This window comes from Acidobacteriota bacterium, from assembly GCA_019347945.1.
In the GTDB taxonomy this organism is placed as follows: Bacteria; Acidobacteriota; Thermoanaerobaculia; order Gp7-AA8; family JAHWKK01; genus JAHWKK01.
Genome location: JAHWKK010000025.1, coordinates 1 through 57,671, shown reverse-complemented (window position 1 = coordinate 57,671; position 57,671 = coordinate 1). Strand labels below are relative to the sequence as shown.

Sequence of the window (57,671 nt, the reverse complement as noted above, 5' to 3'; positions counted from 1 at the left end):
CCTCTGGTGTACCAGTTGTCGCGCCAGCGGCAGCGCTGGGTAGCTATGTCGGGAAAGGATAACCGCTGAAAGCATATAAGCGGGAAGCCCACCCCAAGATGAGATTTCCCTGAAGACCCGTGGGAGATTACCACGTTGATAGGCGGGATGTGTAAGAACTGTGAGGTTCTCAGCTGACCCGTACTAATCGGTCGTTTGGCTTGACCATAGTGCCTTGAATTGATGCTGTCTGTCTTTTGAGCTGCGCAGATAACCCGTATTTCAGTACTGTACAAAATATAAAGTTTTCCGGTGATCGTACCGAGGAGGAAACACCCGTTCCCATTCCGAACACGGCAGTTAAGCTCCTTCGGGCCGATGATACTTCGTGGGCAACTGCGTGGGAAAGTAGGTCGTCGCCGGGATTTATGAAAGGCCCTCGGAGAGATTCCGAGGGCCTTTTTCTTTTTACCGCCTCTCCCACGAGGATCCAGCTACATGCGGGCTCCTCACGGCATTACTGCTTTCGATCCTGCCCCCCGATCACCTCCGACCCGGCCAGGCTACGGCGCCTTCTGATCGAAATGGCGCATGCGCTCTTTCTGTCTGAGAACCTCCTGTAGCGGCTGATTCTCCATCCATCGCATCCAGCGTTCGGAACGACGAACCAGCTCCCGATCGCGCTGGCGAATCCCCCTCGTTGCGTACCGGATCTGATCCGCGGCCGCCCGCGCTGCGAAGCGGGCTCCCTGGCGGCGAAAAAAGTGTAGGTTCCAGTAAACCAGTCCGAGCGCGAGCAGATGAGCGTGCCGGAGAAGGGTCCGAACCGGGTACCATCGGAACAGAATCTTCAACCGGTTGCGGTTCGAATGGTATTGCTGGAAGAGGTTCGCGTCCTCGACCGATCGTCTCAGGGACTGCTTTCCAGCATGATGCACGACTGCATCCGGAACGTATGCGATCCGGTGGTTCCGGAGGCGCAAGCGGATCGTAAGATCGAGTTCTTCGCCGTACATGAAGATGTCCGGATCGAAAAGATCCTCCCCGTCCACCGCAGTGCGGCGGATCAGTGTCGCACACGCGGTCAGTCCTGGGACCTCGGCCTCCGAGTCGAATTGGCCGACGTCCGGCTCCAGGTGGCCCCTTCCCCAGTAGTTCCCGAGCTGGTTGAACACGGCGCCTGCCTGATCAATGACCGGTTCTGCGCCAGACACGTAAATCTTTCCCTGGGCAGAGGCAATCTCATCGTTCGCCGCCATCACGTCGCAGAGGATTCGGATCCAGTCAACATCGGCGCGCGCATCGCTGTTGAGCAGGGCGATGAAATCACCGCGCGCCTGCCGGAACCCCGCGTTGCAACCTCCGGTGAATCCGAGGTTCTCCTCCAGCTCGATCACCACGATCGTGGGAAAGTTGCGCTCGAGGTATGGGATCGTTCCATCTGTCGAGGCGTTGTCGACCACGATGATCTCATCAACTGGCTGCGACTGACTCATCAGGGACTCGATCGCCTGACCAACGAATTCGCGGCCGTTGAAGTTCACGACGATAGCAGAGACTTTCGGAATCATGGAAGATACGGACGATTTCCAGTTGCCGGGTCACTCATTCGCGCCACGATCCTGTTTGCCGAAAGCTTCCTCGAAGTCCCGGCTGAACCTACCGGCTCCTTCGTACCATCCTTACTCCTCGCAGCCTCGGAGACGGCTTCGACCTCGATCTCGGTGATCCAGGGGGCGGCAAAGGGGATGCGCTTCACTCCTGCTCCTCGACGCAGAGGAGATAGCCACCGGGAGCAGATGTGATCAGGAGCTTCTCCGGATAGAGCGGGTCCACCTCAAATCGGGGAGTTTCGCCGAGGAACTGCTGAACCGCTGTGTAAGGGTTGTTACCTCGGGACCACGGGCGGTCCGGAAAAGCGTCCTCCGGCATCATCTCGACGATGGTGTCGAGGACGATGAGATAACTCCCACGGGTGACGAACCGCGAATATACCCTCAGCTCCTCGAGAACGTGTTCATGCGTGTGATTGGAATCGAGAATCACCAGAACCGGCCCCTCCCCCCCGACCAACCGGGAGACCTCTCTCACGACATTGGCGTCGAGCGAGGATCCTTCCACCAGTTCGACGCGGTGCCCCAGGGGATGTGCGTCCAAAGCGAGCCGGTTGTGCTCCCGCAGTTCGACTTCGATCCCGATCACCCGACCTTTCCCGATCAGCTCCAGGATAGACGCGTGGAACACGAGCGAGCCGCCGTGGGCGACGCCGGTCTCGATGATGAATGCGGGCTGCACGTTCCAGACGATCTCCTGAATGGCGATCAGATCCTGCGGGAACTGAATCACGGGGCGTCCGAGCCACTTGAAGTTGTAGACGTACTTGTAAGGCGCAGTCCGATTGATGAACTGGGCGGCGATATCTCGCACCTCCTGGCTGGAAGCCATTTCGTGAATCCTCTGGGGATCGAGCGGGTCTTCGATAGACAAAGGACCTCCCTTGATTACTCCGGGGGAAACTGGCCAGCGAGCTCCGAAGGCACGAGAGGGGGTAACGCGTGATCCGCCGCCGAGATCGTGCGTGCGTCGATCCGGGGCCAGGCGACTCCCTGGGCTGGATCGTCCCACCGAAAACCTCTGGCCGATTCCGGATGGTGGAACTGACTCATCTGATAAAACAGTTCGGTATCGTCTTCCAGTGTCTGGAAACCGTGAGCGAACCGTTCGGTAACGTACATCGCGACCCCTTTGACCGCGCTCAATTCGACCCCGTAGCAGCGAAGAAACCTGGCGATTCAGCCCCGAGATCGACGATGACGTCGAAGGCACGACCCGCAGTGCATCGTATCAGTTTCGATCGTCGGTCTCGAGCCATCGTGAGGGGGTGAAGAGATGTTAACCTACGCATCTGGTCTGATGGTTCATGAGAGGGTCCGATGAAGGTCGTCATTCTCGCAGGTGGATACGGAACACGTCTATCGGAAGAGACGGAGGTGACTCCGAAGCCGATGATCCGAATTGGTGGACTTCCTGTGCTCTGGCACATCATGAAACTGTATTCCTATCACGGTTTCACCGAGTTTGTGATCTGCCTCGGGTACAAGGGCTACGTCATCAAGGAGTACTTTGCGAACTATTTACTGCACATGTCCGACGTGACCCTCGATCTGACGAAGAACGACATGATCGTCCATCACCAGAAGGTAGAACCATGGAAAATCGCGTTGGTGGATACGGGTTCGGACACGATGACTGGCGGGCGACTGGCCCGAGTCCGCAGTTACCTGGACAACGGCAGCTTCTGTCTCACGTATGGCGACGGTGTCGCCGACATCGACCTCTCCGCGCTGGTGGACTTTCACCGCCAGATGGGAGCAAAGGCGACGGTCACAGCGGTTCGACCGCCGGGCCGCTTTGGAACTCTGAAGCTTGACGGCGATCGTGCGACTGCTTTTCTCGAGAAACCGCAGACGGACGAAGGTTGGATCAGCGGCGGATTCTTTGTTCTCGAACCATCCGTGTTCGAGTTGATCAGCGGAGATGCAGTCATGTGGGAACGGGAGCCGCTGGAGAGCTTGGCCAGAGAGGGCGAGCTCAGTGTCTATCGGCATCAGGGATTTTGGCAGCCGATGGACACATTGCGCGAAAAGCGTCTGCTCGAGCAGATGTGGAAAGAAGATAGAGCGCCCTGGAAGGTGTGGACGTGAGGGAGGGCTTCTGGTCAGGAAAGAGGGTCCTGATCACGGGACACAGCGGTTTCAAAGGTAGCTGGCTCTCGATCTGGCTGTCCCGTCTGGGAGCCGATGTCACCGGTTATGCGCTCGAACCTCCCTCACAGCCGAGCCTGTTCGAGGAAGCCCGGGTGTCGAACATCATGAATTCGGTAATCGGAGATGTTCGAAATCTCGAGGAGCTGAGGAAGCAGCTCAACTCTTCGCGACCCGAGATTGTCTTTCATCTCGCTGCGCAGTCGATCGTTCGTAGGTCTTATGACGCACCTGTTCTGACGTTCACGACGAACGTGATGGGTACCGCTCACGTGTTGGAAGCAGCTCGGGAAACTCCTGGGGTGAGGGTTATTCTCGTGGTCACGAGCGACAAGGTCTACGAGAATCGGAACTGGCTGTGGGGATACCGCGAGGACGATGTCCTGGGTGGGCACGATCCCTATTCCTCCAGTAAGGCATGTGCGGAGTTGGTTGTCTCCGCCTACAGGCGATCGTTTTACCACCAGCAGGGAGCCGCGAGAGTGGCAACAGCGCGTGCCGGCAATGTGATCGGAGGAGGTGACTGGGCGGAGGATCGTCTAGTGCCTGACCTGGCGAGATCGCTGAAACAAAGAGACCTGGTCCGCCTGAGAAATCCATTTTCCATCCGACCGTGGCAACATGTTCTCGATCCTCTGCATGGTTACCTCCTCCTTGCTGAGGCGCTGTATGAAGGGCACTCTGATCTTCCGAGCGAGTGGAATTTCGGACCTGATTCGGAGTCCCATACTTCGGTTGTACTTCTCGCCCGCCAGTTCATGAAACATTGGGGTATCGACGAAGTGGAGCACGACGAGGGAGAGCATCCTGCAGAAGCTTCCACATTACGGCTCGACAGCTCCAGGGCACGGAATTACCTCGGGTGGCGTCCGCACCTGAATTTGGAGCGGACGATCGAATGCGTCGCAGAGTGGTACCGGAGCTTCCACTCGGGAATGCCCGCCTACGATCTGGTGTCGAGCGACATTCAGCGATTCGAGGAAGAGTGTTCATGCTGAACTGCAGATTCTGTGCGGCGAGGCTGACTACCGTCTTTGTGGACCTCGGCTCTTCGCCTCTCTCGAACGCATTCCTCGAAGAGTCGATGCTGGGGCAAGCCGAGTCGCACTTTCCACTCGTGGCATACGTCTGCGATCACTGTCTACTGGTTCAGTTGCCGGAGGCGGTGTCACCGGTTGAGATCTTCAGCGACTACGCCTACTACTCCTCCTATTCCGACACCTGGCTTGATCATGCGAAGGTTTTTGCGGAGGAATCGATCGAGAAATTCGGTCTTGGACCCCAGAGTCAGGTCATCGAAATCGCCAGCAATGACGGCTACCTGCTGAGAAATTTCGTCGCAAAAGGCATTCCGGTGGTCGGCATCGAGCCGGCCGCGAACGTCGCGGAAGCGGCCAGAGCTCAAGGCGTCCCGACGATCGAGGTATTCTTCGGGAGCAAGGTGGCCTCTGAGTTGGCAGAAAAGTGGGGGGCAGCCGATCTCGTAGTTGGAAACAATGTTCTCGCCCATGTTCCTGCTCTCAATGATTTCGTTGAGGGTTTGAGGGAGATTCTTAAACCGCAGGGCATCCTGGTGATGGAGTTTCCTCATCTCCTGTCGCTGATTCGCATGAACCAGTTCGATACTATCTATCATGAGCATTTCTCTTACTTCTCCTTTCTTGTGGTGGAACAGGTCTTTGCAGCTCATGGTCTCGAAGTCTTCGACGTGGACCGGATCTCAACTCATGGCGGCTCGCTGAGAGTGTTCTGCGTGAGGAGCGATAGTTCGGTCGAGATCCGTGACTCTGTAATGATGCTGAAGAACGAAGAGCTGACCGCCGGGCTTGGTGTTGTCGAGGGATACTCAGACTTCGGGATTCGCGTCAGAGCACTCAAGCGCCGACTACTGAGCGAATTGATCAGGATCAAGGAGTCCGGTTCATCAATTGTGGGGTATGGCGCTCCCGCAAAGGCGAACACTCTCCTGAATTATTGCGGAATACGCACTGATTTCATTGACTTCACAGTGGACCGGAATCCTCACAAACAGGGGCGATACCTTCCGGGAAGTCGGATTCCGGTCGAGCATCCGGACAGAATCCGCGAGACCAGGCCGGGGTATCTTCTGATTCTTCCGTGGAATCTCAAGGACGAGATCATGGAGCAGATGTCATTCATTCGCGAGTGGGGAGGGAAGTTCATTCTGCCGATTCCCGAAGTAGAGGTGCTGGAGTGAAGCTCATCGAAACCGAGGTCCCGGGACTTTATGTCATCGAGCTCGATATCAAACAGCAGGACGAGCGGGGTTTCTTCGCGCGGACCTGGAGCAGGAGGGAGTTAGAGGACCGTGGTATCGAAGCCGAAATCCAGCAGTGCTCGATTTCCTTCAACGAGAAGCGAGGTACGTTACGAGGAATGCACTATCAGGATGAGCCATACGGGGAAACCAAAGTCGTCCGATGTACGGCAGGGAGGATCTTTGATGTGGCACTCGATCTGAGACCTTCCTCTTCTACATTCAGGCAGTGGTATGGGCGAGAGCTGAGTCAGGAGAATCGACAGATGTTGCTGGTTCCGCCGGGCGTGGCCCATGGCTTTCAGACCCTCGAAGATGCTTCTGAAGTGTTCTATCAGATCTCCCAGAACTTCGTTCCAGAAGCGGCGAAAGGGGTCCGCTGGAACGATCCGGCGTTCGATATTGAATGGCCTGAAGCGGAGAAGAGGATTATTTCGCCGCGCGATCAGTCTTTCGAGGATTTCGTCGGATGAGAGCGCTGGTCACCGGTGCAAATGGTTTCATCGGACGTTGGACGCTCGATCTGCTCAAGAGCCGAGGAGCGGAAGTGCATGCGGTGACAACGCGCTCCGGAGCATTCGACGCCGACGTGGAATGGCACCAGGTCGACCTTTTGTGCCAAGCCGATCGGATCGCTCTTCTGGAACGAACCAAGCCGACGCATCTTCTCCACCTCGCTTGGTATACGACGCATGATCTGTACTGGACTTCGCCGGAGAACCTGAAATGGTTGAGTTGTAGCATCGAATTGGCCGAGGAGTTTGCGTCTGTGGGAGGGGAGCGAATAGTCGTGGCCGGAACGTGTGCCGAATATGACTGGAGCTCCGGGATCTGCCACGAATATCGAACTCCAATGGCGCCGAACTCGTTTTACGGTAGTTGCAAACTGGGCCTCTATCACGTGCTCGACGGTTTGATGACGATCAGAGGCATGAGCTGGGCGTGGCCCAGAATGTTTCATCTCTATGGCCCTGGCGAGCATCCCGACCGCCTCGTCGCCTCAGTTCTCAGAAGTCTTCTCTCAGCCGAGATTGTTCAATGTTCCCACGGTAGACAGGTCCGAGACTATCTCTACGTAAAAGATTGCGCCGAGGCGCTTGTAGAAATACTCTGTTCAACAGTTGAAGGTCCCATCAACGTGGGTTCTGGGATTCCTCTGACGATCAGAGAGCTCGTGAGGACGATCGCCAATAAGATCGATCCAACAGCTCGACTTGAATTTGCGAAAGATCCGGAGACTCCGACGAGCGCCTCAATTGTTGTTCCCGATATAGCGAGGTTGCGTAATGAAGTAGGGTGGAAACCCAGCCGAAGCCTCAGTCTCGGTCTGAGTGAAACAGCTGAATGGTGGGGCCGGATGAGTGATCGATTTTAGTTCGACAGAACTGCCGTACGAAGGCTCGACCGGGGATCACATCCGCCCTGCTTGCATGGCTGTTCGAGACGCGGGATCGAAACAGAGGGTTATTGGATGCAATCCGTATTTTTGCGGGGAGTGCGGTAAGATTCGTTCAGCATTTCCAGACGCTTCCGTGACAATCATTGTCGAGCGAGCAGTCGCTCCAGAGGAGACGACCGAACACCGGCGACACTTGAGACTGTGGGAGCTGGTAGCGTACGGAACTGGGGAGTGGCTAGCATTTGGAGGAGGCCGGCAAGTGGGCGTCAAGATCAAGGCACTGGTGGCGTTTCTCTGGCAGCGCTTCTTCCCGGACCTCCGAACTTCGCCGACAACCTTCTTGCCATGGTTCGCTGAAAAGGTAGAGGGACGTTTCCGAATCATTATCGAGGTGCTCGAATCGATTCATCCTCTCGGAGAAAATCGAGTCGTTTGCGAAAGTCATCAGGGACCGGTATGACTCAAGGGCCCCACGCGCCGGAAGTGACCACGATCATTCCAACGTTCAGGCGTCCCGCCTTGCTGTCACGAGCGATCCGCAGCGTTGCCGCACAAACCTATGAGCGTGTGACGATTTGTGTATACGACAACGCGTCAGGTGACGAGACTGAAGATGTGGTGCGTGAGATGGCGAGATGCGATCCCCGAATCCGCTATTACCGACATGAGAAGAATATCGGCGCCACTAACAATTACAACTTCGGTCTTGGCCGCGTTAAAACGCCATACTTCTCCCTTCTGGGCGATGACGACATGCTCGCTCCGCATTTTTATGAACACGGGGTGAATGAGATCTCGAAATGTCCGGGTACTGGTTTTTTTGCGGGACGCACCAGTATTCAGGATCAGCAGCTTGGAATCGAGAGAATCCAAGGCAGATCGTGGAGGGGGGGGTTATATCGCCCCGATTCGAATGCTGTACTTCACATGATCGATGAGCATTTCATCACCACGGGAGTTCTCTTCAGACGAGTAGTTCTCGACTCGGTCGGTGTGCTCGACCGTTGGGGCTCGGACCGCAATTACATGATCATCGCCGCGTCCCTGCATCCATTCATCGTGTCCGAGGAAATCTGTGGTCGGCTTTCACTGCATTCCGGCAGCTTCAGTGGGGGGGCGACTACTGAGGAGGAGGCAAAAGTCGGGCTCAACTCCTCGTATGTTCTGGGTGCCTACGAAGAGCTCGACCAGCGATTGGAAAACGTTAGTTCGATCGGCAACACTGAGCTTTTGTATGTTCGCAGACGTCTCTGGAAACGCTATGAGCGAGATGTGTTGTACGTGCTGATGACAAAGGCGCTTCCATCTGGTCGACATGAGGAATTGCGCGACGTAGTTTTGTCCCGAAAGAAGTTCCGCCTGTCGCGTTTCAGTGCTTTTGTGTTGGGCATCGTAGCCAGATCTGCTCGCTGGAGACTCCTGTCCCGGCTGCTGTCATACCTGGTAATACAGATGCAGCGAATGTTCGTGATCGTCAGCGGACGGGGCAGCGCCAGAACGGAGACAGGCGAGGTCAACGAGTTCCCGAAGTTGGAGTGCTGAGGCGTGCTTGGATATGTGAGCAGAAATCTGCTGGCAAATACGGTCGGAATTGTCTGGACGGCGATTCTCGCCCTGGCGGTGATACCGTTCTATGTGCACTATCTCGGAATAGAAGAATACGGCCTCGTCGGTTTCTTTGTGATACTCCAGACGGTCGGATCTTTAGTTGATGTTGGACTCAGCAGAGCCTTGAACCGAGAGTTTGCTCGTACGCTCCCTGACTCACGACCAGGAGGGGCTCACATGGACCTCGTGGTGACGCTCGAGCGTGTCTATTGGCTTCTTGCATTTACTTGCGGCATCACCGTTTTTCTTCTGGCACCTGTGATCGCGGCTCGGTGGCTCGAATCGACGATGGCGGTCGATCGCACCGCTCAGGCGATTCGGCTCATGGGGATTGCACTCATTCTTCACCTTCCTTACGCTCTTTATTCCGGAGGACTGCTGGGGCTTCAAAGACATACGATTCTCAACGTGATTCTGGTCGGTTCCTCCACCTTCCGCTGGGTCGGAGCCTTGCTGATTCTGGTGGTCGTATCGCCGACGATCGAAGCCTTCTTCATATGGCAGATCATAGCTGCCGTCGTTCATACCGGAGCAGCAAAAGTTGCACTGAAGCGGGCATTACCAAGACCTGAAGAAAAGCCGACTTTCCGGCTCGACCTGTTGTCATCAGTTGGCAAATTTGCGCTCGGGGTTGGCGGCATCACCGTTCTCTCAACACTCCTCACGCAGGTCGACAAGATAGTACTGAGCAGAATGATCTCCCTGTCGGAATTCGGCCACTACATGATCGCTACCGCTGTGGCCTCCGGTATTGCGATCATTGCGGCTCCTTTTTTCGCCACAATGTTCCCTCGCTTCTCGGAGTTGCTGGCCAGGGAAGATGGTCGGACGCTCGCGAACACCTATCATACTTCCGCCCAGCTGTTGTCGACGCTCGTCTTTTCTGCAATGGCCATCATAGTTCTCCAGGCGGAAGAGGTCCTGCTGCTGTGGACGAGGAATCCGGACATTGCCGTTCATGGTGCGCTCGTTACTCGCCTCCTCGTCATAGGGTCGGCGCTCTCTGCCACTGCGCACATGCCTTATGCGCTACAGCTCGCGGCCGGATGGACACGGCTTCCCCTTGTCCTGACGGCCACAGCTGTGATCTTTCTCGTACCCTCGGCGATAGCGGCGGGTTACTGGTACGGGGCAGCCGGCGTTGCGTCCATCTGGATTATTGTCAACGCGATGTACGTCTCGGTGGGAGCAGGTATCATGCATCGACGTCTGCTAGAGCACGAACGACGGAAATACTACGTGGTCGATCTTTTTCTTCCACTACTCATTTCGGTTTCGGTCGTCTGGGCAATCTCCCTGATTTCAGATATCGAGGATCTCAGATCCGCGCTTCTGTGGCTGCCGATCATGGCGGGGACGGCTGTTGTGTCGACGTTGGTCGTTTTGCCCGATACCCGACGGCTAGTGCGAGACCTGGTGCGCCAAAGCCAGAACAGCCAGCCACGATCTGCTGGTGACAGGAGAGGAATGTGAGCGACCGAGGAGGGGAAGAAGATCCTCGAGACTTTCCGTCTCCGGACAGCCCAAAACGGCGCTTCGATCGCCTCCACGTCCGTCTGATCATGCTGGCCCTGCTTCTGTTGCCCTTAGCCCTGATCAAAATTTCGTTTACTCCGGGCGCGAGAAATTTCGGATTGGATGCAGCCTACTACTTTCAGGTTGCGGGAAACGTGGCTTCCGGCCAGGGTCTGGTCACGAGTGTCTCGCTCTACCACCAGGCGCTCGACCCCCTCCCTCAGGCATCTTCCACGGTGTACCCTGCGTGGCCTTACGTTCTCGGGATGACTGGTCGGGTCATCGGAGTGATGCCGGCAGCGCTCCTGCTCCCGAAGATCCTCTACATTCTCGATCTCGTCCTGCTGTACTTTCTGGCGGCGGCGATCTCCCGATCGATGGGAATCGTGAGTGCGATTCAGAGAACGCCGATTGACGCCGGCCATCTCCTCGTCGCGTTGTTTGCGACCAATCAGACGTTCTTTTTCGCGACCTCACACCCCTACACCGAGGGGCTCGCGTTCGCATTCGCGTTCGGCGCGCTGCTGGCGTTTGATCGGGCATCGAGAAGTGGGGGGCTGGCCTGGTCTCTGGCAGCCGGCCTCTTGGCCGGGCTGGCGTTCCTGACCAGGACGCAGATGATCCTCCTGGCGGGGGGGCTGGGGCTGGCGGCGTCATGGGGAGTGATCGTTCAGAGACGCCCGACGAAACTGTTGATCGGGACGGTCGCACCCGTGCTCGTGATCCTGACTGGATGGTACTTTTTCGTCTACACCGCCCCGACCCAGCGAGCCGACGTGCCCGGCTTCCGGATGTGGGTCGCCACGGAGTCATGGTGGGATTGGGTGGTCGAGAGACTGATCGGGCTGGCGGTCAGTCTCGATCCGTTCTCCACGCTGTCGTACGTGTATCTTTTCGGTCCGGCAGCGTATCTGCCGGTTCTTGCCCTGGTCAGTCTATTGATCGTGGCCGCGAGAAAAAGATTCAGACCGCGTCCCCCGGCACCCTCGGTTGCAGTTGCGACCATCCTTGCCGGGATCGCGTTCTTCGGAGTCCTGAACCTCTTTCACCAGCAGTTCTTTCTTCCGTGGCTGTTTGGCTGGAGGCACGGCCTGCCGTACATCTTCCTGCTTCTGCCTTCGACGATCTACCTCCTTTCGGAGCGGAGGGAGGGATGGGTTCGCTGGGGAACGGTGCTGCTGATCGTCTGGAGCGTCGCTCTCGGTCTGGGGGCGCTCGCGAACCAGATCAGCCGGCCGCAGAGGTTCACCCCGGCACCGGCGGAGATCGAGATGATGCGATGGCTCGATCGGAACCACGGCGAGAGACCGACGCTCCTCACGACGCATGCACAGAATCTTTCCGTCTTCATGGATGCGAACTTCCACTGGATGACCTGCGACGATCCGCCGGAGAGGACGCGCATGATGATCGAGCATCTCCCGATCGATTACGTGATCGTCTATGGTTTCGAGGAGCGCTGTCCTTATCAGGCGAAATCGCAACTGGCCGATGTACTGGAACCTGTCGGAGCTTTCGGAAACGGAGAGATTTTCCTGCTCCGGCCCGTCCGGTGACGGAAGGAAGATGAGCCGCGCACTACCGGGTGATGGCGAAAAGCGGAGATTGCGCACGGCCCGGGAGATTTCTCCTCGCGCGATTCATCTGCCGGAATCGAGGGAGGCGGCCAGGCGCTCGTCGAAATGATGGGGTTATAGGCTCGCTCTGTGCTGAAAAGCTTCCGCGACGAACGGCCCGCCCGCATTCGATCACAGCTGCGCCGTCAGCGAGGGTGACGGGCAACGAGCAGATAGAGGTTCATGCCGGCATGGAGAATCCAGCCTCCGAGCCGGCCGAAAGGGATGGCGAGAGCCAGGACCAGTCCGGGGAATCGCTGGCGGAAACCGGGGATATTCTCGGTCCCGAATCGCATTACCCTCTTTGCTTCAGCCCGGTCACCGGAGAGCAGCAGACCCATGACACCGCCGGCAAGTGTATTCTCTGCTGGCGTGTGATCGGCCCTGATCGCCATCCCTCTCGAGGAAGCAGTTCGCGCGTAGTGCTCCACGATGTCAATCTCTTCCTGATATCTGCGAAGTGTTTTCTCCGCAAGCTTCGTCGCCGATTGGGGATGGCTCCGGTATCGAATGAGCCTCTCGTTCACTCCCACGATCGTGAATCCTTCGAACAGCCCTCGGAGCCAGAAGTCCCAGTCCGGCACGAACTCGAATCGTTCGTCGAACGTTCCGATGGTGGTGAGGGCTGAAGTACGGAACGTCACCGAGGGGCAGAAGATGTAGTCACCGCGGATGAGGAGACGGAGCTCCTCATCGACGCCACGCTCCACCAGAGGTTCGTGCGGCCAGAACTTGTCCTTGTAGCGCGTGGCTGAAAGCGTTACGACGCGATCCGCCTCGTCGATGACGGTCGCTTTCGTGTGGGCGATGAAGGCGGACGGATGAGTCGAGAGAGCGCCGGTCACCTTCTCGAGGTAGTCCCTCTCGTAAATATCGTCCTGGTGGGCAATCGTCAGGAAATCGAAGTCTTCAGCGAGCTCCAGCGCGCGGTTCCAGTTCCCGGCGAGGCCGAGTCGCCGCGGGTTTCGGATGAGCCGTATGGATGGATCATCGAGAAGGGTGACGATCGAAGTGGATCGGTCCGTCGAGCCGTCATCGAGGCATATGATCTCGTCGGGAGGAACACTCTGCTCCAGAAGGGAGCGGAGAGTACGATCGAGGAAGCGCTCTCCGTTGTAGATCGGAACGGCTGCGAGACGTTTCATCGATGGCCGTCTCTCGATGAGATTGCTGCGGCCCCGATGGGTTCCTCTCTCAGGACTGCCCCTCGAGAACGGCTGAACCGTCAGACTCCGGGAGGGGTACGCCGTTTAGTTTCAGGTCGAGTCTCAGCAGCGCGAGCTCCTGGGCGAGAATCTTGTTCTGTTCGGACAGCCGCGTGAGTGCAATCGAGAAGTGCATCGAAAGGAGAAACCCGAGAATCAGGCCGCCGAGCAGGAGAAGAGACGGAGGGTACGCGATGCCGAGAAGTGCGGCCGCCTGCTCGAGGAAGTCGCGGCGGAGGGAGAGCACGATCAGAAATACGCTCGAGATGAACCAGAGGATCGCATATTCTTCTCTCAGGCGCCGTCTGCGGATCAACTGGGTCACCATCGTGAGAACGATCAGGCTGCCGACGATGCTGAAGACCTCGACTGTGCTCATGGAAGAAGCTTCTCCTCTCTCCGGCGCGTCGCACCGATGACGACTGCGAGCATGACTTTCAATGCGTAATAGACCGACCTGAAGAGCGTGATGGAGGATCGCCCCCCCTGGCGCGGTCGCATGTCGACCGGCACTTCGACGATTCGCAATTTGTGGCGGGCGAGCGTGATGATCGATTCAGGCTCGGGGTAATCGTGGGGATAGTTCTTCGCCAGGAGCTCGATCGCCCGGCGGTTGTATCCGCGGAATCCCGACGTGCTGTCGGTGACCGGCTGTCGCGTCAGCAGTGAATTCACCAGAGAAAAGATCGATATTCCGATCCGGCGGAGAATCGGTCCGCGGTATCCTCGGTTTTCGACGAATCGAGACCCGATCACCACATCCGCCATGTTCTCACGCAGCGGACGGAGCAGTTTTTCGACCTCCTCGACGACGTGCTGGCGATCGCCGTCGAACTGCACTGCGATCGAGCACCCCATCCTCGCACCAAAGATGAATCCCGTCTGAACGGCCGAGCCGATCCCTAGGTTGTATGGAAGATCGACCACGATCGCGCCCGCTTTCCGGGCGGCGGTGGCGGTTCCGTCGGTCGACCCATCGTTGATGACCAGAACCACCGCCTCGGGGTAGTGCTCGCGCAGGTCGGCCACGACACCGTGGATCGCTTCCTCTTCGTTGAAGGTCGGGACGATGAACAACAGATCCTGCACGTTTGATCTCCGACCGTATTGTACCGGGGCTCGCGGTTTGACGTAGACGGTCGGGAATCCCTGAACGGTGGGGTTTGGCTGCAACGGCAGAATCAGTCTGATCCCAGATCAGGTGGCGAGACTGAGTCTACGGCTTCTAGCGTAAGGATCAGTCCCGGTGTAAATTGGAAATCAGAATCGGAGGCCGACCGCGGCGACCACGTCGTCCTTGGCATCGCTGATGAGCACCTTGACCTGAGCGTAAGGTTCCCAGGTATTGATTCGCCAGCTGATTCCACCGAGGATGTTACCCCCGACGCTGAACTCGCTGTCGTTGAGATTGTCATAAACGCCCGCGATTCCGACGCCGACCCACCAGAACTTCTCTCCGTCGTTCCCGAGGTCGTAGGTCACGTCGGCGTTGATCGTGCCGAAGTCACCACCCTGGGCGAAGACCCATTCGATGTTGGGATTGAATACGAGCGAGCGCGAAATCGGAGTCAGCCCTTCCACGCCGAGGAACGCGTCACCCTGATCGATGTAGAACCCGGTCCGGACGCCGAAGATCCAATCCTCCTGAGCGCTCGCGGGAACCGCAACGAAGATGAGCACCAGAAAGAGTGAAGAAATCGTCTTGTAGTTCATGTCATCCCTCCCAATTCTTCAGGGCAGCAAACAGTGCGCCATCATCCGGTTACTCGACCCGGACGCCTTTCCGGAATGCAACGCGGTCCCGGATCTCTTCGGCTGCCTCGCTCGGATCGGGGTAATACCATGCCGCATCCGGATTCGTGTCATCGCCTGCGACGATGTCGTAATAGCTCGCCTCACCTTTCCATGGGCAATGGGTTCGCGTGGCGCTCTCCCGGAGGTACTCCCTGTTGAGCGAATTGGGAGGAAAGTAGTGGTTCCCTTCGACGACGATGGTATCTTCGCTGTCAGCCAGGACGACGCCGTTCCATTCTGCTCTCATTTGACCGCCGCCTTTTCACCGTTCCCGAGCGAGTTGACCAGGGCCGCGAGCTCCTCGCGCGGCGGATTCGACAGCACCTGCTGTCCCTCGGAGCTCTGAACCACGATCGTCGGGACGCGTCGCCGGCCAGCGTTCCACCGGAGTACGCGGTTTTCCGCGTCGCCGTCCGCATCGATGTCTATGTAGTCGTACGAAATACCGGCTTCGTCGAGAGTGCGACGGGCGAGTCGCACGTCCGGGCACCATCCGGTCCCGTATACGGTCACGCTTGGCATAGAGCCTCCCCTCGTCGGAGAGAACTTACGCCGGGATCGTGCCAGACCCCTGGTGCGGGTTTGACCCGGATGATTCATGAGACGTCTACTGCGGAGGCGGAAAGCAGCGCGGCTACAGCATTGCGCTCGATTCGGCTCCCTCGACATACCGCAAGTATGCCTGCGTCGCCGAGCTCGTCGCGCGCCTCGTATCCACGCCACTTTCCACCTTCTCGCGACGACATCTCACGAATCATCCGGGTTATCATCTGCAGATCGAGACCCCGTTCGGGGACCGGGCACGCGAGGGAGTGCGTTGTGAAAGGGGCGAGCGATGACGATGGATCTCGACAGATTCATGAAAGGTCTGAAGAGGCGGAATCCGGGCGAGAGCGAGTTTCATCAGGCCGTACTGGAGGTGGCGTCGAAGGTCATTCCATTCATCAACGAGAATCCCAGATACCAGCGGGACGGGATTCTCGAAAGAATGACCGAGGCAGATCGAGTCGTCATTTTTCGAGTCAGCTGGGAAGATGACGAGGGGAACGTCCGGGCGAACCGGGGGTATCGAATCCAGTTCAACAACTCGCTGGGCCCGTACAAGGGGGGTCTCCGGTTCGACAAGGAAGTCAATCTGAGCATCTTCAAGTTCCTCGGGTTCGAACAGGTCTTCAAGAACAGCCTCACGACGCTTCCGATGGGGGGAGCCAAGGGAGGGTCTGATTTCAATCCGAAGGGGAAGTCCGACCGGGAAGTCATGCGGTTCTGTCAGTCTTTCATGACGGAGCTTTATCGTCATATCGGGGAAGACACCGATGTGCCGGCAGGTGACATCGGTGTGGGAGGGAGAGAGATCGGATTCCTCTTTGGTCAGTTCAAGCGGCTGACGAACAAATTCACCGGTGCGATGACTGGAAAAGGGATCGAGTGGGGAGGAAGTCTGATTCGCACCGAGGCCACCGGCTACGGATGTATCTATTTCGCCAGAGAGATGCTCGGTCGAGTCGGTGAGGGGCTGGAAGGAAAGCGCTGTGTGATTTCGGGTTCGGGAAACGTGGCGCAGTACGCTGCCGCGAAGCTGATCGAGCTGGGGGCCAGAGTCATCACAATTTCCGATCGCCACGGATTCGTCTACGACCCAAACGGCATCGACGAAGAGAAGTTGAGCTTCGTCATCACGCTCAAGACGGACAGGAGGGGGTCGCTCGCAACATTCGCATCGGAATACGGTCTCGAGTATCACGAAGGGAAGAAGCCCTGGATAGTCGATTGTGACCTCGCGTTTCCCTGTGCGACTCAGAATGAGATTGAAGAGGAGGACGCCAGAGCTCTCGTATCGGGGGGATGCCGGCTGGTCGCCGAGGGAGCGAACATGCCGACGACAATGGCGGGGGCGAAGATATTCGAGGCGGCGAAAGTGCTGTATGCCCCCTCGAAGGCGGCGAATGCGGGAGGAGTCGCGATCTCGGGCCTCGAGATGACGCAGAACGCGATCCGTCTCAAATGGTCGCGGGAAGAGGTGGATGAGCGGCTTCAGCGCATCATGGTCCGGATCCACGAGCAGTGCGTCCTGTATGGCGCGAACGGCGAAACGACCGACTACGTCAAAGGTGCCAACATCGGAGGGTTCGTCAAGGTAGCGGATGCGATGCTCGCCTATGGGGTCGTGTGATAAAACTGATCTCGTGGAAGGTACGAGACTCGATCACATCGGCATTGCGGTGATGAACCTCGATGAAGCGGCTCGGATCTACCGTGACCTCGGCCTGGAGGTTGATCACGTCGAGACGGTCGAGAGCCAACGGGTCCGGACGGCATTCATACCTGCCGGCGACTCGCGCCTCGAGCTTCTCGAGGCGACTGATCCGGGGTCGGCAGTCGCGCGGTTCATCGAGAAGCGTGGAGAAGGTATCCATCATCTCTGCTTTCGCGTCGCCGACATCGAGCTCGAGCTCGAGAAGCTGAAGGCGAAAGGCTATCGGCTCGTCAACGAACAGCCGTTCGAAGGGGCGCATGGATGTCGCGTGGCATTCCTCCATCCGTCGGCAGGCAGGGGAGTGTTGATCGAGCTCTCCGAGAGGGTCGAAGATGATTGAAGGATTTCCAGGCGGATCGCTCGTCATCCTTCACCTGGTCAACCCGAAAGAGAAGTTCTGGGGCACCGTCGTCGGTCTGTCGCAGGTGGGCGTGACCTTTACTGGAATCAATCTCGAAAGCTTCGACGACTGGGTGCGGCAACTCGCGAGGAAGGACGCCGAGCCGACACTCGGGCTGGCCACGATGTTCGTGCCGTTGTTCAGGATCGAGCGTCTGTTTCTCGACGAAACTGTAGGGGCGGTTCGGTCTTACAGCGCTCAGTTCGAAGCGACTGTCGGCCTGACGCCCGCCGACTATCTCGGGCTCACGACAAAGGGTGAAGGAGACTCCGCGAATTGAGCTCTCGCCGACATCTGCGGTCGTTCTGCCTACTCCTCGCGGTCCCGCTGCTCCTGTCATTTGCCGGCTGTCGTGAGCCGAAGGGAGAGGCTCTCGACGAATACGAATCGAGCGAGGTGAGGACGCGCTCGATGGATTTTCAGGTCTATCCGGGCTCGAGCTTCCTCGAGGAGCATACGGAGGCCTATCGGCGAAGCCATTCGATCCTCAATCCCCGTTCAAAGACGATTCCGCCGATGGCGTTTTACGAAAGCAATGATCCGGTGGAGACGGTTGCGGGTTTCTACGCAAAGATCTACGGATACGAGCGGGTTCATCCGAATGCGGTGAACGACTTCAGCCCCTATCCTCCTCACGCGTACCTGACCAGGGGCGATCTCGCTGAAGCCACACGGGCGATCGTGCCGATCATCGAGCAGCTCGGCTACGACTCCGATATCTCGGACGTGTCGGGTGATTTCGCCGGAGCTCACGTCGACGGCATCGATCTGTTCCCGCGCGTGAGTCTCCAGAGGCCCTGGTACGACTTCATTTCCGGAGAAGTGAGGGATACGACGATGATTCTGATGGTCCAGGAACTACCGGAGCAATGAGATGGAGCAGAAGGACCGAATGACGTTTCATGAATTCTGGCCGTACTACGTGAAAGCTCACAACAAACGGGGTACGCGGTTCCTGCATGGTGCGGGATCGATTGCAGCGATCGTGTTCGTCGTGATGGCGATCGTCTTGAATCCCTGGTATCTGCTGCTGGCTCCTCTCGTCGGCTATGGGCTCGCCTGGTATGGTCATTTCTTCGTCGAGGGGAACAGGCCAGCGACGTTCGGCCACCCTTTTTACTCATTGGCTGCCGACTATCGAATGCTGCTTCTGGGACTGCTCGGAAGGATGGACGCCGAGGTTGCCAGGCACAGGACTGATCGGGGGGAGGAAAAGTGAAGCTTCTCGAAGGGCGGAAAGGAGTCATTTTCGGAGTTGCGAACAAGCGCTCGATCGCCTGGGCCTGCGCAAAGGCGCTTTCGGATGCCGGGATGCAGCTGGCGTTCACATACCAGGGAGACCGTTTGCGCGAATCCGTGGAGAAGCTGGTCACCGAGCTGCCCGGCGAGTCACCGGTTTACCCGTGCGACGTCACGTCCGACGACGAGATCGAGAGGGTGTTCGATCAGCTCGGGTCGGATTTCGGTTCGCTCGACATGCTTCTCCATTCGGTGGCTTTCGCGAAAAAGGAAGAGCTCGAGAAGGGTCTCGTGTACTCTTCGAGGGAAGGGTTTCTCGAGGCACAGAACATCTCGGCCTATTCGCTCGTGGCGCTGGCGCGGGGGGCGATGCCTCTTCTCGAGAAGAGCGACAACGGCTCGGTGCTCACAATGACCTACTACGGGGCGGAGAAAGTCGCGCGCGGCTACAACCTGATGGGTGTTGCCAAGGCATCGCTCGAAGCCTGCGTCCGATATCTCGCCTCGGATCTCGGTGAGAAGGGGATCAGGGTCAACGCGATTTCAGCGGGGCCGGTGAACACACTCGCGGCCCGGGGGGGTATCCGGGGTTTCACGAAGATGCTTGCCCATCACGCCGAGCAGGCTCCGTTGAGAAGAAACATCGAAGTCGAAGAAGTCGCGAATGCCGCGCTCTTTCTGGCATCCGGTTTGGGTAGCGGTGTCACGGGAGAGGTGCTGCATGTCGATTGTGGATTCAACATCATCGCGATTTGAGAGCTTCGTGAAGGGAGCCGACTGATCATGCCTGCGAATCCGAGAGAAAACGCCAATCGCGGATTTTGGGATGGAGGTCGCCGGGGCCACGGTACGGCGCGAGAGTCGGGAGGTCGCACCAGCGGGTACCCGGGAAGCCGAAAGCCGGTGCGGAAAGGGCTTCGCCTCGACCTCGACGCGTTCGACGGCGTCCAACCAGGCACTCCGCCCGGAGAGGACGAGTCGAAGGCGTGATGTTGCGTGCCCGTAACGAAAGATGGAGCAACTGGTAGCTCGCTCGCGTTGCTTCCTGACAGGAGGCATCATGAGATTATTTCTTGCCGCGGTCACACTCTTCCTTGCAGTTCCGCTTCAAGCCCAGGAAGAAGAGCGTTTCGAGGAGACGGTCGATGTCGAGATCGTTCTCGTCGATGCAATCGTCACGAACAGCCGCGGAGAGCAGATTCTCGGGCTCGGAGCGGAAGACTTCGAGGTTTTCGAGAACGGTGTCGAGCAGAGAATCGAGTCGGTCGAGTACTACACGAATCGCCGGCTGCTCGACCAGCCCGAGAGCCAGGCTCCCTTTTCTGCGGTGCGAACGGAAGAGCCCCGAAACTTCGTTCTCTTTTTCGACAAAGCCGAGGTCATAGGCGAATCGAGCCGAAGCCGGCTCTGGCGGGCGGGGAAGCAGGCCCGCGAATTCGTGGAGAAGGAGCTGGCCGAGGGGGATCGTGTGGCAGTTGCTGCTCATCGTGCGAGACTGGAGATCTATTCCGACTTTTCCAGTGACCACGCCGCCGTGATGGAGGCGATCGACGAAGCGGTTCAGTTCGGCAACGGCATCGACCCCGCAAAGGCGACCGGGCCGATTCTGTCGGAGCTCGACGCCGGTGAGGTGATGGGCCATACCGGGCGGATCTACGACGCAATCCGGGTACTCGGAGAAGCAATCGGTGCGACGGACGGACGGAAGGTGATGATTCTCTTCACGCCCGGCTTCGGCGAAGCCTCGGGATTCGGGTCGGCCGCCCGGAACGACGACATCTGGTTCGACCCGATGGTCCGGACCCTGAACCAGGCACACACCAGCGTCTATATTCTGAGTCTGCTCGAAGAGCCGGCGTGGAGCGCGATCGAGCAATACCTGTCGCGGCTGGCGTCGGAAACAGGTGGTGAATACTATCGGCGAGCGGTCTCATTCACGTCCCCGCTGCGGCGAATCGAGAACGAGAACAACGGTTATTACCTTCTGACCTACCGAACGTCCAAACCGAGCGGAGAGCACGGGTACCAGGAGATCGAAGTGAAGCTGAGGAATCCGGAGTTCAACGTCAAAGCGAGAGAAGGGTATCTCTTCTGAGGATGCGGGTGATTGGTCGGGGCGAGAGGATTTGAACCTCCGACCTCACGGACCCGAACCGTGCGCTCTGCCAGGCTGAGCTACGCCCCGATGATGCCGTCCCGTTGAGACGCGTGCCTAAACCGCGGAGCCCCCTGGTTAGATTCCAGCTTGATTCGCCCTTGCTCAACGGCAGAGAATCGGAGACATGAAACGATTGATCGCGCTGCCGCTCGTCGCCCTGATGTCGGTCATCATCGCGATCCCCGCCTCCGCCTGGGGACGGAAGGGGCACGAAATTGTGAACGAGGCAGCCACCTGGGGCCTCCCTTCCGAAATGCCGCGGTTCTTCCACGAATCGTATCCCGGTCTCGTTCATCTCGGTTACGAGCCCGACAGGTGGAGAGGCGCCGGGCCGTCGATCGACGATCTCAACCCGCCGGACCATTTCCTCGACTACGAATACGTCGAGCATCTCGAACTGCCTGTCGGACGGTACGACTTTCTCGAATTGCTGACGGCCTCGGATACGCTTCGGAAAAAGGGGATCGATCTGACGACCGCGGGGTTTCTTCCGTGGCGGATCGCGGAGATCTGCGAGAAGCTCGAGGACCAGTGGGGAGAATGGCTCCGCGGCAACCTGACCGTAGCGGAACGCCGGCAGGTGGAACAGAGCATCATTTACAACGCCGGGGTCCTCGGGCATTACGTCGCCGATGCCGCGAATCCGCATCACTCGACCATTCATTACAACGGATGGGTCGGCGTCCCGAACGATCGTGGATATGCGATCGATTGCTCGTTTCACTACCGCTTCGAGACCTGGTTCGTCACGCGGGAGATCGACAGAGACTGGGTGAGACGCGCTATGGGCGATCCCGTTGCAAGGGGAGATTACTTCGGAGCGGCGATGGCGATGATTCTCGACTCGAACTCGAGAGTCGAGGACCTCTACCGGATCGATCGCGATGGCGGCTTCGACCCCGGAACCGTCGAGGGGCGGGATTTCGCTACGGAGCGCCTCGCCACTGGAGCGTCGTGGCTGCGTGATCTCTGGTGGACAACCTGGTCCAGGGGAACAGGAGCCGGGGGCCAGGAGGCAGAGGCCAGGTAGAGGTATTCACACTCGTCATCCTGAGCGAGTGACCGGCGCCTTGCGCCGGTGAAACGGAAATGACACCCGTGAGTGCAGAAACAACCGCACTCGCGTACTCAAAACGACGTCATCCTGAGCGGGCGGTCGGGCGGGCAGGCGAAGGACCTCGCAGGTTGGGACATCAGACCAGGCGAAGCGCTGCAAAAGGGTCAAAGTCCAGCAATTTCGTGGCCGTTTCATCCTGAGCCGCCGAAGGACGGCGAAGGATCTGGGCGTGGGCTCGTGAGTCAACGTCAAGTGTGACTCACGATCCCCCGGCCAGATTCTTCGCCCGCGCTGCGCCGGGCTCAGAATGACGAGTGTTTCGCTCTTCAACCCTCTCCTGGCTCCTGAATCCTGGCTCCTGAATCCTGGTTCCTGAATCCTGGCTCCTGAATCCTGGCTCCTGAATCCTGGCTCCTGAATCCTGGCTCCTGAATCCTGGCTCCTGAATCCTAATCCCTGACCCAGGGGATGTCATCGACCTTCAGCGTGTGGTTCGCGTAGCGCGCCGCGACGAAAAGCCAGTCAGCCAGCCGGTTGAGATAGCGGAGGGTATGCGCACCGCGATCGTCCTCGTCGAGTCTCGAGGTCCTTCGTTCGGCGCGACGACAGATCGTCCGGGCGACGTGAAGGTGCGCCGCCGGAACCGACCCGCCGGGAAAGATGAAGCTTCGCAGAGGCTCGAGCTCCTTCTCCATCTCATCGATCGAAGTTTCCAGCGCGTCGACGCGGATGGGATTCGCACCGGGAAACCTGTCGCCGGAAGACGCGAGGCGTGCGTTGATCTCGAACAGATCCGCCTGGATCTGATGGATCTGGTCGTCCAGCACCGAGTCCTTCCAGTGAGCGCGAACCACGCCGAGAGCCGAGGCGAGCTCGTCGACCGTTCCGTAGGCTTCGACCTTCGGTGAGTGTTTCGGGACTCGCGTGCTTCCGAGCAACGACGTCGTACCGTCGTCACCGCTGCGCGTGTAGATCTTCACCTCAGGAGTCCTGCGACTCGAGCTCGCGCACCCTCTCTCTCACCACCATCTCGGCCACCTCGGGGATCACTTCCCATGCGATCTCGCGGAGCACCCGATCCGACAGCATTTCGACGACTCTTCGAGCGATTCGTTCGACCTCGTCATCCGGATAGGGGGAGTCGGAAGCAGTCTCGGGACTTTCGGTCGGTCCTGCCGGCGCCCAGCCCTGTTCGCTCGAATCATCTTCGCGACCGAAGGGGGTCGCTTCGTCGTCTCCTCCGGGAGATGTGGCTTCGACCGGGGACTCTTCCTGTCGAGCTGACTCCCACTCCGATTGGGAGCCCTCGACGGCTGATGGGGGCTCGTACGCCGGACGCTGCTCTTCGCCTGAGTCGGGCTCCGCGGAAGATGTCTCCTCGCTGGCCGCTTCCTGCTGCTGCAGCCGCTGAAGATCCTCGAAACTCATCTTGGGGATCATGCGGGTCGACGAATCGTCGATGTCCGTCGATCCGGCGCTGCTGCCGAACGGATCCTCCTCCTCGGAACTCTCCGGCGAAGCCGACGCACGGGTGGGTGCCGAGGGAAAAGCGGGCTCTTCGGGTTCCGGCTCGGGCTGTTCGAAAGAATCCGGAGCCATTTCCGCATCTTCCTGCTTTGTCTCGCGCTGAAGATCCTCGAAGCTCATCTTCGGGATCATTCTGGTCGCCGAGTCGTCGGAGGGTTCTTCCGCGAGCGGGCCGGTCGGCTCGGCCGGGGGGACTCCCGGCTCGGGCGAATCCGGGATCCGGAAGGGGGCGGAACCCGTCTCCTGGGCGAAGGGAGGCGGAGGAACGCTCTCCTCCTCCGGCGCTTCCTGGTCTTCGAAGGGAGCTGCGGAGGATGCTTCTGCACTCTGCTCGAAGACGGGTTGCTCCTCCCGAGGTTGTTCTGTTTCCGCGGAGCTTTCCTGTTTGATGCGATCGAGATCCTCGAAGGTCATCTTCGGGATCATCCTCGTCGCCGCGGATTCGTCTTCGGCTCCGCTCAGTCCCGCGGGTTCGTCGAAGACATCGCCGGTGGGAGCCGGGGGTTCGGTTTGAGGCTCGAGGACGGGCTCGCTGTCTTCGGAGGACTCGGCGAAGGGATCGCCGCCTGTTTCCGAGTCGGCCGGCGCTTCCTGATCAGCCTCGTTCTCGAAAGGGGACAGGGTACCGAGAGGAACGGTCTCCGACGGTGAATCAGCTGCTGAGCTCTCCCGGTTTGCCTGCGCGCTGCTCGTCAGCTCTTCGACCTTCTGGATGAGGCTCTGGGATTCGAAGGGTTTGGTGACGACGGCATCGCAGCCTGCCTTGTCGGCACGCTCGGGATCGAACGGCTCGAAGGTGCCCGTCAGAAGAATGACGGGGATCGATCGGAGCTCGGGATGGGACTTGACGTATTCGCAAACCTCGTAACCATTCTTCTCGGGCATGATGATGTCCGAGAGGATGATGTCGGGCCGAAGCTTCACGGCCATCTCGATCGCCTGGGCGCCATTCGTGGTGGCAGTTACCTCGTAGTCTCCATCCGAAAAGGTGAGCTCTACGACTTTCTGAATGGTCACGCTGTCGTCGGCGAGTAGGATTCTGGTTGCCATCTGATCTCCGGGTTAGACCTTCGAAGAGGAAAACTGAACCCTAGCAATCTAGCCAAGGCACCGCGCAAAGTCAACGAAACGAAGCGGGTTGCCGGCGATGCAACGAGGGCGGCGATCTTATTGTGGCGCTGGGGTCGAAGGAGCTGGCGGAGGCGCCGTTCGGTCATCCGCCGTGCCGGCGAGAACGTTCGCGGCCATCGGGCTCGACAGCAGCACGATCGCATAGATGCCGAGCGCGGTCCCGAAGGGGAAATTGACCAGGTTGATCGCAGATGCGACGAGGGTGAGGACTCGCGCCCAGGGCCGTCTCTTCAGAAGCCCGATCCCCGCGATGAGGCTGGGCGCCGAGCCGATTGCGAAGAGAATCCCGACGCCCGTCGCGATACTCGTCAGGACCACCAGTGCTTCTCCATCGCCGGATGCCCATCCGACACCGAACAGGATCAGGACTGCGATCGCTCCGATTGCGAGGCCGAGTATCGCGTAGCCGATGAGGAGAGCGCCGAGGACGCTCAACTGACTCTTTGCCGACTCCGTTTGATAGTCCATAGTCTTTTTACCCTGTGAGTTGGTACGGAACGCGCGACGTTTTGTTTCGATCGATCCCGGGCGCCCGATAGAATGCCGCAAACGTCAGGTAAGGAGGCTTCCATTGTCGAAGAACAGCCGGAACGAAATCGATGCTCTGCTCAAGGAAAACCGAAGGTTCGATCCTCCCGCCGAGTTTGCCGGCAACGCGAACGCCGGCGATCCTCAAATCTACGAGACCGCGGCCCGCGATCGCGAGGCGTGGTGGGCGAAATGGGCGAGCCAGCTTCACTGGGAAACCCCCTGGGATACGGTGCTGAAGTGGGAGCCACCGAATGCGAGGTGGTTCGACGGAGGGAGAACCAATGCCTCGTTCAACTGTCTCGACCGGCATCTCGAAACGCGGGGCGATAAGGCTGCGCTGGTCTGGGAGGGGGAGCCGGGCGATCGAAGGACCCTGTCGTACCGCGATCTCCACGGTGAAGTTTGCAGGCTTGCAAATGCAATGAAATCTCTCGGGATCGTCAAAGGGGATCGGGTGGCGATCTATCTGCCGCTCATACCCGAGGCGATCATCGCAATGCTCGCGTGTGCTCGGATCGGAGCAGTCCACAGCGTGGTGTTCGCGGGCTTTTCGTCGGAGGCTCTCCGGGATCGGATCAACGATGCCGAAGCCCGGCTGCTGATCACGGCGACGGTCGGGTACCGGCGGGGGAACCTCGTCCCGCTGAAGAAACTCGCAGACGCCGCGCTCGAGGAAACACCGTCGATCGAATCGGTCGTGGTCGTCATGCGCAGAGATGCGGCCGAGGAGATCGACGAGACGATCTCGATCGCCGAGGGGAGGGATCACTGGTACCACACGCTGCTCGAACATCAAAGCCGTGAGTGTGAGCCGGAATGGGTCGAAGCGGAACACGAGCTTTTCACGCTCTACACCTCGGGGACGACCGGGAAGCCGAAGGGAATCGTCCACACGACCGGGGGATATCTGACGAGCGCCTATGCGACGACCCGGTTGGTCTTCGATCTGAAAGACGACGATGTTTTCTGGTGCACGGCCGACGTCGGCTGGGTGACCGGGCACACCTACCTGGTTTACGGACCGCTGTCGAACGGAACCACCTGTCTCGTTTACGAGGGGGCTCCCGACTACCCCGACCGGGACCGGCTCTGGGAGCTGGTTGCGAAGTATCGCGCCACCATCCTCTATACCGCTCCCACGGCGATTCGGGCTTTCATGAAATGGGGTCACCAGTACCCCGAGCGGCACGACCTCTCCTCGCTCCGATTGCTCGGAACCGTGGGGGAGCCGATCAATCCCGAGGCGTGGATCTGGTATCACCGCTACATCGGTGGGGAAAGATGTCCGATCGTCGATACCTGGTGGCAGACCGAAACCGGATCAATCATGATCACCCCTTTGCCGGGCATCGTCCCGACCAAGCCCGGATCGGCCACTCTTCCATTTCCGGGGATCGATCCCGCGATCCTCGACGAAGCGGGGAATGAGATCGAAGGAGAGGGCGGCGGGCTTCTGGCGATCCGTTCTCCCTGGCCGTCGATGTTGCGGGGGATCTGGAGAGACCCGGAAAGATTCATGGAGCAGTACTGGTCGAAATGGGAGGGAATCTACTTCACGGGTGACGGCGCACACCGCGACGAAGACGGCTATTACTGGCTGCTCGGTCGGGTGGATGACGTAATGAACGTCGCCGGACACCGGATCGGAACGATGGAAGTCGAATCCGCGCTAGTGGACCATCCTGCCGTCGCCGAGGCTGCGGTGGTCGGTACGCCCCACGAGATCAAGGGGACTGCGATCTCCGCATTCGTCACGATCAAGGAATCTCACGGGAAGGAACAGGAGGATCCGGCGGCTCTCGAGAAGACCCTCAAACAGCACGTCGCGGAGAAAATCGGTGCGATCGCCCGCCCCGAGCGGATCCTTTTCACGGCGGAGCTGCCGAAGACGCGAAGCGGCAAGATCATGAGACGCCTCCTACGGGACATCGCCGAGGGGAAAGCGCTCGGAGACGTGACGACGCTGGCCGATCCGGCCGTCGTCCAGAAGCTCAAGGAGCGCTATGAGGACGAGGGCTGACCGCATCGATGGATGAAGGCTCCGATCAGAGAGTTGCGCTCGTCACGGGGGGGTCGCGGGGAATCGGACGAGCGATCGTCGAGCGTCTCGTGCGCGACGGATGGAGGGTTCGTTTTACATGGATCGGCTCGGAGGAAGCAGCAGCCGAGCTCGAAAGCGGCTCGACCGATTCGGTGAGGGCCGACGTGACGGATGCGGAGGCGATGAAACGTGTCGTCGAGGATCTTTTTGCGGAGTCTGGAAGAATCGACGCGCTCGTGAACAACGCAGGTATCCGGGACGATGCGCTCATGTTCAACATGACCGACCAGCAGTGGCAGGAGGTGAGAGCGACCAATCTCGATGCGGTTTTTTCGACGACCCGGGCGGTGGTGCCGCTGCTGCTCCGTCAGCGAAAAGGCTCGGTGATCAACATCGCCTCGCTTTCGGGGCTCCATGGTGTTGCAGGACAGACCAACTATTCGGCCTCCAAGGGCGGTGTCATCGCCCTGACGAGATCGCTGTCGAGAGAAGTTGCTCGCAGCGGGATCAGAATCAACTGTGTCGCACCGGGGCTGGTGGAGACGGACATGATCGCGGACATGGATCCGGAGATAAAGAAGAAGATGATTCGTGACATTCCGATGCGCCGCCTGGTGAGACCCGCCGAGGTTGCCGCGGCGGTGGCGTTTCTTCTCTCGGACGACGCCAGTGGAATCACCGGTCAAGTCCTTTGCGTTGACGGCGGGACGAGCGCGTAGGACCCCGCGGGCAACATCCTCATGGAACTATCCGTCGTCATCCCCACCTACAACCGGATCGGCATGCTCGAGCGCGTACTGGACGCGCTGGAAGGCCAGGTGAACGCTCCGGAGCACGAGATCATCGTCGTGGATGACGGGTCCGGAGACGGAACCGCCGAAAAAGTCGAGTCATGGATCGGCGAAGCCAGATTTTCATCGGCACCGTTGATCTTTCGCTCCCAGCCGAACGGAGGCCCGGGGAAGGCGCGGAACCACGGCGTCACCCTCGCCTCAGGCCGCACCGTTCTGTTCATGGGAGACGATACGGTTCCGGCTCGAGACTTTCTGAATCAGCACTACTCGGTTCACGAGGAGACGGGTCACGATCCCTGGGTCGCATGTCTCGGATATACCGGATGGCCTCGGGAACAGGACGTGACGCCGTTCATGGACTACATCAACGAGTACGGTCTTCAGTTCGGGTATTCGTTGATCCGGCACGGCGAGGTCGTTCCCTTCAATTTTTTCTACACGTCGAACATCTCGCTGTCGCGCGAGGTCATCGCCAATCATCCGTTCGACACGACCTTTCCTTCCGCGGCGTGGGAAGACATTGAGCTGGCCTATCGTCTCGAAAAGACGGGGCTCACGATCCGCTACAACGCGAATGCAGTGACCCGGCATCACCATCCCACGACTGTGGAATCATTCTCGAGACGCCAGTTCACGGTCGGGCGCTCCGGCGCAATCTTCGCGAGCAAGCATCCGGAGCTCCGCCATTTTCTCGGGATCGAGGAGCTGGCCGATGAAGGGTCGGGCGGGCGGTTCGAACGAGCCTGGCTGGAACTGGCCGCTCGCGCCGGCGAGCGGTTCTCTTTGGCCGCACATCCGCGCGTATTCGAGCGACTGATGAGAATTCACTACCTCAAGGGGCTCGAGGCAGGGCTCAGGGCTCTCGATTCTTCCGGAGGTTCCGCAAGTGAATAAAGTTCCGTTTCTGGTTTTCGAAGGTATCGAGGGATCAGGCAAGACGACCCAGCTGACTACGCTCAGCGAGCACCTTCGATCGATCGGCAGGCGTCATGTCCTGACGAAGGAGCCGGGAGGGACCCCGTTCGGTGATCGCATTCGAGCGATTCTTCTCGATCCCGGGGAAGAGGGGATGGATCCTCTCGCCGAGCTTCTTCTGTATGCAGCTTCGCGCCGGCAACACGTGGTGGAAGTGATCCGGCCCGCGCTCGAGACGGGTGTTCCCGTCCTTTGCGACCGATTCACCGACGCGACGCTCGCGTATCAGGGATACGGCCGGACGCTGCAGCTCGATCTCCTCAAGCAACTCAACGAATGGGTCACCGGCAGTGTCAAGCCGACGCTTACGGTCGTACTCGACGTCAGCGAGGACGCGGGACTCCGGCGCGCCCGGGACCGGAATGTCACCGGAGGCCTCCATCACGAGAGCCGACTGGAAGGGGAGGATCTCGCATTTCACAGGCGCGTCCGTGAGGGTTATCTCGCGCTGGCGCGGAGCGATGAGTCGCGCTACGCCGTGGTGGAAGCGACCGGCGACGCCGATGAGGTCTTCAAGAGGATTCTCGCTCTTCTCGAGGCGCGCGTCCCCGCGTTGTTCGAATGAAAACGCCGCGTCAGGCGGTCGTCGAGGCGGCAGCGAAGGGAGTCCTTCACCACGCCGTGATTCTTCACGGGCCGTCGTCCCGAGAGCTTCGCGAAACCGCATTCGAGGTAGCACGCGCCGCCTGTTGTCGCGGTGGCGGCGACGACGACTGTACATCCTGTTCGCGAGTCGAACGAGGCATCCACCCCGATGTTCATCACGTCATCATCGAGGAGGGCCGGAAGTGGATCTCGATCGAGCAGGTCCGGGGGATCGTCGCCGAAGCGGGGATGAAGCCCTACGAGTCGAGCTCGAAAGTTTTCATCATCGATCCGATCGACGGCGTGACGACTCAGGGTGCGAACGCGTTGCTCAAGACGCTCGAGGAACCGCCCGGCGAAAGCCTGTTTCTCCTTCTCACCCGGATGCCGGACAAGCTGCTGCCTACGATTCGCTCCCGGGCGCAGGCAGTTGCGATCCGGCCCGCCGGCGGACCGGTTGGCTCGGAACTGGCCCGCGCTGAGGGGATCGACCTCGCCGAGGCGCGGCTTCGGTCGATGGCGTTGTCATCCGAGGAGGCTGACGAGGATGTGGCGCTTGCAAAGGAGATCGCGCGCTGCCTCGAGAGCTGGGCCTCCGAGCGGGATACCGCTGCGCTTCTGGAGCTGAGCGCGATCATCTCCGCAACCGATGATCCCGCGAGAGCCGCCACGGTCTATGCGGCAACGCTTCGCGACATCGTGGCGACGGCCGGGAACGAGACGCGGGGGGGTTCGGCGGAGTTGATCCGAAGCAGGATCGCGGACCACCTGATCGTCGAGTCGGCCCGAGCGAGCCTGGAAGCGATCGAGAGATTCACGGTCAACGTCGACCCGCGACTGACCTTCGACGGCGTCGTCCTCGAGCTCATCCCGCGCAGGTAGACGGTTCGAGTGAGCGGCATGGTAAGTTGAGCACATGAAGGTGTTGCGGCTTCACGACTCGGCCACTTGCGGTTCCGCGGCAGCGACACTTCTCCTGCTTGGTCTCATCAGCCTGGGGCTCGGCTCCTGTGTGGAACCCGGGCCACCATTGCGCGCGCCATCATCGTCGGATGACGGATTAGCGGTTGACCGAGGGGGTCTCCCCGCCATGATTCTCGAGCTCTACCCACCTCCCGCCAACGAGCGAGTCGTTCTCGCGGAGAATGCCACGCGGGAGGACGTCGTATCCGCCATCTTTGATCGAGATTGGAATGAAATCACGTTCGTCGTCCTCAAGGCTGACGACGACGATTGGTTCGAGATATCCGGCAGCATCCAACCGTTCGACGGCCTGAGCGCCCGTGTCATGGAGTCGGGCGAAGAGAAAGTGTCGGCTCGCGCGCCTCGGTCCCTGGAGGAAGCGGCGGCTCTGATGACATCCTATCTGGAAGGTGACAATCACTGGAGGGTTAAGATCCCATGGGTCGACTGACTGGGGTCCGCGTCTACCGCAGGGGATGGTCCGCTCGCCGCGATGAATCCAGACTGACCGGCAGGGATCCTGGAACCATGGAAGCGCTCGGTTTCTGCGGAGAGAAATCAGCGCTGAACTTCAGGGGGACGAAGTCATGTCGAGCGAGAGCTCAGAGGTAACCGTAGAGATCCTCGAGGCGTTTGCAGACGCGCCGACGCGATCATCGCGTTCATGTCGGACGACTGCGTGTTCGAATCGTCGGCCGGAGTCGAGATCTGCGGGACCAAGTACGCCGGCCGCGACGCAGTGAAAGCGGCGTTCGTGGGAAGGCTGGGCGAACTTTCCGGATGCGCACTGGGGGGACGCCCGGCACGTCGTTCATGGCGCGCGCGGTGTCTCCGAATGGACGTTCTCAGGAACACGAGCGGACGGTACCCGGGTGGAAGTTCATGGCTGCGACCTCTTCACGTTCCGAGGGGGCAGGATCGCTCTGAAGAATTCCTATCGCAAGAACCGTCCGTCTCTTTGAGGGTCGCGATCTCGACCGGTCGCACTCATCAGTCCTTTTCGCTACTTCGCCTTGCGACCGAAGCTCGGAAAGCGGAGCCTGGGGGAGGTTTCCGGAAAGAAGCCCTCGCTGACCGTTCGCACGTCCGAAACCGAGATGAATGCTTCCGGATGCCGCTCCCGGACGATCTCGAGCGCACGCCGCAGATCCTTTCGTCGAACGATGGTGAAGTGGAGCCGGACCCTTCCCGCGACTCCTTCCGCGGCAAAACTCGTGACCCCGAATTCCGCCGCAGCAAGCTTGCTCGTCAGATCGCGGGCATCCTCGTCTGTGATGATCCGTATCGATACGAGTCCGAGAGCGAGCTTCTCCTCGATCAGCATCCCGACCGCCGTACCGGCTGCGAATCCCGCGGCGTAGGCGAAAAACGCCGCGACGTTATCGAGATGGTGGAAGATCTGGCGGATCGCGACGAGCCAGATGAGGACTTCGATGAAACCGAGTCCCGAGGCGATCAGCTTGCGCCCGCGAGCGAGCATGATGATTCGCACGGTTCCGAGTCCCACGTCGACGAGCCGGGCAGTGAAGATCAGCAGAGGGGTCAGGATCCAGGCGGAGATTTCGGGAGATGTCATCGGGTCGAGTCCGTTCGGATGGCAGAGAACCCGATCGGAGTGCTGAACTATTCGGGCCGTATAATCATTGGCATGACGGCAGTGCAGGCTGAGACCGCTCCGGAACCGATGATCGAGCTGGTCGACATCTGGAAGAGCTTTGGTGACAACCAGGTGCTCAAAGGGGTTTCATTGACCGTCGAGCGTGGAGAAACGCTGGTAATCGTAGGCGGTTCGGGGACCGGCAAGAGTGTAACGCTGCGGCACATCATCGGGCTGGTCCGGCCGGATCGAGGGAAGGTCGTGGTGGCAGGCACCGACCTGGCCGAGCTGACGAGAACGGAATTGAACCATTTTCGTCGCCGGTTCGGCATGAGCTTTCAGGAGGGGGCGCTGTTCGACTCGATGTCGGTCTTCGAGAATGTCGCGTTTCCCCTTCGTCGCCACACGAAGATGAGCGAGGCCGAGATCAGAGACCGGGTTCGGGAATGCCTCGATCTCGTTCACCTGGATGACGTGGAGGAAAAGCGTCCATCGGAGCTCTCGGGAGGAATGCGCAGGCGCGTCGGTTTCGCGCGAGCGATCAGTCTCGAGCCGGAGATTCTGCTCTTCGACGAGCCGACGACCGGACTCGACCCGGTCATCAGCGGCGTCGTCGCCGAGCTCATCGTCGAGATGGACGAGACACTCAATACGACCATGGTCACGATCACGCACGACATGAAGGTGGCGTTCAGGATCGCCGATCGCATTGCCATGCTTCACAAGGGTGAGATCGTCGAGGAGGGAACGGCGGACGAGTTCCGTTCGTCCCCGAAGCCGCTGGTCAGGCAGTTCATCGAGGGAAAAGCGGAGGGACCGTTCACCGAATGAGCTCGACGAGCCGAGAGCGGAGCTGCAAATGAAGGAGGCTCACGAGGATCAGCTGGTCAACTGCGCTCTGTTTTCGGACCTGGGCGCCGAGGAGTTGAAAGCCGTTGCGAACCTGGCGAGATCACGCTCGTTCGATCGCGGACAGACGGTGGTTCACGCCGATGAGCTCGGCGACACCTTCTGCCTGATTCTCAGTGGGAAGGTCAAGGTTGCGATCACCTCGGCGGATGGGAAGGAGATCATCCTCTCGATGCTGGGAAAAGGGGAGTTCTTCGGGGAGATGGCGATCCTGGAGGGTGAACCGAGGTCGGCGGCGGTGGTCGCGATGGAGCCGCTGGAGATCATCACGATCCACAAGGACGATTTCCTCGCTCTGCTCGAGCGCAACTTTTCAGTAACGCGGGGAGTGCTCGCGGAGCTCTCCAGACGTCTGCGACTCGCCTCCAGCCGGATCGAGTCGCTTGCTACGATGGACGTTTACGGACGACTGGCGAGATTCTTTCTCGATCTCGTTGAAAAGGAAGGAATTGACGAGGAGAGTGGTTACATTGCGATTCAGAGGCCGACCCATCAGGCGATCGCCAGTACGATCGGTACCTCCCGGGAAACCGTTTCCCGATTGATGCACGATCTGATCGAGCGCAATGTATTGCGGGAGGAAGGGCGGACGATCTATCTGAGACGTGCGGCGATGGACGATCTGTCTGCGCAGGGCTGAGTGCCTCGTCCCGTAGTGATGACGATCGCCAACCTTTTCACCATCGCAAGGGTCGTACTCGTTCCGATCCTCGTGCTCGCCGCGATCCGGCAGCGGCATGATGTGGCTTTCTTCGTTTTCGTCAGCGCCGCGATCACCGACGCTCTCGACGGCTGGATCGCTCGAACCTTCAATCAGAGGTCGAAGCTCGGTGCCGTTCTCGACCCGGCGGCGGACAAGCTGATGCTGGTCAGCGGTTATGTCGTCTACACGTTCCCCGCGATCGCGGCGACTCCCCTCCCCATTGCGCTCACCATCAGCGTATTTGCGCGGGACGTTCTGATCGTATTCGCCGCCTGGCTTCTCTTCAGCCGGGTGCGCGTGCGAAGCTTCCCTCCTTCGATTCCCGGAAAAGTCTCGACAATCCTGCAGGCGGTTGCGCTCGGAGTGACAATCGCCGCCAATATGTGGCTGAAGCCCGTGGCACTCCCGATCCTGTCCACCTTCCACACACTCGCACTCGCGATGACCGTGATCTCCGGACTCGATTACGTACGGCGATGGGCTCTGATTCTCGAGGTCGAAGGTTGGGCTGAGCAGTATGGCGTCGAGCCCCTCGATGGAGAGGAATAGCGATCATGAAGAGAACATTTAGAGGGCTTGCGAGCAGCCAGCGTGTCCGGAAAGTGAGCCTCCATAGCTCAATTGGTAGAGCAGCGGACTCTTAATCCGTTGGTTCCAGGTTCGAGTCCTGGTGGGGGCACCAACCTTGATACAGTCTCAGCAGACGCCGGAATGATTGCCGATGTCTGCTTTTTGTTTCCTCGAGCGCGAAAGTGGCGGAACTGGTAGACGCGCTGGACTTAGGATCCAGTGGCTCTTGCCGTGGGGGTTCGAGTCCCCCCTTTCGCACCAGCAACTCTTCACTGAAAGGGCTCCGGTATGCAGTTCGAGCTACACGAACGTTCTCAGATCACACGCGAAGTCGATATCACGGTTCCAGCTGACGAAGTCGGGAAGAAATGGAGCGAGGTATCGCGAGAGTTTGCGCGATCCGCCCGGATTCCGGGCTTTCGGCAGGGGAAGGCCCCGCTGTCGGTCGTACAGAAAAAGTACGAGAGCGACATTCGGGGAGAGATCGTCGACCGGCTCCTTCCCGAGTTCGCAGGGAAGGTACTGCAGGAAACCCGGCTGCATGCGGTCGGATCTCCCCACATCGTCCGAATGGATGAGCTACGGGCCGACGAGGATTTCGCATTCACCGTCGGATTCGAGATCCTTCCCGAGTTCGAGCTCGCCGAGTGGAAGGGCCTCGTCTCGAAGGAACGGCCCACCGAGGTCCACGAGGAGGAAGTCGCCGCGGAGATCGAGCGACTGAGAACCCATGCCGGGACCCTCAGTCCCGTCGAAGGGGCAATCGCCGAGGGACATCGCGTGACCGTCGACATCACGGCCTCCGGCGAAGGTCTCGAGACACGAACAACCGAGGACTACACTTTCGAAGCTGGTGATTCTCCGCTTGCCGAGCTCGACGAACTGATCATCGGCAAGAAGCCCGGCGACGAGCTCAGCTTCGAGAAGAGCTGGGATGAAACGGCTCCCAACAAGGAGGTTCGTGGAAAGACGGTCCGATACGAAGTCACCGTCAAGGACGTCAGGAACCTCGAGCTTCCCGACATCGACGATGACCTCGCCAAGAGTCTCAATTACGACGATCTCGAACAGTTGAAAAGCTCGGTCCGACAGAACATCGAGATGCGAAAGTCTCGAGAAGCCAGGTCGCAGCGCCGGGCGGATCTCGCAACCGCGCTCGTGGAGCAATACGACTTCGAGGTTCCCCAGGCCCTGGTCGAGGAAGAGCTCGAGCGATCGATTCAGGAGTATCTCCGCTTTCTCGCCTCGCAGGGCATCGATCCGCGTTACGCCGAGATCGACTGGCAGCAGCTGCAGCAGGACATGCGCGCAGAGTCGGTGCGGCGAGTGAGGCGCATTCTCGTTCTGGACCGGATCGCCGAGGCCGAGGCGATCGAGGTGAGCGACGAGGAGATGCGCGACTACGTACATCAGGACGCCGGTGAGGAGACCGCCACCGTCATCCGGAGCATGAAAGCGTCGGGCGACTATGAGAAACTCCGCATATCCGTGCGCCGGCACAAGGCGATGGAGCGAGTCGTCGAAGAATCGAGAACGAGCTGACAGGAGAGATCGGACACCAATGCTGATTCCGACAGTTATCGAACAGACCAACCGGGGCGAACGCGCCTACGACATCTACTCTCGTCTGCTGAAAGACAACCTGATCTTTCTCGGGCAGCAGGTCGATGATCACATTTCGAATCTCGTCATCGCGCAGCTGCTCTTTCTCGAAGCCGAGAATCCGGAGCGCGACATCTGGCTCTACATCAATTCGCCCGGAGGCTCGATCACCGCAGGACTGGCGATCTACGACGCCATGCAGTACGTCAAACCGGACGTAGCCACGATCTGCATCGGACAGGCGGCGTCGATGGCCGCTGTGCTTCTCGCTGCCGGCGCTGCCGGAAAGCGATATGCGCTCCCGAATTCTCGCGTCCTCATCCACCAGCCGCTCATGTACGGGCTGGGTGGACAGGCTACCGAGATCGAGATTCACGCGCGTGAGATCGTCAAGCTCAAGCAGAGACTCAACAGGATCCTCCACGATCACACCGGCCAGGACATCAACAAGATCGACAGGGATACCGACAGGGACTACATTCTCGACGCTGAGGAGGCGAAGGAGTACGGCATCGTCGATCAGGTCATGTCGCGACGGGATCTCACGGCGGTACCAACCTGAGTCATCGTGCCCGGCTGGTGATTCTTCCGGTTCGAAACCGGCGCGTACGATGACCGAAACAATAGGGAGGGGTTCCCGAATCACATGTGGCCGGTACTCTTCAGAATAGGCAGCTTCGAAGTCACGACCTTCGGTCTGATGATGTTCGTCGCCTTTGCGGTGGGCGCATGGGTGATGATGCGAGAGTTCCGCCGGCTCGGCCTCGATCCCGAAGCCGTCGGCGACATCGTCGCCGCCGCCGCGATCGGAGGCATCGTCGGCGGGAAGCTCTACTACGCGATTCTCTATGGCGACCTGAGCCTTCTCTTCGCGCGGGCTGGCCTGGTCTGGTACGGTGGCCTCCTCGGGGGATTCTTGGCGGCGACTGCGGTCGTCTACTACAAGAAACTCGATTTTCGGACCGTTGCGGACGCCGGAGCTCCCGGGCTCGCCATCGGTTACGCTCTCGGGAGAATCGGCTGCTTTCTCGTCGGCGATGATTACGGCAAGCCGACCGACTCGGTCTTCGGCATCGCGTTTCCGGAGGGCGCCCCACCGACGACGGCTCGATCGCTGCGGCAGTTCGGGGTCGACGTCGACCCTGCTCTGCCGGGGGACACGCTGCTCGCCGTCCACCCGACCCAGTTGTATACCGCTGCAGCGTTTTTCCTGATCTTCTGGATTCTGATCAAGGCCGGGCGCCGTCCGAATCCTCCCGGTTTCGTCTGGGCACTCTTTCTGATTCTTCTGGGAGCCGAAAGACTCCTGATCGAGTTCTTCCGCGCCAAGGACGACCGATTCTTCGGCGAGCTGACGCTCGCTCAGATCATCAGTTTTGCCGTCATCCTGGTGGGTGTGGGTCTGCTGATGCGCGTTCGGAGAAAGACCCCGGAGACGGTAGGATGAAGGGCCTCGAGTTCACCACCGGGGGGGAGTCTCACGGTCCGTCGCTGTCGATCATCGTCCGAGGGATTCCTGCCGGACTCCGGCTCGACCTCGATCGGATGAATGGAGAAATGACCCGGAGGCAGCACGGCTATGGCCGCGGCGGGCGGATGAAGATCGAGCAGGACCGGATCGAGGTGACCGCCGGGGTCAGAGGAGGCGAAACGCTCGGGAGCCCGATCGCGATGACGGTGAGGAATCGGGACTGGGAGAACTGGAAGGCCGCCATGGACCCATGGGCGGTCGACGAGAAGGAGGCTGAAAACCGGAGGCTCGTCTCCCCTCGTCCGGGACACGCGGATCTGGCCGGAGGTCAGAAGTACAATCGAAGAGATCTGCGCGACGTGCTCGAGCGTGCCTCGGCACGCGAGACCGCGGCGCGCGTCGCGGCGGGAGCCGTGGCGAAGGAGCTCCTCTACGAGCTGGGCGTCAAGGTTTCCTCAGCGACGCTCAGCGTCGGTCGTGTCGGCGATCCGAACCGGCCGGTCACCGCCAAAGACATGAGTGAGGTCGATCACGAAAGTCCTCTCCGCGCAATCGACCGAACGGTCGAAGGAGCGATGGTCGAAGAGGTCGACCGCGCAAAGCTCGATGGAAATACACTGGGGGGAGTCGTCGCGGTCGTCGCCGAGGGGCTGCCGGTGGGGCTGGGCTCGTACGTTCACTGGGACGAAAAGCTCGACGGCCGGCTCGCGCAGGCAGTCATGTCGGTGCACGCGGTCAAGGCAGTCTCGATCGGCGATGGTGTCACGGCCGCCGGATTGTTCGGCTCGGAGGTCCACGACCCGATCGTCCACCAGAAATCGAAGGGCTTTTCGCGGCCAACCAATCGGGCGGGAGGTCTCGAGGGAGGGGTCACCAACGGGAAGGAAGTGGTGATTCGGGGCTACATGAAGCCGATCTCGACTCTCCGCCGCGGCCTCGCATCGGTCAACCTCGATACGCGGGAGCCACACCGCTCCCAGTGGGAGCGAAGCGACGTCACCGCGATTGCCGCCTGCGGGGTCGTCTGCGAGGCGATGGTAGCGCTCGTGCTGGCCTCGGTGATGCGCGAGAAGTTCGGGGGGGACTCGATGGTGGAGATGAAACGCAATTTCGAGGGCTACCGCGGCCAGCTGCGAGGCTGGTGATGGAGGGTAGCCGGTTGCCGGTAGCCGGTTGCCGGTGACCGGTTGCCGGATTGACGAAGTCGCATTGCGAGTGCGTGGAGCGGTGATCCACGATCCCCGCCCAGATTCTTCACCCGCGCTTCGCCGGGCTCAGAATGACGAGTGTTGTGTTTGCGCGAAGCGACGATCATGGAATGTGCGCTCTTGCGAAATCCCCCCTCGTCATCCTGAGCCGCCGAAGGACGGCGAAGGATCTGGGGGCGGACTCGTGAAATGACGGTGCAAGCGCATGCAGTTGGGCCACCGGCCACCGGCCACCGGCCTCCAGCCACGGCAACCGACCCGAACATCCTGCGTCATTTTGAGGATCGGGCTCGTTTGTACGACAATCTCCGCCGCGAAGGGGGCGGAATGAACCTGACGGCGCACACCGAAGGCTGGACGACGAGAATCGGAGTAATCCTCGCTGTGGCGGGATCGGCGGTCGGTCTCGGGAACTTTCTGAGGTTTCCAGGGCAGGCGGCCGCCAACGGCGGTGGCGCGTTCATGATTCCGTACTTCTGCGCGCTTCTTCTCGTCGGGATTCCGATCGGCTGGGCGGAATGGACAATGGGCCGTTACGGCGGCCAGAAGGGACTCCACTCGGCTCCCGCGATTCTCGGGTTGTTCGGAGGTCGGATCGGACGCTATTTCGGCATCATCGGCGTGCTGATTCCCCTCGCAGTCTCCTTCTATTACACCTTCATCGAGGCCTGGTGTCTCGGATACTTCTGGCAGTTCGCGACGGGTGGGATGGGGATCGATCCGTCGGCTCCGGTCGAAACTCAGACCGCGGTCGCATCGAACTTCTACAACGCGTTCACGGGGACCGACGCCAACGGGCTGCTCTTCGGAGGAAGCTACGCGACCTTCGTCTTCTGGGGACTCACGTTCGCCCTCAACATCTATTTCATTTTCAGAGGGCTTTCGAAGGGAATCGAGCTCTTCTGCCGGATCGCGCTTCCGATGATGGCGATCATGGCGGCGATCGTCCTGATACGCGTTCTGACGCTCGGAACTCCGGATCCGGCTCTGCCCGATCAGAACGTCATCAACGGGCTCGGCTACATGTGGAATCCCGACTTCAGCGCTCTGTTCAACGGGCAGACGTGGCTCGCGGCGGCAGGGCAGATTTTCTTCAGTATTTCAGTCGGGTTCGGAATCATTCTCAACTACGCGTCCTATCTGAAGAAGAACGACGACGTGGTTCTGTCGGGTCTCAGCTCCACGGCGACGAATGAAGTATTCGAGGTCAGCTTCGGCGGTTTGATCACCCTCACTTCATCGTTCATCTTCCTGGGTCTCAGCGGGACGATTGCAGCGGTGTCGACGGGAAGCTTCGGACTCGGATTCGTCACTCTTCCCGTGGTTTTCGCGCACATGGGAGCGTTCGGTAATCTGATCGGCGCGATCTGGTTCTTCATGCTGTTTCTGGCGGCAATCACGAGCTCATTGTCGATGTATCAGCCGGCGGTGGCGTTCTTCCAGGAGTCGCTGGGGATCACACGGAACCGCGCGACTCTTCTGATGGTCAGCATCTGTCTGGTCGGCTCCTTCATGACGATCTGGTTCAGCAAGGGAAGCGTTTTCTGGTCGACGATCGACAACTGGGTCGGGACCTTCCTCATTTTCGTTCTGGCCATGATCCAGATCATCTGCTTCAGCTGGATCTTCGGAGTCGACAAGGGGATCAGGAGTGCTCACGAAGGCGCAGAGATGCGGATACCGAGGATTTATGCATTCATCATGAAGTACGTGACGCCGGTCTATCTGATCATCGTCTTCCTCGCCTTCACGTGGGGGAGTCTCGGCGGTTGGATACGAGCCGTAACCGAACAGCCAGCTGCTCAGATGGCGTTCGGTCTCATCATCGGGGTGACGATCATTCTGTTGATCTGCCTGCGAATCGGAGAGAAGCGCTGGTACGCAGCAGGGCTGGACATCGATGACAGGCAGCGCCGGATTGAAGGAGGAATCTCATGACGCTCGCTGGATGGGTGCTCCTGGTCGTCTCACTGACGTTCGTCTGGGGTCTTCTGATCTGGTGTTATCGCCGAATCCTCACCAGCAGCAAGCCGATCGAAGAAGGTCCGGATCTGCTTTGATCCTCCGGGCTCTTCGCGCCGAATCCTGATAACGTCGGGCGATGAAAGAGGAGAAGATCGGGTCGGATTCCGAGGAAGCTGCCGCCAGGAAGAGGCCTTCATTCGAGGATCTCGTGTCGCTGATGCAACGGCTTCGAGGCCCGGGCGGCTGCCCGTGGGATCGCGAGCAGACGTTCGAATCCCTCAGACGATTCGTCATCGAGGAAGCCTACGAAGTGGTCGACGCGATTGATGGCGGCGAACGCGCCGAGCTCGCCGATGAGCTGGGCGATCACCTTCTTCAGGTCGTGTTTCTCGCGCAGCTCGGCGCCGAGGAGGGGACCTTCACGATCGACGACGCGATCGCCGCGATCCACGACAAGCTCGTTCGCCGCCACCCGCATGTGTTCGGCGATGTAGAGGCTCCCGATGCCGACGCCGTCCTTCGCAACTGGGAGCAGATGAAGAAGGACGAGAAAAAAAACGCCGGTAAAGTCTTCTTTTCGGGGATACCCTCCGGGCTTCCGGCGCTGATGAAAGCGCAGCGAGTCGGAGAGAAAGCTTCGCGCATCGGATTCGACTGGAGCTCTTCGGAAGGGGTGGTCGGAAAGATTCGTGAAGAGCTTTCCGAGATGGAAGCGGCGATGGCGGGCGATGGAGATCCCCGGCACGAGCTGGGTGATCTTCTTTTCGCCGTCGTGAATCTCGCCCGACGGCTCGGCTTCGACGCCGAAAATGCCCTTCAGGATGCAACGGGCCGGTTCATGCGCCGGTTCGAGCATATCGAGCGCTCGGCGGACGCTTCTGCGCGGGCACTGGAGAGCTATTCTCTCGACGAGCTCGAGGCGCTCTGGACCGAGGCGAAGAACCTCGAGCGGTGAAGCGCGTGAACCGGCAGCATGCGATCTGGAACGAGATGCGCACGCTCCGGGTTGCGTTCCTATGAACCGATGAAGGAGAACCGTGAATGATTTTTCGAGAGATGAGTGAGCTGGAGGTGGCGCTCGAAACCGCCACCGTGAGAGCGACTGACGGAAATGTCGAGGTCGGGGATGCCAGAGTCGTCCGGGAGGAGTTGATCGACAATCTCGTCTGGACGGCCGTATTCGGAGACGTCGACGAGGTTCGACAGGCTGCCCGGGAGCGGATCCACGACATCGCCTGGGCCACCGGTGCGATTCCGTCGTCGATCCAGGCTCTGTATGCAGCCAGAGGTCGAGGCGAGATCGAGGAGAGGTTCACGGTTCCCGCATTCAATCTGAGAATTCTGACTTACGAGACTGCTCGAGCGGTCTTCAGAACGGCGTTGGAGCTCGAGGCTGGCGCCTTCATCTTCGAGATCGCCCGGTCCGAGATCGGCTATACCGAGCAACGACCGGCCGAGTATGCCGCCTGCATTCTCGGTGCAGCGGTCCGGGAGGGGTGGAAGGGCCCGGTCTTCATTCAGGGAGATCATTTCCAGGCCAGCGCGAAGAAATGGTTCAGCGATGCGAGGGAATCCGAGATCGAAGCGATCAGCGGACTGATCCGGGAAGCGATCAACGCCGAGTTCTACAACATCGACATCGACACTTCCACTCTCGTTCAGCTCGAGCATGAATCGGTCGACCGGCAGCAGAAGGAAAATTACGAGGGAACCGCCCGGTTCGCGCGCCTGATCCGGGAGACCGAACCGGAGGACGTCGTCATTTCCATCGGCGGCGAGATCGGCGAGGTCGGCGCGCACAACACCAAGCCGGAAGAGTTTCGCGCCTACATCGATGGATTCCGGCGGACCTTCGGCGAGGGCACCGGAATCAGCAAGGTCTCCATCCAGACCGGGACGTCTCATGGAGGGGTTCCTCTGCCGGACGGATCGGTCGCCGAAGTGAGCATTGATTTCGACCGGATTACCGAGATTTCCCGAATCGCCCGCGAGGAGTATCAGATCTCGGGCGCGGTGCAGCATGGTGCCTCGACCCTCCCCGAGGACGTCTTCGACCAGTTCCCGAAGGCCGATACGGTCGAGATCCATCTCGCGACCGGCTTTCAGAACGTCGTTTACGATCACGAGCGCTTTCCCGAGACTCTGACGGCCGAGATCGTCGAGTGGCTCGGGGAGAATGCGAAAGGCGACCGGAAGGACGGCCAGACCGAAGAGCAATTCATCTACAAGGCTCGCAAGCGTGCGCTGGGTCCCTTCAAGAAGAAAATCTGGAGCATGCCGTCCGCGGTGCGCGAAGCGATCATGGCGGACCTGGAGGAGAAGTTCGAACTTCTCATGACCCGGCTGGGTGTGGATGACACCAGGAAGCTCGTCGATCGCTATGTTCCGACGGCGACGCGGAAGAAGCCCGCGCAGCGGGCGGCGAGCTCGGCGGATGCGATGGCCTTTGTCGTTGAAGGCGAGGGAGAGTAGTTTTTCGGGGGTCGGCTCTCCAGAGCCGACTCGCGTGGGGCTCCAGCCCCCCGCAAGTACGCCCGCGAGGCGTTGAGAATTCACGACATGATTTGCTGGCTTTCCCGGCTTGCTGTGGGGCTGGAGCCCCACGCGAGTCGGCCCTGGACGGACTGTTGCCCAAACCCGGGGGTAGAGACGATCGTGGGAACAAAAGTCCGGCCCTTGTCATCCTGAGCCGCCGAAGGACGGCGAAGGATCTGGGCGGGGGCTCATGAATGATTCCTCCGGCCCGCCATGACGATGATTCGCGAGCCACCCCCAGATCCTTCGCCGTCCTTCGGCGGCTCAGGATGACGAGTTGTGAAGGCGTCGACCTTGTCCGGGGAAGCTCGTGAGTCGCGGTTGAAGAGGCTCGCGTGACCTTGACCGGTTCTCTCGGGTTTTCGATTTGGGCAATAGCTCGTGGAGAGCCGACCCCCGCTGTAGGCCACCGCGCGAGCCGGTCCCCACTTCCGGGCCACGAAGAACACGACCCCGTGCGACCTATGGCTCGCGGATGAGTCGGAAGTCGATTTCCGATTCCGCTTCCGGCCCCGAGACGAGACCAGCCGATATCCCCGTGGTCCAGGCGAAGTCCTTCGCGATTCCGATCACCATGACGGATTCGTCCGGGCAGAGCTCGGCGAGCACTTCCCCGATCATCCGGACGTCGGCGCGGTTGGTGGTGTCGACGATGAACGTCGACTCGAAGGGGAGCTCGAGCACGGTTCCGAGCCGGGAGAGCCCTCCGTGGAGCTCGCGATAGTCGGCTCCTGGGGTGGTGCTGTGCCGGATCAGGAGATGATCGCGATTGGTGCTGAAGTAGGTTCGGGCGACGAGCAGACGGGCGTCGCCGCCGATCATCCGCTCGAGCTCCCGGACGAGCAATTCGGAATTGCCGTCGTCGGGAAGAAGGACCTGCCAACTCCGATCGAAGTTGGGCTCGGCGCTCAGATAGCGGAGCGCCTCACAGACTTCGATTGTGAGATCACCCTCGTAGCAGATCTGGAACAGGTTCTCACCACCCATCACACCCTCCTGGATTCCAGGCCGGAACGACTCCTTCACAGCCATCGTCATTGTAGTGGAAACTTCGGAGGCAGTCCAGAAACGCACATGCGAGAATTGCGGGCAGCGTGTCTGCATCCGATGCGCGGTACCGGGCGACCGTGCGGACAACAATAATGATGAGTGACCTCAGCGAAGATCTTCGACAGATATATCTGAAGACCCTCTACAGGTCGACGCCGGCCCTCCTGATCCAGGAGTGTCTGGCACGGGAGGAAGTCAAGAGGTCGCTCGAAGAGCCGGTATCGCTGGTCGCGCTCGGCAAGAGCGCGTCGGGGCTGATGAAGGGGGCTGCCGCGTCGATCCAGATCGCCGAGGCGTTCGCGGTGTTGCCGGAACGCTATCGCCAGGATGCGTTTCCGCCGTTCACCGAGGTCGTTTACGGGACACACCCCGAGATCTCGGACGCGAGCTTCGAGGCGGGAGAGAAGCTGATCTCTTTCGTCGAAAAACTGAAGTATTCTGCCCTCGTTCTGGTCTCCGGGGGATCGTCCGCATGTCTGGCCAAGCCGCTCGAACCGTGGTTTACGCGTGAGGATCTGGTAAAGGCGAACCGCCTTCTGATTCGATCCGGCCTTCCGATCGAACGGATGAATATAGTTCGGAAACACCTTTCGGCGATCAAAGGAGGGAGGCTCGGGGAGATGTTGCCCAGCGGAACGGTGACGCTGGTTCTTTCCGACGTTTCGAGGGGCTGCTGGCCGGTCGTAGGTTCCGGTCCGACCTTCCCCGACGAGTCGACGAATCACGAGGCCGCGGAGATTCTGGCCGATCTCGGCGACGCCTGGGCGATGGAGCTCGCAATGAGACTGAAGGATCGTGACGTCCCGGATACGCCCGGCACTCTCCGGGACCGGCACCACTTTCTTCTGGGCGACAACGGAACGCTGGTCGAGAACGCGACGGTACAGATCGAAATGATGGGTTATGAGCCTGTGGCGATTCCTCAGGAGCTCGATGCGGACGTCGGGGAGATCACCGAGAGACTCTGGAGCGAATTCCAGAATCTCGAAAAGGGGCAGATTCTGGCCGGCGGGGGGGAGCCGACGGTCGAAGTCACCGGCCAAGGAAGAGGCGGGCGATGCAGCGAGATCGCAGTCCGGCTGGGAAAGCGCGCGAGGGACGAGGGCCGGAGGGACCTTCTCGCACTCGTTGCCAGCTCGGACGGAGTGGATGGCGACACCGACGCTTCCGGTTACCTCCTTGAGCCGTCGCGATACTTCGACAGAGCGATCGACGACCGGATCTATGACCGCGCGCTCGAAAATTCGAACAGCTGGAGTATCGTCGACAGCTTCGCGATTCCGATGGAGGCGAGACCGACGGGGAACAATCTCCGCGACATCTTTTTTGTCGCGCGCGGTTGATCGAGATCGGAACGGGTGATGGTGGACGAGGAAACCAGAGAGCTGAGGGAATCGAGGAAACGAAAAGGCTGCAGGCGCCTCTTCATCTTTCTCGGCATCGTCACGCTCATCCTGATCATCGCTGGAATCGTCGGCTATCGGTATACCGGGTCGGAAGGATTCGCCGATTACGTTCGCCGGAAAATCGAGCTGACCCTCGAGGCGAAGCTCGATCGCGATGTTTCGATCGGCGTCGTCACGATTTCCCGTGGCCGCAACTCGATCGTCCTCGAAGATGTCCGGATCTCGAACGTCGAAGGGACGCTCGAGCCGTACTTCGCCATCATTCCCAGAGTCGTCATCGAAGGAGGCATCGAATCGTTCCGGACGCGGACGATTCGAGTCGGTACCGTCACAGTCGAACGACCCACGGTCTGGATCGAGATCTTTCCCGAAGAGTTCGAACTGACGCACAACATCCCGTCGTGGAAACGGGCCGAGCCGAGAGGCTTCCAGATATCCCGCGTAGAGCTCGATCAGATTCTGCTGGAGGGGGGACGCCTCGACTTTCTCGATCGGCGCCGGGACATGCATTTCGATGTTCGCGGCGTCGCATCGACCGTGACGGCCGACGTTGACGAAGGACTTTACGAGGGAACGGTCACCTCCGGCCCCTCGACCTTCGAATTCCCGAATCTCGAGCCTTTTCACCTCGCACTCGTCTCCGGGTTCTCGTATGCAGATCAGCGACTCGAGATCCGTGACGGAAGTGCGCGCGGCCGCGGCCTTTCGGTCGGGTTCGATGGCGCGTTCGATCCGATCAGGGAGGTAGTGTATTCATTCGACCTGGCCGGACAGCTCGAGCTCGATCGCGTCCGCGAGATCGTGGCGATCGAGAAGGAGCTTCATGGAGGGGTCGATTTCGAGGGAACCCTCGAAGGGAGGTCGGGCGATTTCGAGCTGGTCACGCGCGTCAGCTCCGCCGGGCTGGTCGCCGATACCTACGATCTTGCATCTCTCGAAGGCACACTCTCGGTGACACCGGAAGGAGCTCGATTCGATATCGAACAGGCCGGCTACGGCGGAGGAACCGTCGAAGGGCAATACGAGCTGACACAACTGTCGGATCCGCTCCCGATGAACATCGATCTTCGATTCCGCGATGTCTCGATCGAAAAGCTTTTCGCGGACTGGAACGTCGAGAACACAGGACTTCGCGGACGGGCCACGGGCACGTTCGCGCATGCCTGGAATGGCACCGATTTCCTCGGTGGTGAGGGATCCGGATCGGCGACGCTCGCCGCCGGGGCACGCGCTTTCGGGAACGCTCCGTATCCGATCGCGGTGAGCGGCGGAACGGAGTTCACGATTCGACAGGGAGTGCTCGGGCTCCGGAACGCGAGATTTCAGACGCCCGAGTCGGTGATTCGGACAACCGGAACGATCGGACTCGACGGCCTTGTCGCGGATCTCGATTACACGATCGAGAGCGACGATTTCGCGGAGCTCGACCGCCTCGCCGTCAACTTCTCCCGCTCTCTCGGAACGGGCGAGGCCGAGCTTCTCGGGCTGGGAGGTACCGGATCGATTCGCGGGACTGTCGACGGGGCGATTGCCGAAGCCCTGGTGACCGCCCGAATCGAAGCTTCGGGAGCGCGGTACAACGACGCTCCGCTCGGGAGGGCATCGATCGATCTCGTCTGGAACGGAGCCCGGGATCTGCTCAGATTCGAGCGATCCCGATTCGTGCGAAACGATGGAACGCTGGCCATGAGCGGGACGATCGGGTTCCCCGAAGGTGGAGCGCCGCGGTTCGATCTCGCGATCGACGCTGCCGGATGGGACGTGGCGGAAGCACTCGACCTGGTCGACCTCGACCTCGACGTGGCGGGTATCGGGACCGGCCGGCTGCTCGTCGTGGGAACTCCCGAGTCGGGGACGGTCACCATGGACGAGCTGACGATCCGGGAGGATTCGTCGAGGCTCGTCCTGGGCGGAACGGTCCAATGGCTTCCGGGTGAGGGGAATCTCGCATTCGATCTCGACATCGCGGCAGAGACCTTCCCGGTTTCCAGGCTGGTCGCTTTTCTCGACCTCGGTGACATTCCCGTCGACGGACTGCTCACCGGCACTCTTCACATCGAAGGTCCGAAGGAAGAGCTCGAGGGCGCCGGGTCGGTGACGATTCGCCAGGCCCTGATCGCCGGTGAGCCGGTCGAGCAGGTGACCGCCGATCTCGTCTTCGATTCCGGCACTCTGAATGTCGAGCATCTGGAGTTGCGGTCCGCGGCGGGAACGATCATCGGCCAGGCGAGCTACAGCTTCGACGGAGACCGGATCTCATGGACGATCCAGCCGACCGTGATCGATCTCTCGGAGATCGAGGCCCTGGCCGATTTTCGCGATGTAATCAGCGGGAAACTTCGAATCCAGTCGACCGGCGCCGGAACGGCGGAGCAGCCGGAGATCGTGGTCGACGCCGTGCTTGAGGAGGGAAGTATCGGCGGAGTCCCGATTCCTGCCGGTGTCGAGCCTCCCTCGCTCTATCTGGCGATTCGGGGAGGAGAGCTGGTCGTTCGAGGGACTGCCTTCGACGCCGTCGCCATCGAGGGGAGTGGCTTCGTCGGGACGGGGGGCGAGCTGAGCGGCGACGTCACGCTCGCGGTCACCGATCTTCAGCAGGTTCTCCGGATTCTCGCGCCCGCGAGCGAAGTCCCCGTCTCCGGTGCGTTCACGGCCGACCTCGCTCTTGGGGGATCTCTCGGCGACGGCCTCGATTCGGTCGTCATCGACGGCGCCTTTACCACCTTTGCGGTGAATATCTCGGGCGAGGACGTCGTCACCACCCGGCCGCTGACGTTCCAGATCGCCGGCGGCGATCTTCTGTTGAACGAGGTCGAGCTCCGGACGGCCGAGACGAACTTCTATGTGGATGGGCGGATCCCGCTTTCTACGAATGAGCCGATGAATCTGACTCTCCGCGGCTCGATCGATGCAGCGCTCGCACAGCTTTTCGTGCCCGACTCGAGAATCTCGGGAAATCTGGTGGTCCGAGCCGATATCGGAGGAGCCATCCTCTCGCCGCGGATCAGCGGAACGGTCGAAGTTCAGAATGGATCGCTCCGTCTCGAGACGTTCCCCCAGACCATCAGCGACATCTTCGGTACGATTCTCTTCCGGGGAAACCGGATCGAGCTCGACGCGATGAGAGCGACCCTCGGTGGAGGCCAGATCATCGCCGGCGGATTCGTCACGCACGAGAACTTCCGCCCCGGCCGGATCCGGCTCACGGCGCAGGGAGACGCTGTCACGATTCGATATTACGAAGGATTGACTGTCGAAGGTGATTTCGATCTGGTGCTTTCGGGAGATGACGAGAGGATGGTTCTTCAGGGAAGCCTGGACGTGACCGAGGGTCAGTACTACAAGGATGTCGAGCTGGCGACGACGATCGTCGAGAAACTTCTCAGCCGTCAGGCGGTCGTACCCAGAGTGTCGGCCTCCTGGCAGGACAACATCGCGCTCGAAGTCGATGTGAATGCGCCGGGAACGCTTTCGGTCGCCAATAACATTGCGAACGTTACGGCGAGCGCCGATCTCACCCTGACCGGAACGCTGGGGAATCCGGTCCTGCTCGGAAGGGTGGTCCTCGATGAGGGCGGCGAGATCACGTTCAGGGACATCGACTATACGGTGGTGCAGGGGACGATCACATTCCAGAATCCCTTCCGCAATGATCCGTACTTCGACATCTCGGCCGAGGGTCTGATGAGAGCACGAGGCCAGGCGCTCGGAGACGTCGAGGAGTACGAGCTCACGATCAACCTGACGGGAACGCTCGATCAGATCACCCCCAGCATTTCGAGCGAGCCCCCGCTCGGCGATCTGACTCTGCTGACCCTGCTCGCCGGAGACGTCGGCAGCGGTTCGGCCGGCGGTTTCGGTTCGCAGACGTTTACCGCCGCGGGAACTTCTCTGCTCCTTTCGACGGTCGGCGAAGCGATCGGCTCCCGCATTCTCCCCTTTGCCGATGCGCTGCGCGTGGAGTCGGTCGGGGAGAACGGCTCGTTCGCTCCGACCGTTACTTTCGAAAAGCAGATCGCGGACGATCTTTACGCAATCATCATTTACGACACGTCGAGTGCCGAGAACATCCAGATCATCCAGTGGGAAGCATCGAGGAACTGGGTCATCCAGTTCACTCGCGATTCCGAGGATGACAATCGCTATGTGATCACGGCGGTCGATGGGCGCTTCCGCCGCAGATACCCGGGGCATTGGTGAGAAGAGGCTGCGCACTGATGGTCGTTCTGATGGCGGCCGGCTTTGCCGGCTCCGCCTTCGGACAGGTGAGCGAGCTCTATGGCGAGATCGTCGGCACGGTCGATCTGTTTTCGGAATCGGCCATCGACGAGCCGGCGCTTCGTCCTCTGATCAGCGTCGAGCCGGGCCAGCCTCTGTCGCTGACCGAGGTTCAGAGCTCGATCAAGACGTTGTTCGGAACCGGCAGATTTCGCGACATCCGGGTCGACGCACGTCCCTCCGGCGCTGGCGTCGACGTCACTTTCCGCATGACGCTCCACTACTTCGTCGGCGACATCAGATGGGAGATCGAAGGTGCCGACACGGACGTTCGCCCGCGGCGGGAGTCGAAACTGGAGAGCGGGAAGGTGTTCAGCCTCAGCGCGGTCGATCGAAACGCGGTGGCGGTGCAGAGAGCGTACGTGCGGGAGGGCTACCTCGAGGCTGTCGTCGATCCGGCAGTCGCGTTTTCGCGGGAGAACGACCGGGCGGACGTGACGTTCTACGTCGTTCCCGGCCCCCGGGCCACGGTCAGCGCGATCACCTTTGACGGGGATACGGGGCCATTCGCTCCGGCCGAGCTCGAAGGAAAGATGGACAGCAGAGTCGGCGCGGCGTACGAAGTCGATCGCGCGCGAAGCGATGCCGACCGAATCGAGGACTTTCTCGCACGCGAAAACTTCCGCAGGGCTGACGTTCGGTTCGCCGAGGGTGTGTACGACGACGAATCGGCATCGGTGAGGCTGCTCTACGAGGTCCAGATCGGACCGAAAGTCCGTGTCGAGGTGGAAGGCGTCGACGAGGACGATGTCCGGAGAATCGTTCGCTTCAGCGGAACTGAACGCTACACCGTGGACAAGGTCGGGCGAACGGTTGACGACCTCGTCGAGCGTTATCAGAGGCGCGGCTACTACTTCGTCGATGTCGACACCAGGGAAGGAACCGTCGATGGGGATTACGTCATCACCTACACCATCGATCCGGGGCAGAGCTACGAGCTCGAGGACGTCCGATTTTCGGGCAACGAGACTTTCTCGAATTCCGAGCTTCGCGATGTCGTTGCGACGGCTCCTCCGGGCGTGTTCACCGAACTGCTCGCGGCGATCATCCGGCGGAGGACAGGCATCACGACCCGGGAGCTTCAGGACGACCGAGACGCCCTGGAGGCTTTCTATCTTCTCGAAGGCTTCACGACCGTCGAGGTTCGAAGACCCGTCGTCGAACCGATCAATGAAACCTCGATCGCCGTGACCTTCCCGATCGTCGAGGGGCCACGATCGATCGTCACCGCTGTCGAGGTGATCGGTATCGAACAGAGAGAGGGAGACCTTCCAGACCTGCTGGTCGAGCCCGGCGAGCCCCTCAATCCGCAGTCGGTCGGACTCGACATCGTCTCGATCAGAAGCGCCTACGGTGACGAAGGTTTCGCCGAGATCAGAGTCGAACCGGTGATCGAGTTCAGCGACGACCGAACCGAAGCCATCGTCCGCTATGAATTGACCGAGGGCCCGCAGACCTTCATCGGAAAAGTGGCGGTCCGCGGCAACACCTATACGAAGGAGTCGGTCATCCTCCGGAAAGCCCGGCTCGAGGAGGGGGCGCCGTTCACCTGGAGAGCCCTGCTCGAAGCGCAGCAACGCCTTTACCGGCTCGGCATATTCAGCATCGTCGAGATTCTTCCGAATCCCTCCCCGAGCGCCGCGCAGATCCGCGACATCTCGATCCAGGTCAGAGAGGGAAACGTCCTGACGGTTTCCGGCTCAGTCGGATACTCCACCGAGGATCAGGCGCGTGGAAGCGCCGCGGTATCGCATCGCAATCTCTTCGGAACCGGCCGTTATCTCGGTCTCGACGGTACCGTCTCGCAACGTGTAGACCGTTTCGTCCTCACGTATCGGGAACCATTCCTCTTCGGTTACGACATCCCGACCCAGGCGAACCTCTACAGCCGCGACGAGGAACGTGCAGACGGTGCCGCGCGCATTTCGACCTTCGGCGCCTCGGTCGAGCTGACCCGCGTTCTCGCCGAGCAGTTCCGCTGGGGCCTACGCTACGAATACCGATTGAACGACTGCGTTTCGGGGGAGCTGTGCGACCTCGCCACCTCGGGCTTTCCGATCGAGGGCATCGATCCGGAGGACCAGGAGATCCAGATCTCCAGCATCACGCCCAGCGCCTTCTGGGATCGCCGCGACGATCCGGTCAATCCGAGCAACGGCTTTTACGCCGGCCTCTCCATCGAGTACGCATTTCCGATGCTCAGAGCCGAGACCGAGTTCCTGAAGGGATTTCTGCAGGGTGCAGGCTATTGGTCGGTGACCGAGCGCACTCAGTTCGTTTTCGCCGGACGCTTCGGCATGACCGAGCCGCTCGGGGACGTCGAGTTGGCACGCACCGTCCCCTTCGCCGAGAGGTTTCTCGCCGGAGGTGAGCGGACGCATCGCGGCTTCGAGCTCGACCGTCTCGGCATCCCCTGCCAGACTCTCATCCCCGATCCCGCCGACGTACCCGAGGGGCAGAGCTGCCAGGAGTATGTCGAGACTGCCGAAGACGTAAGGCTGATTCCGATCGGGGGAAACGCGCTCGCGATCATCAATGTCGAGTATCGATATCCGATCTTCGGCAGCCTTCACGGAGCGGTGTTCGTCGATGGTGGCAATGTCTGGCGTGAGATCGAGGACATCGACACCTCCGAGATCCGCTGGGGCGCGGGCCTCGGTGCGCGATACCTCACACCCGTCGGTCCGGTCCGTCTCGACGTCGGATTCAATCTCGACCCCGCTCCCTATGAGGACCGCTATGAGATCTTCCTCACCCTCGGATACGCTTTCTGACGAGGCATGACTCGTCCGAGCCGCCGCTCCTCTCGGAACGAGGCGTGCACGACCCCCGAACATGAGCTCAAAGCGATCATCCAGAGGCCGTATCGAGCGCGACACCATGGGCGAAGTCCGCGTTCCGTCCAAAGCGTTGTACGGAGCGCAGACCCAGCGGGCGGTCCAGAACTTTCCAGTCAGCGGCATCCGCGAACATCCCGTTTTCATCCATGCCTACGTCCAGGTGAAGCGGGCCGCCGCCGTCGTCAACGGGCGAACGGGGCAGCTGTCGCGAAAGAGATCGAGAGCCATCATCGCTGCCTGCGACGAGATCCTCGGCGAGGCATCGAAGACGAAGGGGCGGCGGGATCTTCGCGCGGCTCCGCCGGAACACTACGTCGCGCCGGAATACGTCGATCAATTCGTCGTCGACGTCTTTCAGGCGGGCGCGGGTACTTCATTTCACATGAACGTGAACGAAGTTCTGGCGAATCTGGCGAACCGTTCTCTCGGTGGTGAGCTGGGTGTGTACGACCCGATTCACCCCAACGATCACGTCAACATGGGGCAGTCGACCAACGACACGTTTCCGACGTCGTCCTGTCTTGCAATTCTTCTGTATCTGCGCGAGCTTCTCCCTGCGCTCGACCAGCTCGCGTCCAGTCTGGAGCGTAAGGGAAAAGAGTTCGGGAAGGTGATCAAATCAGGCCGGACGCATCTGCAGGATGCCGTTCCGGTCACACTCGGACAGGAGTTCGCTGCATGGGGGGCGGCGGTTCGGCGGGCGATCCGGTTGATCGAACAGGCTGCCGACGAGCTGAGAGAGCTCGCCATCGGAGGCTCTGCGACCGGAACCGGTCTCAACACCGAAGTCGGTTATCGATGGGAGATCGTGAGCGAGCTGTCGAAGCGGACGGGTCTCGAGCTCTCGTCGATGGATGATCTTCGGGAGGCAATGCAGTCGCAGCAGCCGAATGCCACGTTCTCCGCGGCGCTCCGGAATCTCGCGCTCGAGCTCACGCGGATCACGAACGACATCCGTCTGCTCTCGTCCGGACCTCTGACCGGTCTCGCCGAGATCCGCCTTCCACCCGTTCAGCCCGGCTCGTCGATCATGCCCGGCAAGGTGAATCCTTCGATACCCGAGTGCATGAACCAGGTGGCGTTCCATGTGATCGGGGCCGATGCAACCGTTGCATTCGCCGTTCAGGCAGGACAGCTCGAGCTCAACGTCATGATGCCCCTGATCATCTACGAAACCCTCTTCAGCATGGAGATTCTCCGGAACTTCGTGCCGGTGTTCGCGGAGAAGTGCATCGACGGAATCGAAGCGAACGAAGAGCGCGCCGAGGGCTATTACATCGCGTCGCCGTCGCTGGCGACGGCGCTCAATCCGATCATCGGGTACGACGAAGCGGCGATTCTCGCGAAAGAGTCCGCCAGGACCGGAGAGCCGATTCCGGAGCTCATGAAGTCCCGCGACATCGGCGTCACCGACCGGCAGATGAAAGATATCTTCAGCCCTGGCTTTCTGACGGGCCAGGCCGATCGGAGACCTTCCCGCAAACCCGGGTCGAAGTCGAAGAAGAGAAGCGGATCAGCGAAAAAGAAGAGGTGATCCGCTGCGTCTCTTCATCGCCTGGACGGTTCCGGAGACTCTGGCCACCGAGATCCACGCTCGAATCGAGCAGATTCGGGGCGCGTTGCCACGCGCCTCCTGGACGAAGCCGGCGCAGCTTCATCTGACTTTTGCCTTTCTCGGGGAACAGGATGTGAGCGTCGTCCCCCGAGTTTCAGAGGGTCTCGACAACGCCGCCAGATCCTCGGGGCCATTCGACGTCCGGCTTTCCGAAGTTTCTGCCTTTCCCGAGCCTGGCCGGCCGAGGGTTCTGTGGATTGGACTCGAGCGCAACTCCGGTCTGGAAGCGATCGCAGATTCGGTCCGGACAGCACTCGACTCGGCGAATGTCGACTACGATCGAAAGCCGTTCAGGAGCCATCTCACGCTCGGAAGAGCGAAGGACCGCTGGCGGAGAGCCGACCTCGAGAATCTCGCGGGCGCTCTCGAGAGCTTTCGGGGGCGATCGTGTCCGGTCTCCGCGATCTCCCTCTACGAGAGCCGGCTCGGAAGCGGCGGCGCCACACATGTCGAAGCCGCACGCTTCCCCCTCCGCTCATGACGTCGTCGGAATCGCCACTCCTTCCCGCAGAGCGGGGGCGAAGAGATCGCCTTTCTTTTCGAGTCGCTTCGGCATCGTCTTGATCGTGAATGCCGCCGGGTCGAGCCCCGGTTTGACCTCTTTCCATTCGAGCGGCGCGGAGACCGGAGCGCCGTCGATCCCTCGAGGCGAATAGGGAGCGACTATCGTTTTACCGTATCCGTTCTGAAGACAGTCGGCGTAGAGACGACCGCGTCGCTTCGCCACCGTCCGCTCGACCGTGATTCCGGGGACCTCCGCGGCCACCGTCTCGGAAACCCGGCAGGCGAAGTTCGTGACACGTTCGAAGTCGTAACCCGGCTGAAGCGGTACGAGGACGTGCAGGCCATTCTTGCCGGACGTTTTCGGAAACGAGGGGAGCCCGAGCGTGTCGAACAGCGCTCTGAAGACGAGGGCAGCCTCGATCGCCTGTGGAAAGCCTTTGGTTTTTGCCGGGTCGAGGTCGAAGATCATCCAGTCGGGTGACTCGAGAGAACCCGCTCGCGATGCCCAGGTGTGGATCGTCAGGACAGAGTGCTGAGCGAGATAGAGAAGGGTCTCGGGACGATCGACGACGAGATGACGCGCCGTCCCCCTTCTCGTTCTCGTCGGAGTTTCGACCACGGTGAGCCAACCTGGGATGTTGTCGCGCACGCTCTGCTCGAACCACGGCTCCTCGTCGATTCCGTCGTTCCAGTGCTCCAGCGCGAGCGGGCGCCCTTCGAGCGCGGGGACGAGCGCATGGGCCACCGCGGAGTAGTACTCGGCGAGATCCCGCTTGGTGTAGCCCTGCCGGGGATAGAGAACCCGGTCGGGATTCGTGAACCGGACCTCGGGAGCGGTGCTCATTGTTTTTTCACGGACCACGTCTGCGACCTCCTTGTCGTCCCGCATCGCGACGAAAGACGGATGCCGGAGCTGTCCTTCATGGGTCCACTCCGAGAATTTCACCTGCGCGATGAGCCTCGGCTCGACCCACTTCGCCCCCTTGATACGGTTCTTGCCGAGGGGAAGCGGCGGCTTCGGCACTTCGATTGATTCGAGCAGATCGAACAGCTCGTGGCGCTGACGCGTCGAGAAGCCGGTGCCGACCTTGCCGGCGTAGCGAAGCGACCGCCCTTCGCGAACGGCCAGGAGCAGCGCGCCGATCGCGTCGGTCCGGTCTTTCAGCAGCGTGTAGCCGACGACGATCAACTCCTGATTCCCGCCGAACTTGATCTTGAGCCACGCACGCGACCGGCGCGGCTCGTAGCGGGAGCCGGGTTTTTTTGCGATCAGACCTTCGTGCCCCGCCTGCTCCGCATCGGCAAGGGCGTCGTCGAGACCAGCCTCGTAGCGGGAGACGACCGACACGGTTCGATTTCGCTTTCGCCGGAAAACTTTTTCGAGGACCTCTCGCCGCTCCTCGATCGGAAGATTGCGGAGATCACGGCCGTCGTGATGGAGGATGTCGAATACGACGAAGAAGGCCGAGTCGCTCGAGTGCTGCGTCATCTCGAAGCGCGCAATCCGGTTCTCGTCGAAAGCCGCGATCTCGCCGTCGAGTACCGTGTCATCGAGCCCGAGCTTTCCGAGCGCGGCGACGATGCCCGAAAAGCGTTGCCCGAGGTCGAGCCGGTTTCTGCTGAGCAGCGAGACTTCGCCGCCGCTGATGCCGGCGAGGCCGCGGTAGCCGTCGAATTTCGGCTCGAGAATCCATTCCGTCACGCTCGCCGGAAGAGTCTCGACCGATGTCGCGAGCATCGGGGGGAAAATTTTTTCGAGAAGCCTGCGAGCCTTGTCTGCTTTGGCCATCGCGTGGTGATTCTCGCATTTTCCCTGCCCGACGCTGGCTTCCGATGTGAAAAGAGAGATGACGAGGAGGAAAAATGGACACGACGATCAAGAAGGTGAGCTCGGCTCACTCACCGGAGGGCGACGATGGTGAGACGTATCTCGTCTCCGGAATCGGCCTCGCGATGAGACTTTGGAAGCGGAAAGCACCGACGAAAAAGAAGGAGACGCACCGGAATCCATACGAGACGGTCGGGTTCGTCATCTCCGGGAAGGCGAAGCTTCACGTCGGCGAACAGATGGTGACGCTGGAGAAAGGGGACAGCTGGCTGGTGCCGAAGGACGTCGACCACCGATACGAGATTCTCGAGACGTTCACGGCGGTCGAAGCGACGGCGCCTCCGGCACATCTTCACGGAAGGGACGACTGAGGGGAGGAACGATTGAGCGCGTTGCGCCTCGAAAGGGGGGGTGTGACGTTCCCGGGGATGGTCGACGTTCTGTCGCCCGCTGAAGCGGGCTCGAGATCGTTTGGGTAAGCGGCGTCTGCCCCCCGGCTGAAGCCGGGGGCTGGGATCTGTCGCCCGCTGACGCGGGCTGAATCGGGAGTGAAAGTTTGCCGGGCATTCGGGGTCGGGGGGGGACATTGTAACTTAAAGGGGGGAATCCGCCAAATTATGCCCCACGTTGGGTTTAGTTGCCACGTTCGTCCCCCCCCCCGATGAAAACCGCGCGCAAAGAAAAAATTGCAACGGTTCCCCCTGGGCCTCGAGTTCTACAGAGTTTAAGCCCCCGGAATGGGACCACCCGGTTGGTGGAAGCGGGGGGCCCGCT

At 60.3% G+C, this 57,671-nt stretch carries 53 protein-coding genes, 3 tRNA genes, 2 rRNA genes and 2 pseudogenes (1 of these 60 running past the window's edge); 43 read left to right on the top strand and 17 right to left on the bottom strand.

Annotated features, from left to right (window positions below):
• Together KY459_14085 and rrf are read left to right on the top strand one after the other, a co-directional pair.
• Positions 1–208, top strand: a 23S ribosomal RNA gene (locus KY459_14085) (its annotated part extends 838 nt beyond the left edge of the window); the annotation flags it as partial.
• A gap of 79 nt (positions 209–287) precedes the next feature.
• Positions 288–404, top strand: a 5S ribosomal RNA gene (gene rrf / locus KY459_14080).
• A 138-nt stretch (positions 405–542) separates the two neighbouring features.
• On the opposite strand, the gene KY459_14075 is transcribed toward rrf, so the two are convergent.
• From KY459_14075 to KY459_14060, 4 genes and pseudogenes are all read right to left on the bottom strand, one after another.
• The gene (locus KY459_14075) at positions 543–1,550 is read right to left on the bottom strand and encodes a glycosyltransferase family 2 protein (protein MBW3565838.1); all 1,008 of its coding nucleotides are present in this window, start codon (positions 1,548–1,550) and stop codon (positions 543–545) included.
• Positions 1,547–1,738 (bottom strand): hypothetical protein, encoded by a 192-nt coding sequence (locus KY459_14070; protein ID MBW3565837.1) that lies wholly within the window; start codon positions 1,736–1,738, stop codon positions 1,547–1,549. Before KY459_14070 ends, KY459_14075 begins: the two co-directional genes overlap by 4 nt.
• Entirely contained in the window at positions 1,735–2,424 is a 690-nt protein-coding gene (locus tag KY459_14065) for a cephalosporin hydroxylase family protein (GenBank protein MBW3565836.1), read from the bottom strand. Before KY459_14065 ends, KY459_14070 begins: the two co-directional genes overlap by 4 nt.
• Before the next feature lie 56 nt (positions 2,425–2,480).
• Positions 2,481–3,025: pseudogene (locus tag KY459_14060) on the bottom strand (dTDP-4-dehydrorhamnose 3,5-epimerase).
• Between KY459_14060 and rfbF the strand changes: the two are divergent.
• The 8 genes from rfbF (at position 2,913) to KY459_14020 (ending at position 12,099) form a co-directional block, all read left to right on the top strand.
• Positions 2,913–3,683 (top strand): glucose-1-phosphate cytidylyltransferase, encoded by a 771-nt coding sequence (rfbF, locus tag KY459_14055; protein MBW3565835.1) that lies wholly within the window; start codon positions 2,913–2,915, stop codon positions 3,681–3,683. The pseudogene KY459_14060 and the gene rfbF overlap by 113 nt on opposite strands.
• Positions 3,680–4,741 (top strand): CDP-glucose 4,6-dehydratase, encoded by a 1,062-nt coding sequence (rfbG, locus tag KY459_14050; protein MBW3565834.1) that lies wholly within the window; start codon positions 3,680–3,682, stop codon positions 4,739–4,741. Before rfbF ends, rfbG begins: the two co-directional genes overlap by 4 nt.
• Positions 4,735–5,961, top strand: coding sequence for a class I SAM-dependent methyltransferase (locus KY459_14045; protein ID MBW3565833.1), 1,227 nt, complete (start codon positions 4,735–4,737; stop codon positions 5,959–5,961). The genes rfbG and KY459_14045 overlap by 7 nt, the downstream gene beginning before the upstream one ends.
• Positions 5,958–6,494: a dTDP-4-dehydrorhamnose 3,5-epimerase gene (gene rfbC, locus KY459_14040; GenBank protein ID MBW3565832.1), complete on the top strand. Its 537-nt coding sequence runs from the start codon at positions 5,958–5,960 to the stop codon at positions 6,492–6,494. Before KY459_14045 ends, rfbC begins: the two co-directional genes overlap by 4 nt.
• Entirely contained in the window at positions 6,491–7,396 is a 906-nt protein-coding gene (locus KY459_14035; GenBank protein ID MBW3565831.1) for an NAD(P)-dependent oxidoreductase, read from the top strand. The genes rfbC and KY459_14035 overlap by 4 nt, the downstream gene beginning before the upstream one ends.
• Positions 7,397–7,903: 507 nt before the next feature.
• Positions 7,904–8,962 (top strand): glycosyltransferase, encoded by a 1,059-nt coding sequence (locus KY459_14030; GenBank protein MBW3565830.1) that lies wholly within the window; start codon positions 7,904–7,906, stop codon positions 8,960–8,962.
• 15 nt (positions 8,963–8,977) lie between these two features.
• Complete coding sequence (locus tag KY459_14025) at positions 8,978–10,501, top strand: oligosaccharide flippase family protein (protein MBW3565829.1); 1,524 nt, start codon at positions 8,978–8,980, stop codon at positions 10,499–10,501.
• Positions 10,498–12,099, top strand: a complete 1,602-nt coding sequence (locus KY459_14020) for a hypothetical protein (protein ID MBW3565828.1) — start codon at positions 10,498–10,500, stop codon at positions 12,097–12,099. The genes KY459_14025 and KY459_14020 overlap by 4 nt, the downstream gene beginning before the upstream one ends.
• A 206-nt stretch (positions 12,100–12,305) precedes the next feature.
• On the opposite strand, the gene KY459_14015 is transcribed toward KY459_14020, so the two are convergent.
• The 6 genes from KY459_14015 to KY459_13990 form a co-directional block, all read right to left on the bottom strand.
• Entirely contained in the window at positions 12,306–13,304 is a 999-nt protein-coding gene (locus KY459_14015; GenBank protein MBW3565827.1) for a glycosyltransferase, read from the bottom strand.
• A gap of 49 nt (positions 13,305–13,353) precedes the next feature.
• Complete coding sequence (locus KY459_14010) at positions 13,354–13,743, bottom strand: DUF2304 domain-containing protein (GenBank protein ID MBW3565826.1); 390 nt, start codon at positions 13,741–13,743, stop codon at positions 13,354–13,356.
• Positions 13,740–14,453: a glycosyltransferase family 2 protein gene (locus KY459_14005; protein ID MBW3565825.1), complete on the bottom strand. Its 714-nt coding sequence runs from the start codon at positions 14,451–14,453 to the stop codon at positions 13,740–13,742. Before KY459_14005 ends, KY459_14010 begins: the two co-directional genes overlap by 4 nt.
• A gap of 171 nt (positions 14,454–14,624) precedes the next feature.
• The gene (locus KY459_14000) at positions 14,625–15,077 is read right to left on the bottom strand and encodes a hypothetical protein (protein MBW3565824.1); all 453 of its coding nucleotides are present in this window, start codon (positions 15,075–15,077) and stop codon (positions 14,625–14,627) included.
• 49 nt (positions 15,078–15,126) lie between these two features.
• Positions 15,127–15,405 carry a DUF427 domain-containing protein gene (locus KY459_13995; GenBank protein MBW3565823.1) on the bottom strand — a complete coding sequence of 93 codons (279 nt, stop codon included), beginning with the start codon at positions 15,403–15,405 and terminating at the stop codon, positions 15,127–15,129.
• Positions 15,402–15,680, bottom strand: a complete 279-nt coding sequence (locus tag KY459_13990) for a glutaredoxin family protein (protein MBW3565822.1) — start codon at positions 15,678–15,680, stop codon at positions 15,402–15,404. The genes KY459_13995 and KY459_13990 overlap by 4 nt, the downstream gene beginning before the upstream one ends.
• A gap of 313 nt (positions 15,681–15,993) precedes the next feature.
• Here KY459_13990 and gdhA point away from each other — a divergent pair, with 313 nt between their 5' ends.
• The 7 genes from gdhA (at position 15,994) to KY459_13955 (ending at position 21,149) form a co-directional block, all read left to right on the top strand.
• The gene (gene gdhA, locus KY459_13985; GenBank protein ID MBW3565821.1) at positions 15,994–17,331 is read left to right on the top strand and encodes an NADP-specific glutamate dehydrogenase; all 1,338 of its coding nucleotides are present in this window, start codon (positions 15,994–15,996) and stop codon (positions 17,329–17,331) included.
• A gap of 13 nt (positions 17,332–17,344) precedes the next feature.
• Positions 17,345–17,755: a methylmalonyl-CoA epimerase gene (gene mce, locus KY459_13980; protein MBW3565820.1), complete on the top strand. Its 411-nt coding sequence runs from the start codon at positions 17,345–17,347 to the stop codon at positions 17,753–17,755.
• Positions 17,748–18,095, top strand: coding sequence for a hypothetical protein (locus KY459_13975; GenBank protein ID MBW3565819.1), 348 nt, complete (start codon positions 17,748–17,750; stop codon positions 18,093–18,095). Before mce ends, KY459_13975 begins: the two co-directional genes overlap by 8 nt.
• On the top strand, positions 18,092–18,688 hold the full coding sequence (locus KY459_13970; protein ID MBW3565818.1) for a hypothetical protein: 597 nt from the start codon (positions 18,092–18,094) through the stop codon (positions 18,686–18,688). Before KY459_13975 ends, KY459_13970 begins: the two co-directional genes overlap by 4 nt.
• 1 nt (position 18,689) lies before the next feature.
• On the top strand, positions 18,690–19,034 hold the full coding sequence (locus KY459_13965) for a DUF962 domain-containing protein (GenBank protein ID MBW3565817.1): 345 nt from the start codon (positions 18,690–18,692) through the stop codon (positions 19,032–19,034).
• Entirely contained in the window at positions 19,031–19,810 is a 780-nt protein-coding gene (locus KY459_13960) for an enoyl-ACP reductase (protein MBW3565816.1), read from the top strand. Before KY459_13965 ends, KY459_13960 begins: the two co-directional genes overlap by 4 nt.
• 304 nt (positions 19,811–20,114) lie before the next feature.
• A complete protein-coding gene (locus tag KY459_13955; protein ID MBW3565815.1) occupies positions 20,115–21,149 on the top strand; it encodes a VWA domain-containing protein in 1,035 nt (344 codons plus the stop codon).
• 13 nt (positions 21,150–21,162) lie between these two features.
• Here KY459_13955 and KY459_13950 read toward each other — a convergent pair.
• Positions 21,163–21,239: transfer RNA gene (locus KY459_13950), tRNA-Pro, on the bottom strand.
• A gap of 97 nt (positions 21,240–21,336) precedes the next feature.
• Between KY459_13950 and KY459_13945 the strand changes: the two genes are divergently transcribed.
• Entirely contained in the window at positions 21,337–22,242 is a 906-nt protein-coding gene (locus KY459_13945) for a hypothetical protein (protein MBW3565814.1), read from the top strand.
• Between the two features lie 476 nt (positions 22,243–22,718).
• Here KY459_13945 and KY459_13940 read toward each other — a convergent pair whose 3' ends face one another.
• The 3 genes from KY459_13940 to KY459_13930 form a co-directional block, all read right to left on the bottom strand.
• Positions 22,719–23,249, bottom strand: coding sequence for a cob(I)yrinic acid a,c-diamide adenosyltransferase (locus tag KY459_13940; protein ID MBW3565813.1), 531 nt, complete (start codon positions 23,247–23,249; stop codon positions 22,719–22,721).
• A 1-nt stretch (position 23,250) separates the two neighbouring features.
• A complete protein-coding gene (locus KY459_13935; protein MBW3565812.1) occupies positions 23,251–24,846 on the bottom strand; it encodes a response regulator in 1,596 nt (531 codons plus the stop codon).
• A gap of 117 nt (positions 24,847–24,963) precedes the next feature.
• Positions 24,964–25,395 carry a hypothetical protein gene (locus tag KY459_13930; protein MBW3565811.1) on the bottom strand — a complete coding sequence of 144 codons (432 nt, stop codon included), beginning with the start codon at positions 25,393–25,395 and terminating at the stop codon, positions 24,964–24,966.
• 103 nt (positions 25,396–25,498) lie between these two features.
• Here KY459_13930 and acs point away from each other — a divergent pair, with 103 nt between their 5' ends.
• The 7 genes and pseudogenes from acs to KY459_13895 all read left to right on the top strand — a co-directional run bounded on the left by acs (position 25,499) and on the right by KY459_13895 (position 31,778).
• Positions 25,499–27,478 (top strand): acetate--CoA ligase, encoded by a 1,980-nt coding sequence (gene acs, locus KY459_13925; protein MBW3565810.1) that lies wholly within the window; start codon positions 25,499–25,501, stop codon positions 27,476–27,478.
• Between the two features lie 8 nt (positions 27,479–27,486).
• Positions 27,487–28,218 carry a 3-oxoacyl-ACP reductase FabG gene (fabG, locus tag KY459_13920; protein ID MBW3565809.1) on the top strand — a complete coding sequence of 244 codons (732 nt, stop codon included), beginning with the start codon at positions 27,487–27,489 and terminating at the stop codon, positions 28,216–28,218.
• Between the two features lie 21 nt (positions 28,219–28,239).
• Positions 28,240–29,187: a glycosyltransferase gene (locus KY459_13915; GenBank protein ID MBW3565808.1), complete on the top strand. Its 948-nt coding sequence runs from the start codon at positions 28,240–28,242 to the stop codon at positions 29,185–29,187.
• Positions 29,180–29,833: a dTMP kinase gene (gene tmk, locus KY459_13910; protein MBW3565807.1), complete on the top strand. Its 654-nt coding sequence runs from the start codon at positions 29,180–29,182 to the stop codon at positions 29,831–29,833. Before KY459_13915 ends, tmk begins: the two co-directional genes overlap by 8 nt.
• A complete protein-coding gene (locus KY459_13905; protein ID MBW3565806.1) occupies positions 29,830–30,735 on the top strand; it encodes a DNA polymerase III subunit in 906 nt (301 codons plus the stop codon). Before tmk ends, KY459_13905 begins: the two co-directional genes overlap by 4 nt.
• Positions 30,736–30,943: 208 nt before the next feature.
• The gene (locus tag KY459_13900; GenBank protein ID MBW3565805.1) at positions 30,944–31,267 is read left to right on the top strand and encodes a hypothetical protein; all 324 of its coding nucleotides are present in this window, start codon (positions 30,944–30,946) and stop codon (positions 31,265–31,267) included.
• Positions 31,268–31,480: 213 nt separating this feature from the next.
• Positions 31,481–31,778 (top strand): annotated as a pseudogene (locus tag KY459_13895) (nuclear transport factor 2 family protein).
• Positions 31,779–31,819: 41 nt separating this feature from the next.
• Here the strand turns inward: KY459_13895 and KY459_13890 are convergent.
• Positions 31,820–32,392, bottom strand: a complete 573-nt coding sequence (locus KY459_13890) for a DUF2179 domain-containing protein (GenBank protein MBW3565804.1) — start codon at positions 32,390–32,392, stop codon at positions 31,820–31,822.
• A 108-nt stretch (positions 32,393–32,500) separates the two neighbouring features.
• Here KY459_13890 and KY459_13885 point away from each other — a divergent pair, with 108 nt between their 5' ends.
• The 12 genes from KY459_13885 to KY459_13830 all read left to right on the top strand — a co-directional run bounded on the left by KY459_13885 (position 32,501) and on the right by KY459_13830 (position 43,313).
• Complete coding sequence (locus KY459_13885; GenBank protein MBW3565803.1) at positions 32,501–33,244, top strand: ABC transporter ATP-binding protein; 744 nt, start codon at positions 32,501–32,503, stop codon at positions 33,242–33,244.
• A 28-nt stretch (positions 33,245–33,272) separates the two neighbouring features.
• The gene (locus KY459_13880; GenBank protein ID MBW3565802.1) at positions 33,273–33,962 is read left to right on the top strand and encodes a Crp/Fnr family transcriptional regulator; all 690 of its coding nucleotides are present in this window, start codon (positions 33,273–33,275) and stop codon (positions 33,960–33,962) included.
• On the top strand, positions 33,963–34,574 hold the full coding sequence (locus KY459_13875) for a CDP-alcohol phosphatidyltransferase family protein (GenBank protein ID MBW3565801.1): 612 nt from the start codon (positions 33,963–33,965) through the stop codon (positions 34,572–34,574).
• Positions 34,575–34,631: 57 nt separating this feature from the next.
• Positions 34,632–34,707 (top strand) — tRNA-Lys (locus tag KY459_13870).
• A gap of 64 nt (positions 34,708–34,771) precedes the next feature.
• A tRNA-Leu gene (locus KY459_13865) sits at positions 34,772–34,856 on the top strand.
• Positions 34,857–34,883: 27 nt separating this feature from the next.
• Entirely contained in the window at positions 34,884–36,137 is a 1,254-nt protein-coding gene (gene tig / locus KY459_13860; protein ID MBW3565800.1) for a trigger factor, read from the top strand.
• A gap of 19 nt (positions 36,138–36,156) precedes the next feature.
• Positions 36,157–36,759, top strand: a complete 603-nt coding sequence (clpP, locus tag KY459_13855; GenBank protein ID MBW3565799.1) for an ATP-dependent Clp endopeptidase proteolytic subunit ClpP — start codon at positions 36,157–36,159, stop codon at positions 36,757–36,759.
• Positions 36,760–36,843: 84 nt separating this feature from the next.
• On the top strand, positions 36,844–37,644 hold the full coding sequence (locus KY459_13850; GenBank protein MBW3565798.1) for a prolipoprotein diacylglyceryl transferase: 801 nt from the start codon (positions 36,844–36,846) through the stop codon (positions 37,642–37,644).
• Positions 37,641–38,813: a chorismate synthase gene (aroC, locus tag KY459_13845; GenBank protein MBW3565797.1), complete on the top strand. Its 1,173-nt coding sequence runs from the start codon at positions 37,641–37,643 to the stop codon at positions 38,811–38,813. Before KY459_13850 ends, aroC begins: the two co-directional genes overlap by 4 nt.
• Positions 38,814–39,170: 357 nt before the next feature.
• Positions 39,171–40,814 carry a sodium-dependent transporter gene (locus KY459_13840; GenBank protein MBW3565796.1) on the top strand — a complete coding sequence of 548 codons (1,644 nt, stop codon included), beginning with the start codon at positions 39,171–39,173 and terminating at the stop codon, positions 40,812–40,814.
• 163 nt (positions 40,815–40,977) lie between these two features.
• Positions 40,978–41,796: a nucleoside triphosphate pyrophosphohydrolase gene (gene mazG, locus KY459_13835; GenBank protein MBW3565795.1), complete on the top strand. Its 819-nt coding sequence runs from the start codon at positions 40,978–40,980 to the stop codon at positions 41,794–41,796.
• Positions 41,797–41,882: 86 nt separating this feature from the next.
• Complete coding sequence (locus KY459_13830; protein MBW3565794.1) at positions 41,883–43,313, top strand: class II fructose-bisphosphate aldolase; 1,431 nt, start codon at positions 41,883–41,885, stop codon at positions 43,311–43,313.
• Between the two features lie 525 nt (positions 43,314–43,838).
• On the opposite strand, the gene KY459_13825 is transcribed toward KY459_13830, so the two are convergent.
• Positions 43,839–44,408, bottom strand: a complete 570-nt coding sequence (locus KY459_13825; GenBank protein MBW3565793.1) for a hypothetical protein — start codon at positions 44,406–44,408, stop codon at positions 43,839–43,841.
• 113 nt (positions 44,409–44,521) lie between these two features.
• Here KY459_13825 and KY459_13820 point away from each other — a divergent pair, with 113 nt between their 5' ends.
• From KY459_13820 to thpR, 5 genes are all read left to right on the top strand, one after another.
• Positions 44,522–45,769, top strand: coding sequence for a DUF4147 domain-containing protein (locus KY459_13820; protein MBW3565792.1), 1,248 nt, complete (start codon positions 44,522–44,524; stop codon positions 45,767–45,769).
• An 18-nt stretch (positions 45,770–45,787) separates the two neighbouring features.
• The gene (locus KY459_13815; GenBank protein MBW3565791.1) at positions 45,788–50,032 is read left to right on the top strand and encodes a translocation/assembly module TamB domain-containing protein; all 4,245 of its coding nucleotides are present in this window, start codon (positions 45,788–45,790) and stop codon (positions 50,030–50,032) included.
• A complete protein-coding gene (gene bamA / locus KY459_13810; protein ID MBW3565790.1) occupies positions 50,029–52,884 on the top strand; it encodes an outer membrane protein assembly factor BamA in 2,856 nt (951 codons plus the stop codon). The genes KY459_13815 and bamA overlap by 4 nt, the downstream gene beginning before the upstream one ends.
• 61 nt (positions 52,885–52,945) lie before the next feature.
• Positions 52,946–54,484 (top strand): aspartate ammonia-lyase, encoded by a 1,539-nt coding sequence (locus KY459_13805; protein ID MBW3565789.1) that lies wholly within the window; start codon positions 52,946–52,948, stop codon positions 54,482–54,484.
• A complete protein-coding gene (gene thpR / locus KY459_13800; protein ID MBW3565788.1) occupies positions 54,414–55,046 on the top strand; it encodes an RNA 2',3'-cyclic phosphodiesterase in 633 nt (210 codons plus the stop codon). Before KY459_13805 ends, thpR begins: the two co-directional genes overlap by 71 nt.
• Here thpR and ligD read toward each other — a convergent pair.
• The gene (gene ligD / locus KY459_13795; protein ID MBW3565787.1) at positions 55,041–56,858 is read right to left on the bottom strand and encodes a DNA ligase D; all 1,818 of its coding nucleotides are present in this window, start codon (positions 56,856–56,858) and stop codon (positions 55,041–55,043) included. The genes thpR and ligD overlap by 6 nt on opposite strands.
• Positions 56,859–56,932: 74 nt before the next feature.
• Between ligD and KY459_13790 the strand changes: the two genes are divergently transcribed.
• On the top strand, positions 56,933–57,268 hold the full coding sequence (locus KY459_13790) for a cupin domain-containing protein (GenBank protein ID MBW3565786.1): 336 nt from the start codon (positions 56,933–56,935) through the stop codon (positions 57,266–57,268).
• Positions 57,269–57,671 lie beyond the last annotated feature (403 nt).

Bases quoted from the DNA above. Each gene is read 5' to 3' on its own strand.
- KY459_13850 (MBW3565798.1), top strand. From the start codon at position 36,844: ATGTGGCCGGTACTCTTCAGAATAGGCAGCTTCGAAGTCACGACCTTC.
- KY459_13935 (MBW3565812.1), bottom strand. From the start codon at position 24,846: ATGGCAACCAGAATCCTACTCGCCGACGACAGCGTGACCATTCAGAAA.
- KY459_14000 (MBW3565824.1), bottom strand. From the start codon at position 15,077: ATGAACTACAAGACGATTTCTTCACTCTTTCTGGTGCTCATCTTCGTT.
- tig (MBW3565800.1), top strand. From the start codon at position 34,884: ATGCAGTTCGAGCTACACGAACGTTCTCAGATCACACGCGAAGTCGAT.
- KY459_13955 (MBW3565815.1), top strand. From the start codon at position 20,115: ATGAGATTATTTCTTGCCGCGGTCACACTCTTCCTTGCAGTTCCGCTT.
- KY459_14075 (MBW3565838.1), bottom strand. From the start codon at position 1,550: ATGATTCCGAAAGTCTCTGCTATCGTCGTGAACTTCAACGGCCGCGAA.
- KY459_14045 (MBW3565833.1), top strand. From the start codon at position 4,735: ATGCTGAACTGCAGATTCTGTGCGGCGAGGCTGACTACCGTCTTTGTG.
- aroC (MBW3565797.1), top strand. From the start codon at position 37,641: ATGAAGGGCCTCGAGTTCACCACCGGGGGGGAGTCTCACGGTCCGTCG.
- fabG (MBW3565809.1), top strand. From the start codon at position 27,487: ATGGATGAAGGCTCCGATCAGAGAGTTGCGCTCGTCACGGGGGGGTCG.
- KY459_13905 (MBW3565806.1), top strand. From the start codon at position 29,830: ATGAAAACGCCGCGTCAGGCGGTCGTCGAGGCGGCAGCGAAGGGAGTC.
- KY459_14065 (MBW3565836.1), bottom strand. From the start codon at position 2,424: ATGGCTTCCAGCCAGGAGGTGCGAGATATCGCCGCCCAGTTCATCAAT.
- KY459_14010 (MBW3565826.1), bottom strand. From the start codon at position 13,743: ATGAGCACAGTCGAGGTCTTCAGCATCGTCGGCAGCCTGATCGTTCTC.
- KY459_13805 (MBW3565789.1), top strand. From the start codon at position 52,946: ATGAGCTCAAAGCGATCATCCAGAGGCCGTATCGAGCGCGACACCATG.
- gdhA (MBW3565821.1), top strand. From the start codon at position 15,994: ATGACGATGGATCTCGACAGATTCATGAAAGGTCTGAAGAGGCGGAAT.
- KY459_13885 (MBW3565803.1), top strand. From the start codon at position 32,501: ATGATCGAGCTGGTCGACATCTGGAAGAGCTTTGGTGACAACCAGGTG.
- KY459_13900 (MBW3565805.1), top strand. From the start codon at position 30,944: ATGATTCTCGAGCTCTACCCACCTCCCGCCAACGAGCGAGTCGTTCTC.
- mazG (MBW3565795.1), top strand. From the start codon at position 40,978: ATGAAAGAGGAGAAGATCGGGTCGGATTCCGAGGAAGCTGCCGCCAGG.
- KY459_14035 (MBW3565831.1), top strand. From the start codon at position 6,491: ATGAGAGCGCTGGTCACCGGTGCAAATGGTTTCATCGGACGTTGGACG.
- KY459_13815 (MBW3565791.1), top strand. From the start codon at position 45,788: ATGGTGGACGAGGAAACCAGAGAGCTGAGGGAATCGAGGAAACGAAAA.
- KY459_13975 (MBW3565819.1), top strand. From the start codon at position 17,748: ATGATTGAAGGATTTCCAGGCGGATCGCTCGTCATCCTTCACCTGGTC.
- KY459_13915 (MBW3565808.1), top strand. From the start codon at position 28,240: ATGGAACTATCCGTCGTCATCCCCACCTACAACCGGATCGGCATGCTC.
- KY459_13880 (MBW3565802.1), top strand. From the start codon at position 33,273: ATGAAGGAGGCTCACGAGGATCAGCTGGTCAACTGCGCTCTGTTTTCG.
- KY459_13930 (MBW3565811.1), bottom strand. From the start codon at position 25,395: ATGGACTATCAAACGGAGTCGGCAAAGAGTCAGTTGAGCGTCCTCGGC.
- KY459_13995 (MBW3565823.1), bottom strand. From the start codon at position 15,405: ATGAGAGCAGAATGGAACGGCGTCGTCCTGGCTGACAGCGAAGATACC.
- KY459_13830 (MBW3565794.1), top strand. From the start codon at position 41,883: ATGATTTTTCGAGAGATGAGTGAGCTGGAGGTGGCGCTCGAAACCGCC.
- KY459_13965 (MBW3565817.1), top strand. From the start codon at position 18,690: ATGGAGCAGAAGGACCGAATGACGTTTCATGAATTCTGGCCGTACTAC.
- KY459_14015 (MBW3565827.1), bottom strand. From the start codon at position 13,304: ATGAAACGTCTCGCAGCCGTTCCGATCTACAACGGAGAGCGCTTCCTC.
- clpP (MBW3565799.1), top strand. From the start codon at position 36,157: ATGCTGATTCCGACAGTTATCGAACAGACCAACCGGGGCGAACGCGCC.
- rfbF (MBW3565835.1), top strand. From the start codon at position 2,913: ATGAAGGTCGTCATTCTCGCAGGTGGATACGGAACACGTCTATCGGAA.
- KY459_13790 (MBW3565786.1), top strand. From the start codon at position 56,933: ATGGACACGACGATCAAGAAGGTGAGCTCGGCTCACTCACCGGAGGGC.
- KY459_13820 (MBW3565792.1), top strand. From the start codon at position 44,522: ATGAGTGACCTCAGCGAAGATCTTCGACAGATATATCTGAAGACCCTC.
- KY459_13890 (MBW3565804.1), bottom strand. From the start codon at position 32,392: ATGACATCTCCCGAAATCTCCGCCTGGATCCTGACCCCTCTGCTGATC.
- ligD (MBW3565787.1), bottom strand. From the start codon at position 56,858: ATGGCCAAAGCAGACAAGGCTCGCAGGCTTCTCGAAAAAATTTTCCCC.
- KY459_13945 (MBW3565814.1), top strand. From the start codon at position 21,337: ATGAAACGATTGATCGCGCTGCCGCTCGTCGCCCTGATGTCGGTCATC.
- KY459_13825 (MBW3565793.1), bottom strand. From the start codon at position 44,408: ATGGCTGTGAAGGAGTCGTTCCGGCCTGGAATCCAGGAGGGTGTGATG.
- KY459_13990 (MBW3565822.1), bottom strand. From the start codon at position 15,680: ATGCCAAGCGTGACCGTATACGGGACCGGATGGTGCCCGGACGTGCGA.